At 63.0% G+C, this 54657-nt stretch carries 58 protein-coding genes (1 of these 58 only partly in view); 38 read left to right on the forward strand and 20 right to left on the reverse strand.

The window, feature by feature from the left end:
• Nucleotides 1-889, reverse strand: an 889-nt coding sequence (locus AB7F49_RS17480) for an esterase-like activity of phytase family protein (protein WP_428524580.1), incomplete at its 3' end; no start/stop codon positions are given.
• A 250-nt stretch (nucleotides 890-1139) separates the two neighbouring features.
• Between AB7F49_RS17480 and AB7F49_RS17485 the strand changes: the two genes are divergently transcribed.
• A complete protein-coding gene (locus tag AB7F49_RS17485) occupies nucleotides 1140-1361 on the forward strand; it encodes a hypothetical protein (RefSeq protein ID WP_428524582.1) in 222 nt (73 codons plus the stop codon).
• A gap of 8 nt (nucleotides 1362-1369) precedes the next feature.
• On the opposite strand, the gene AB7F49_RS17490 is transcribed toward AB7F49_RS17485, so the two are convergent.
• Nucleotides 1370-2047: a DUF938 domain-containing protein gene (locus tag AB7F49_RS17490; RefSeq protein ID WP_428524584.1), complete on the reverse strand. Its 678-nt coding sequence runs from the start codon at nucleotides 2045-2047 to the stop codon at nucleotides 1370-1372.
• A 76-nt stretch (nucleotides 2048-2123) separates the two neighbouring features.
• Between AB7F49_RS17490 and AB7F49_RS17495 the strand changes: the two genes are divergently transcribed.
• Nucleotides 2124-2576: a CopD family protein gene (locus AB7F49_RS17495; protein ID WP_428524586.1), complete on the forward strand. Its 453-nt coding sequence runs from the start codon at nucleotides 2124-2126 to the stop codon at nucleotides 2574-2576.
• Nucleotides 2577-2589: 13 nt separating this feature from the next.
• Here AB7F49_RS17495 and AB7F49_RS17500 read toward each other — a convergent pair whose 3' ends face one another.
• The 7 genes from AB7F49_RS17500 to AB7F49_RS17530 all read right to left on the reverse strand — a co-directional run bounded on the left by AB7F49_RS17500 (nucleotide 2590) and on the right by AB7F49_RS17530 (nucleotide 13244).
• On the reverse strand, nucleotides 2590-3219 hold the full coding sequence (locus tag AB7F49_RS17500) for a glutathione S-transferase family protein (RefSeq protein WP_428524588.1): 630 nt from the start codon (nucleotides 3217-3219) through the stop codon (nucleotides 2590-2592).
• A 3-nt stretch (nucleotides 3220-3222) separates the two neighbouring features.
• A complete protein-coding gene (locus AB7F49_RS17505) occupies nucleotides 3223-3915 on the reverse strand; it encodes a 4-carboxy-4-hydroxy-2-oxoadipate aldolase/oxaloacetate decarboxylase (RefSeq protein WP_428524590.1) in 693 nt (230 codons plus the stop codon).
• Nucleotides 3916-3929: 14 nt separating this feature from the next.
• Nucleotides 3930-4652 (reverse strand): PIG-L deacetylase family protein, encoded by a 723-nt coding sequence (locus tag AB7F49_RS17510; protein WP_428524592.1) that lies wholly within the window; start codon nucleotides 4650-4652, stop codon nucleotides 3930-3932.
• 148 nt (nucleotides 4653-4800) lie between these two features.
• Complete coding sequence (locus AB7F49_RS17515) at nucleotides 4801-6024, reverse strand: tetratricopeptide repeat protein (protein ID WP_428524594.1); 1224 nt, start codon at nucleotides 6022-6024, stop codon at nucleotides 4801-4803.
• 38 nt (nucleotides 6025-6062) lie between these two features.
• Nucleotides 6063-9485: a tetratricopeptide repeat protein gene (locus AB7F49_RS17520; protein ID WP_428524596.1), complete on the reverse strand. Its 3423-nt coding sequence runs from the start codon at nucleotides 9483-9485 to the stop codon at nucleotides 6063-6065.
• 37 nt (nucleotides 9486-9522) lie between these two features.
• The gene (locus tag AB7F49_RS17525) at nucleotides 9523-9783 is read right to left on the reverse strand and encodes a tetratricopeptide repeat protein (protein ID WP_428524598.1); all 261 of its coding nucleotides are present in this window, start codon (nucleotides 9781-9783) and stop codon (nucleotides 9523-9525) included.
• Between the two features lie 38 nt (nucleotides 9784-9821).
• Nucleotides 9822-13244: a tetratricopeptide repeat protein gene (locus tag AB7F49_RS17530; RefSeq protein WP_428524600.1), complete on the reverse strand. Its 3423-nt coding sequence runs from the start codon at nucleotides 13242-13244 to the stop codon at nucleotides 9822-9824.
• A gap of 431 nt (nucleotides 13245-13675) precedes the next feature.
• Here AB7F49_RS17530 and urtA point away from each other — a divergent pair, with 431 nt between their 5' ends.
• The 7 genes from urtA (at nucleotide 13676) to AB7F49_RS17565 (ending at nucleotide 21983) form a co-directional block, all read left to right on the forward strand.
• Nucleotides 13676-14995: an urea ABC transporter substrate-binding protein gene (gene urtA / locus AB7F49_RS17535; RefSeq protein WP_428524602.1), complete on the forward strand. Its 1320-nt coding sequence runs from the start codon at nucleotides 13676-13678 to the stop codon at nucleotides 14993-14995.
• A gap of 95 nt (nucleotides 14996-15090) precedes the next feature.
• On the forward strand, nucleotides 15091-16695 hold the full coding sequence (gene urtB, locus AB7F49_RS17540) for an urea ABC transporter permease subunit UrtB (protein WP_428524604.1): 1605 nt from the start codon (nucleotides 15091-15093) through the stop codon (nucleotides 16693-16695).
• Nucleotides 16696-16930: 235 nt separating this feature from the next.
• Nucleotides 16931-18091 (forward strand): urea ABC transporter permease subunit UrtC, encoded by a 1161-nt coding sequence (gene urtC / locus AB7F49_RS17545; RefSeq protein ID WP_428524606.1) that lies wholly within the window; start codon nucleotides 16931-16933, stop codon nucleotides 18089-18091.
• A gap of 5 nt (nucleotides 18092-18096) precedes the next feature.
• The gene (urtD, locus tag AB7F49_RS17550; RefSeq protein WP_428524608.1) at nucleotides 18097-18849 is read left to right on the forward strand and encodes an urea ABC transporter ATP-binding protein UrtD; all 753 of its coding nucleotides are present in this window, start codon (nucleotides 18097-18099) and stop codon (nucleotides 18847-18849) included.
• Between the two features lie 172 nt (nucleotides 18850-19021).
• Nucleotides 19022-19717, forward strand: a complete 696-nt coding sequence (gene urtE, locus AB7F49_RS17555; protein WP_428524610.1) for an urea ABC transporter ATP-binding subunit UrtE — start codon at nucleotides 19022-19024, stop codon at nucleotides 19715-19717.
• Between the two features lie 49 nt (nucleotides 19718-19766).
• Nucleotides 19767-20585, forward strand: coding sequence for an urease accessory protein UreD (locus tag AB7F49_RS17560; protein WP_428524612.1), 819 nt, complete (start codon nucleotides 19767-19769; stop codon nucleotides 20583-20585).
• Between the two features lie 96 nt (nucleotides 20586-20681).
• Complete coding sequence (locus AB7F49_RS17565) at nucleotides 20682-21983, forward strand: DUF1576 domain-containing protein (protein WP_428524614.1); 1302 nt, start codon at nucleotides 20682-20684, stop codon at nucleotides 21981-21983.
• A gap of 21 nt (nucleotides 21984-22004) precedes the next feature.
• Here the strand turns inward: AB7F49_RS17565 and yut are convergent, their stop codons facing one another.
• Entirely contained in the window at nucleotides 22005-23006 is a 1002-nt protein-coding gene (gene yut, locus AB7F49_RS17570) for an urea transporter (RefSeq protein WP_428524616.1), read from the reverse strand.
• 402 nt (nucleotides 23007-23408) lie between these two features.
• Between yut and AB7F49_RS17575 the strand changes: the two genes are divergently transcribed.
• From AB7F49_RS17575 to paaE, 15 genes are all read left to right on the forward strand, one after another.
• Entirely contained in the window at nucleotides 23409-23711 is a 303-nt protein-coding gene (locus AB7F49_RS17575; RefSeq protein ID WP_428524618.1) for an urease subunit gamma, read from the forward strand.
• A 10-nt stretch (nucleotides 23712-23721) separates the two neighbouring features.
• Complete coding sequence (locus AB7F49_RS17580) at nucleotides 23722-23907, forward strand: hypothetical protein (RefSeq protein WP_428524620.1); 186 nt, start codon at nucleotides 23722-23724, stop codon at nucleotides 23905-23907.
• A gap of 4 nt (nucleotides 23908-23911) precedes the next feature.
• Nucleotides 23912-24226, forward strand: coding sequence for an urease subunit beta (locus AB7F49_RS17585; RefSeq protein WP_428524622.1), 315 nt, complete (start codon nucleotides 23912-23914; stop codon nucleotides 24224-24226).
• Between the two features lie 10 nt (nucleotides 24227-24236).
• Nucleotides 24237-25379 carry a patatin-like phospholipase family protein gene (locus AB7F49_RS17590; protein ID WP_428524624.1) on the forward strand — a complete coding sequence of 381 codons (1143 nt, stop codon included), beginning with the start codon at nucleotides 24237-24239 and terminating at the stop codon, nucleotides 25377-25379.
• Between the two features lie 44 nt (nucleotides 25380-25423).
• A complete protein-coding gene (ureC, locus tag AB7F49_RS17595; protein WP_428524626.1) occupies nucleotides 25424-27136 on the forward strand; it encodes an urease subunit alpha in 1713 nt (570 codons plus the stop codon).
• A 100-nt stretch (nucleotides 27137-27236) separates the two neighbouring features.
• Nucleotides 27237-27761 carry an urease accessory protein UreE gene (locus tag AB7F49_RS17600; RefSeq protein WP_428524628.1) on the forward strand — a complete coding sequence of 175 codons (525 nt, stop codon included), beginning with the start codon at nucleotides 27237-27239 and terminating at the stop codon, nucleotides 27759-27761.
• Between the two features lie 205 nt (nucleotides 27762-27966).
• Nucleotides 27967-28620 carry an urease accessory protein UreF gene (locus AB7F49_RS17605; protein ID WP_428524685.1) on the forward strand — a complete coding sequence of 218 codons (654 nt, stop codon included), beginning with the start codon at nucleotides 27967-27969 and terminating at the stop codon, nucleotides 28618-28620.
• An 86-nt stretch (nucleotides 28621-28706) separates the two neighbouring features.
• Nucleotides 28707-29039: a hypothetical protein gene (locus AB7F49_RS17610; RefSeq protein WP_428524630.1), complete on the forward strand. Its 333-nt coding sequence runs from the start codon at nucleotides 28707-28709 to the stop codon at nucleotides 29037-29039.
• 10 nt (nucleotides 29040-29049) lie between these two features.
• Complete coding sequence (gene ureG, locus AB7F49_RS17615) at nucleotides 29050-29667, forward strand: urease accessory protein UreG (RefSeq protein WP_428524632.1); 618 nt, start codon at nucleotides 29050-29052, stop codon at nucleotides 29665-29667.
• A 143-nt stretch (nucleotides 29668-29810) separates the two neighbouring features.
• The gene (locus tag AB7F49_RS17620; protein ID WP_428524634.1) at nucleotides 29811-30680 is read left to right on the forward strand and encodes a PaaX family transcriptional regulator C-terminal domain-containing protein; all 870 of its coding nucleotides are present in this window, start codon (nucleotides 29811-29813) and stop codon (nucleotides 30678-30680) included.
• 132 nt (nucleotides 30681-30812) lie between these two features.
• A complete protein-coding gene (gene paaA, locus AB7F49_RS17625) occupies nucleotides 30813-31814 on the forward strand; it encodes a 1,2-phenylacetyl-CoA epoxidase subunit PaaA (RefSeq protein ID WP_428524636.1) in 1002 nt (333 codons plus the stop codon).
• A 134-nt stretch (nucleotides 31815-31948) separates the two neighbouring features.
• Complete coding sequence (gene paaB / locus AB7F49_RS17630) at nucleotides 31949-32236, forward strand: 1,2-phenylacetyl-CoA epoxidase subunit PaaB (protein ID WP_428524638.1); 288 nt, start codon at nucleotides 31949-31951, stop codon at nucleotides 32234-32236.
• Nucleotides 32237-32300: 64 nt separating this feature from the next.
• Entirely contained in the window at nucleotides 32301-33074 is a 774-nt protein-coding gene (paaC, locus tag AB7F49_RS17635; RefSeq protein ID WP_428524640.1) for a 1,2-phenylacetyl-CoA epoxidase subunit PaaC, read from the forward strand.
• Nucleotides 33071-33580, forward strand: coding sequence for a 1,2-phenylacetyl-CoA epoxidase subunit PaaD (gene paaD, locus AB7F49_RS17640; RefSeq protein WP_428524642.1), 510 nt, complete (start codon nucleotides 33071-33073; stop codon nucleotides 33578-33580). Before paaC ends, paaD begins: the two co-directional genes overlap by 4 nt.
• A gap of 7 nt (nucleotides 33581-33587) precedes the next feature.
• Nucleotides 33588-34667, forward strand: coding sequence for a 1,2-phenylacetyl-CoA epoxidase subunit PaaE (paaE, locus tag AB7F49_RS17645; protein ID WP_428524643.1), 1080 nt, complete (start codon nucleotides 33588-33590; stop codon nucleotides 34665-34667).
• 167 nt (nucleotides 34668-34834) lie between these two features.
• Here the strand turns inward: paaE and AB7F49_RS17650 are convergent, their stop codons facing one another.
• From AB7F49_RS17650 to paaG, 5 genes are all read right to left on the reverse strand, one after another.
• Nucleotides 34835-35029: a hypothetical protein gene (locus AB7F49_RS17650; RefSeq protein WP_428524645.1), complete on the reverse strand. Its 195-nt coding sequence runs from the start codon at nucleotides 35027-35029 to the stop codon at nucleotides 34835-34837.
• A 90-nt stretch (nucleotides 35030-35119) separates the two neighbouring features.
• Complete coding sequence (locus AB7F49_RS17655) at nucleotides 35120-35746, reverse strand: TetR/AcrR family transcriptional regulator (protein WP_428524647.1); 627 nt, start codon at nucleotides 35744-35746, stop codon at nucleotides 35120-35122.
• A complete protein-coding gene (gene paaK, locus AB7F49_RS17660) occupies nucleotides 35746-37056 on the reverse strand; it encodes a phenylacetate--CoA ligase PaaK (protein ID WP_428524649.1) in 1311 nt (436 codons plus the stop codon). Before paaK ends, AB7F49_RS17655 begins: the two co-directional genes overlap by 1 nt.
• A 4-nt stretch (nucleotides 37057-37060) precedes the next feature.
• On the reverse strand, nucleotides 37061-37495 hold the full coding sequence (gene paaI, locus AB7F49_RS17665; protein WP_428524651.1) for a hydroxyphenylacetyl-CoA thioesterase PaaI: 435 nt from the start codon (nucleotides 37493-37495) through the stop codon (nucleotides 37061-37063).
• A 2-nt stretch (nucleotides 37496-37497) separates the two neighbouring features.
• Complete coding sequence (gene paaG, locus AB7F49_RS17670) at nucleotides 37498-38295, reverse strand: 2-(1,2-epoxy-1,2-dihydrophenyl)acetyl-CoA isomerase PaaG (RefSeq protein ID WP_428524653.1); 798 nt, start codon at nucleotides 38293-38295, stop codon at nucleotides 37498-37500.
• Nucleotides 38296-38464: 169 nt separating this feature from the next.
• On the opposite strand from paaG, the gene paaN reads away from it, so the two are divergent.
• From paaN to AB7F49_RS17700, 6 genes are all read left to right on the forward strand, one after another.
• Nucleotides 38465-40126 (forward strand): phenylacetic acid degradation protein PaaN, encoded by a 1662-nt coding sequence (gene paaN / locus AB7F49_RS17675; protein WP_428524655.1) that lies wholly within the window; start codon nucleotides 38465-38467, stop codon nucleotides 40124-40126.
• Nucleotides 40127-40167: 41 nt separating this feature from the next.
• The gene (locus AB7F49_RS17680; protein WP_428524657.1) at nucleotides 40168-41319 is read left to right on the forward strand and encodes an ABC transporter substrate-binding protein; all 1152 of its coding nucleotides are present in this window, start codon (nucleotides 40168-40170) and stop codon (nucleotides 41317-41319) included.
• A 120-nt stretch (nucleotides 41320-41439) separates the two neighbouring features.
• Nucleotides 41440-42312, forward strand: a complete 873-nt coding sequence (locus AB7F49_RS17685) for a branched-chain amino acid ABC transporter permease (RefSeq protein ID WP_428524659.1) — start codon at nucleotides 41440-41442, stop codon at nucleotides 42310-42312.
• Nucleotide 42313: 1 nt separating this feature from the next.
• On the forward strand, nucleotides 42314-43255 hold the full coding sequence (locus AB7F49_RS17690) for a branched-chain amino acid ABC transporter permease (RefSeq protein WP_428524661.1): 942 nt from the start codon (nucleotides 42314-42316) through the stop codon (nucleotides 43253-43255).
• A complete protein-coding gene (locus AB7F49_RS17695) occupies nucleotides 43252-44040 on the forward strand; it encodes an ABC transporter ATP-binding protein (protein ID WP_428524662.1) in 789 nt (262 codons plus the stop codon). The genes AB7F49_RS17690 and AB7F49_RS17695 overlap by 4 nt, the downstream gene beginning before the upstream one ends.
• Entirely contained in the window at nucleotides 44027-44728 is a 702-nt protein-coding gene (locus AB7F49_RS17700) for an ABC transporter ATP-binding protein (protein ID WP_428524663.1), read from the forward strand. Before AB7F49_RS17695 ends, AB7F49_RS17700 begins: the two co-directional genes overlap by 14 nt.
• A gap of 114 nt (nucleotides 44729-44842) precedes the next feature.
• Here the strand turns inward: AB7F49_RS17700 and AB7F49_RS17705 are convergent, their stop codons facing one another.
• A complete protein-coding gene (locus tag AB7F49_RS17705; protein ID WP_428524665.1) occupies nucleotides 44843-45319 on the reverse strand; it encodes an Lrp/AsnC family transcriptional regulator in 477 nt (158 codons plus the stop codon).
• Nucleotides 45320-45446: 127 nt separating this feature from the next.
• On the opposite strand from AB7F49_RS17705, the gene hppD reads away from it, so the two are divergent.
• A complete protein-coding gene (gene hppD, locus AB7F49_RS17710) occupies nucleotides 45447-46568 on the forward strand; it encodes a 4-hydroxyphenylpyruvate dioxygenase (protein ID WP_428524667.1) in 1122 nt (373 codons plus the stop codon).
• A gap of 101 nt (nucleotides 46569-46669) precedes the next feature.
• Here hppD and AB7F49_RS17715 read toward each other — a convergent pair whose 3' ends face one another.
• Nucleotides 46670-47149 carry a MarR family winged helix-turn-helix transcriptional regulator gene (locus AB7F49_RS17715; RefSeq protein ID WP_428524668.1) on the reverse strand — a complete coding sequence of 160 codons (480 nt, stop codon included), beginning with the start codon at nucleotides 47147-47149 and terminating at the stop codon, nucleotides 46670-46672.
• Between the two features lie 210 nt (nucleotides 47150-47359).
• Between AB7F49_RS17715 and AB7F49_RS17720 the strand changes: the two genes are divergently transcribed.
• From AB7F49_RS17720 to AB7F49_RS17740, 5 genes are all read left to right on the forward strand, one after another.
• Complete coding sequence (locus AB7F49_RS17720) at nucleotides 47360-48613, forward strand: ABC transporter substrate-binding protein (protein ID WP_428524669.1); 1254 nt, start codon at nucleotides 47360-47362, stop codon at nucleotides 48611-48613.
• 84 nt (nucleotides 48614-48697) lie between these two features.
• The gene (locus tag AB7F49_RS17725) at nucleotides 48698-49570 is read left to right on the forward strand and encodes a branched-chain amino acid ABC transporter permease (RefSeq protein WP_428524670.1); all 873 of its coding nucleotides are present in this window, start codon (nucleotides 48698-48700) and stop codon (nucleotides 49568-49570) included.
• Nucleotides 49567-50574, forward strand: coding sequence for a branched-chain amino acid ABC transporter permease (locus AB7F49_RS17730; RefSeq protein ID WP_428524672.1), 1008 nt, complete (start codon nucleotides 49567-49569; stop codon nucleotides 50572-50574). Before AB7F49_RS17725 ends, AB7F49_RS17730 begins: the two co-directional genes overlap by 4 nt.
• The gene (locus AB7F49_RS17735) at nucleotides 50571-51302 is read left to right on the forward strand and encodes an ABC transporter ATP-binding protein (RefSeq protein WP_428524673.1); all 732 of its coding nucleotides are present in this window, start codon (nucleotides 50571-50573) and stop codon (nucleotides 51300-51302) included. The genes AB7F49_RS17730 and AB7F49_RS17735 overlap by 4 nt, the downstream gene beginning before the upstream one ends.
• A complete protein-coding gene (locus AB7F49_RS17740; RefSeq protein ID WP_428524674.1) occupies nucleotides 51302-52006 on the forward strand; it encodes an ABC transporter ATP-binding protein in 705 nt (234 codons plus the stop codon). The genes AB7F49_RS17735 and AB7F49_RS17740 overlap by 1 nt, the downstream gene beginning before the upstream one ends.
• Nucleotides 52007-52030: 24 nt before the next feature.
• Here AB7F49_RS17740 and AB7F49_RS17745 read toward each other — a convergent pair whose 3' ends face one another.
• Nucleotides 52031-52276, reverse strand: a complete 246-nt coding sequence (locus tag AB7F49_RS17745; RefSeq protein ID WP_428524675.1) for a hypothetical protein — start codon at nucleotides 52274-52276, stop codon at nucleotides 52031-52033.
• A 220-nt stretch (nucleotides 52277-52496) separates the two neighbouring features.
• Here AB7F49_RS17745 and gstA point away from each other — a divergent pair, with 220 nt between their 5' ends.
• On the forward strand, nucleotides 52497-53117 hold the full coding sequence (gstA, locus tag AB7F49_RS17750; protein WP_428524676.1) for a glutathione transferase GstA: 621 nt from the start codon (nucleotides 52497-52499) through the stop codon (nucleotides 53115-53117).
• A 139-nt stretch (nucleotides 53118-53256) separates the two neighbouring features.
• Here gstA and AB7F49_RS17755 read toward each other — a convergent pair whose 3' ends face one another.
• Nucleotides 53257-53958 (reverse strand): fumarylacetoacetate hydrolase family protein, encoded by a 702-nt coding sequence (locus AB7F49_RS17755; RefSeq protein ID WP_428524677.1) that lies wholly within the window; start codon nucleotides 53956-53958, stop codon nucleotides 53257-53259.
• Between the two features lie 133 nt (nucleotides 53959-54091).
• On the opposite strand from AB7F49_RS17755, the gene AB7F49_RS17760 reads away from it, so the two are divergent.
• Entirely contained in the window at nucleotides 54092-54355 is a 264-nt protein-coding gene (locus AB7F49_RS17760) for a glycine zipper domain-containing protein (RefSeq protein ID WP_428524679.1), read from the forward strand.
• Between the two features lie 73 nt (nucleotides 54356-54428).
• On the opposite strand, the gene AB7F49_RS17765 is transcribed toward AB7F49_RS17760, so the two are convergent.
• Nucleotides 54429-54657 carry the end of an ABC transporter ATP-binding protein gene (locus AB7F49_RS17765; protein ID WP_428524681.1) on the reverse strand. It continues 1565 nt past the right edge of the window, so only the last 229 of its 1794 coding nucleotides appear in the window; the start codon falls outside the window, past its right edge — the gene reads right to left on this strand; its stop codon occupies nucleotides 54429-54431.

Consider the following 54657-nt stretch of genomic DNA (forward strand, 5'->3'; position numbering starts at 1 on the left):
ATTTCCAGTGCCGGCCGGTCCACTTTTCTCCCGCGACATCGAATTCCAGCAAGCGCAGATATTCCTTGCCGTCCGCGGTCTTCTCCCAGTCCTTCTTCTCCGCATCCCAGACCGGGCCCTCGAGCATCGCGTAAAGGAAGCGGCCGTCCGGCGACGCCGCCATGCCTTCATAGCCCTTGGAACGTCGCACATTGAATGCGGTCGTGCCCGTCGGAATCGCCGGTGTCGTAACCGCGGGATGATCGGGCGAGCGCGCAAGCTTCCCGTCGATCATGGTTTCGAACACCGCTTCGACCTTGCCGTTCCTGTCGGTGCGGATCAGGTAGGGTCCGAATTCCTCGGCGATCCAGAACTTGTCGCCAATCGGCTGGAAGCTTTCCAGATCAAAATCCGACCCGGTGAGATAACGCTTTGCCGTGCCCTCGTTTGCGATCCGGAACGGGATCTTCTTGTCTGGATCGTGCAGGAAGATCGTCGCAAGCCGGTCTGCCGTGCCCTTGTCCCAGTTCAGACGGAATTGCGAGAGAAAGAGCATCGCGTCGGGCGAATTCGCCAGATTGCCGAAGCCGTTGTCGGTCAACACATAAAAGGTGCCGTCCGGCATCCGCTTGATGCCGGAATGGCCCTGCGCCGGCTGCCCGTCAAAGGGCAGCTTCAGGCCGGTCGGACGTCCGCGCGAGCGGCCTTCGACGGTGCCGACCGCATCGACGCGCTTGCCGGTGGTGAACTTTCCGGAGATTTTGAGGTCGTCCGGCGCATCCGCGGGTGCGGGGATGAAGGTCGCCGCCGGTATTACGATGTGACCGGCGAGAAGCGCCGGCTGCTCCTGCGCCGTTGCCGCGCCGGCGAGCACAATTGACAGAACAGTCGAGAGAGTAGCTGCACGCATGTATCGATCTCCATTTTGCGTGCTGCGTACTTTGTCGGTTCACTTGTCGCTTCGGTGAAGCCTGGATGACACTTCGCTGACAATGGCGGCCTGGACAGCGGCGGATTCACGCATGCGTGAGCGGAGTCGCGCTTCTGACACTGTCTCGACACCGCCGCGACGCTTACGATCCGTATACCCCCGCCATGCAACAACGGGCGCGCTGGCCGGTGCTGCCTGGAGCGATGGTCGTTTGAGGAGGGGTGCGGTGATGAATTATCTGAAGGCGGCAGCGGGTGCGCTCGCGATCATGGCATCGTCCGGGATGATTGCCGATTTCGATGTTTCCGTGTGGGATGACGATATTTACGTCACCGTCTGGTCGGCGGACGAGCAGTCGGACACCAAGCTGCGAAAAGATGTCGCGGCGATGCTGCAGGGCGTTGACGAGAGTCGCGTGTTCGTGAACCGCGACGGCGTCATCAGCGTATAGTGACCCGGCTATCGCCCGCGGCGCTCGAACACCAGAATCATGTTGTTTGCGGGCATCGGCTCGATCTCCGCGAGCAGCAGCCCATGCTCGTGCGCCACAGCCTGGATATCGGCGATGTCGCGAACGCCCCATTCCGGGTCCCGTGAGCGCAACGACAGGTCGAACGCTTCATTGCTCGGTGCGGTGTGCTGCCCGTCCTGCTTGAACGGACCGTAGATGAACAATAGCCCGCCCGGATGCAGGCGCTGCGAGGCGCCCCACATCAGCCCGCGCGTGGTGCGCCAGGGCGAGATATGCAGCACATTGGCGCAGAAAATCGCGGTCAGGTCGCTGAGTGTGCCGGAATCGGCATCGCTCAGTCCCCAGTTCAGGGCCCCAAGGTCGAGCCGGCGTGCCGCTTCGACATTCTGCGCCTGCGCATGTTGCCGCCAGGCGTCGATGCTCGCCAGATTGCGCGGGTCGTAGTCGGTCGGCCACCAGAGCAGGTGAGGGGACGCTTTGGCGAATTCGATCACATGCTGGCCCGAGCCGCTGCCGACCTCCAGCACGTTTCCCTGCTTGTCCTTCAGATAGCCCGAGAGTTCCGCCCAGATCGGCGCGCAATTGCGATGGAAGGCCGGCGCGTCGAGACGCAGGTCGCCTGCGGCAATCGGGTCGATCGGATTCTGCGAGGGGCCGCCGGTCATGGACTCAATTTGTAGACATTCCAGTGTGGCCTGATCAAATAGCGGTCTGACGAGAGTTGCAACGGAGGTTCGCGGGATGCTGGTCCTGTTTCTGGCCGCGCATATTCTGGCCGCGCTGTTCTGGGTCGGCGGAATGGCCTTTGCCTATACGATGCTGCGGCCAGCCGCCGGTGCGCTGGAGGGGCCGGCGCGGCTGACACTCTGGCGCGACGTGTTTGCCCGCTTTCTGCCCTGGGTCGGGGTCTCGATCGTGGTCCTGCTGGTCTCAGGCTACGCCATGATGTTCATGGCCTATGGCGGCTTCCGTGCGCCGCTCTCCATCCATGTCATGCAGGGCACCGGCATCCTGATGATGCTGCTCTACCTGCATCTGTATTTTGCGCCATGGCGGCGGCTGCAGAAGTTTGTTCGGGCGGCCGACTGGCCGAATGCCGGCAAGCAGCTCGCCATGATCCGCAAGCTGGTGGCCATCAACCTTGTGCTCGGCGTTATCACCGTGCTGGTGGGATCGACCGGCCGTTTGTGGTGACGGCGAGCTGAAGTCAGGCCGCGGCCATCTGCTGTTGTGACAGCGCCCGTTGCACCGCCGGCCGCGCCTCCATCCGCCTGTGGTGAGCGTGCACCTTCGGGAAACGCGCGATATCGACACCATCACCCTCGAGCCAGCGGGCGATCGTGAACAGGTACGGATCGCAGACGGAATATTCGTTGCCTGTCACCCACGGGCCGGCAAACATCTCGCGCTCGATCAGGTCGAAGCAGTCGCCGACCGATTGCGGCACTTTCCTTTTCATCGCTTCGATCGCAGCCTCGTCGTCGGCCCAGCGCGAGCCGCGCAGCCGGTGCGCATGCGCGACATGCACGGTCGAGCAGAGATAACTGTTGAACGCCTGCACCTGCGCGAACGCAAACACATCCTCGAGCGGGGCGAGCCGCGCGGCCGGATAGCTTTGCGCGATGAAGGCGAGGATCGCGGGCGTCTCGGTGAGGATCCCTCGCTCGGTTGCCAGAGTGGGGACTCGGCCTTTCGGATTGACAGCGAGATAATCCGGCTTTCGCTGTTCGCCATCGGCGAAGTTGAGACGGACGGTCTCGTACCTGGCGCCGGCCTCCTCGAGCGAAATCAGTGACGCCAGGGCGCAGGTGTTCGGCGCGTAATAAAGCGTCAGCATGGCTTATGCGTCTTCCGGATTGTCGACATAGACGAGCCCGGCTTTCTCCAGCGGCCCGCGCATGTTGTACATGTCGAGACCGAGGATGCCGGAGGCGAGCTTCTCGCGCTTCGCGATCTCGTCGGCCTCGCGCTTCTGGCCCTTGGCGGCGACTTCGGTCGCGAGCTTGCGCGGGATCACCACGACCCCGTCGTCATCGGCAACGATCGCGTCGCCCGGGATCACGTTGACGCCGGCGCAGACCACCGGAATGTTGACCGCGCCGAGCGTGGCCTTGACCGTGCCCTTGGCCGAGATTGCCTTCGACCAAACCGGGAAGCCCATCTCCTTCAGCGTTGCGACGTCGCGGCAGCCGGCGTCGATGACCAGCCCCTGGACGCCGCGCGCCTTGGCGGAAGTCGCCAGCAGGTCGCCGAACATGCCGTCGGTGTTGTCGGCGGTGCAGCCGACCACCAGCACATCGCCGGGTTTGCACTGTTCGATCGCGACGTGGATCATCCAGTTGTCGCCCGGCTGCGCCATGATAGTGACGGCGGGGCCGCAGATGGCGGCGCCCGGCCAGATCGGCCGCATATAGGGCTTCATCAGGCCGGAGCGGCCCAGGGCTTCGTGCGAGGTCGATACGCCAAGGCCCGCGAGGGACTTGCAGGCGGCGGCATCGGCGCGCTCGATGTTGCGGACGACGACGGTCTTCATGATGATGCCTCCGTTCAGCCGAGCGTATCGGTGACGACGCGCGGGAACAGGGTCTGATAGGCCTCGCCGTAGGTCATCGAGATGCCGGTGTTGCGCGAGCCCTGAATGCCGCGGTTGAGCGCCACGCGCTCGTAATAGTGCCAGAGATGCTTCTGCGCCGCGAGGATCTGAAAGGCCTTGTACTTGGTCTCCCACACATCGTCGATCTTGAGAATCAGGTCGGGCTTGTAGTCGCATTGCTCCGGCTGATGCGGCTCGAACAGATAAACCGGCGGCGCGGAATACTGGTATTTCGCACCCGGCTTGTGGCCCATCGCCTGCGCGACCACGCGGGTTTCCTGCGCGAAATGGGCGGCGTTGGGATGGTCGAAATTGTACGGGTCCTTCAGGGCGTGGGTCAGCACGAAAGCCGGGCTGGTTTCGCGGTAGATGTCGACCATCCGGTCGAAATGCTCTTCGGTCAGCTTCAGCGGATAGTCGCCGCAATCGAAGAATTCGATCTCCGCGCCAAGCAATGCGGCGGCGCGCTCGGCCTCGTCCTTGCGGCCGGCTTTCACGCTATCCAGCGTCGCGCCCGCTTCCTTCCAGGCGAACTGGCTTTCGCCGCGCTCGCCGAAGCTCATGCAGACGATCTTCATGCGATAGCCCAGTTTGGCGTGGTGGGCGATCGCGCCGCCGGCGCGCCACACGAAATCGCCAGGGTGGGCAGTGACGACGAGTCCGGTTTTCTGGGCCATGGGCATGTCTCTCAGGCTTCCAATGCGCCGGGGATTTGCAACATCCCCGCACCAGATACAAGACCGCAGACGAAACAGAGATAAGTCGGTGTCGGGTATTCGGCAGCGAAGCCGCGGCAAGAGAACCGAGGTCGGGTGTCGGCCTCGTCTATCGGGAGGAGTTTCCCTTCTCGCGAATCGCCTGCGCGCGCTTGGCGAGCGCGTCGGCGTCGGCCTTGCGGCCAAGCGTGCGGTAGAGCTCTGCAAGATTGTGGATGGTGTTGACGAGCTGGGGGTTGTCCGGACCGAACGCCTTTTCGCGCAGCGCCAGTGCGCGTTTCGCCAGGGGCTCGGCGTCGGTGGGGCGGCCCATCTCCTGGTACAGCACCGCAAGATTGTTGAGCGCGGTCGCGACCCCGGGGTGATCCGGCCCCAGTGCCTTTTCGTACATCGCTACCACACGCCGGAAATGCGGCTCGGCATCGGCGTGACGGCCCTGGTCGCGACAGAAGCCAGCCATCGCGTTGAGCGTCTGCGCGACCGCGGGGTGATCCGCTCCGTAAACCTTTTCACGAATGGCAAGCGCGCGGTTGAACAGCGGCTCGACCTGCTCGATGCGATTCTGCACCCAATAGGTCATCGCAAGCTCGTGCAGCACGTTGGCGACGTTGGGGTGGTCGGCGCCGCCGTTCTTTTCGTCGATTGCCAGGGCGCGCTGGAACAGCGGTTCGGCTTCCACCGACCGCCCCATGCCCCGATAGAGCGCACCGAGCGATACCAGCGACGCCGATACCTGCGGATGATCCGGTCCGAAGGTCTTTTCCGCGATTGTCAGCGCGCGACGGTAGAGCGGTTCCGCATCGCGCGGACGGCCCGCATCCTGATAGAGTACCGCCATGCCGGTCACGATCGCAGCGACCGCGGGGTGGTCCGGCCCGTAGGCCTTTTCGTTGATCGACAGCGCGCGCCGGTACAAGAGCTCGGCTTCGTCCCTGCGGCCGCTGGAGCGATAGAGCGCGGCGAGATTCTCGGCCGATACCGCGACCTGGGGATGGTCGGGCCCGAGCGACTTCTGGCGGATATTCAACGCGCGCAGATAGAAGCGCTCGGCCTCCGTCGGACGACCGAGCTGCTGATTCAGCACCGCAAGATAGTTGAGCGCGGAGGCAACATCCGCGTGATCCGGCCCGCGCTGCCGCTCAAGGATCACGAGCGCCTGCTCGGCGAGCGGCAAGGCCTCTGCCGTTTTTCCCGCATTATAGAGTTCGAGCGCGCGCCCAAGCAGCGCCGTGGCCTCGCCCGGTACCTGACCGGCGGCGGGCGCAACAGCGAGCGCTGCGGCGAAGCAAAGGCTCGCTGCCAGGTTCCTCCAAAGCGAGAATGTGCGGGTCATCTTCGGACACGCGTATCGCGAATTTCAGTGCAACACAATTACCGAGCGGCGCCCTCGCCAACTACAACGAAGGGCGCCCAGAAGGCGGGATGCGCGTTGAGGGGATCGGATGGGTCGTTCAGGTAATCAAGCATCGCAAGCCGCAAAGCCTCCGAGCGCCCGCGCTTGGGATCGGCTGCAATCTTGTCGAAGGTCGCGGTGGTTAGCCGGGTGGCGGCCGCCGAATCGACCGCCCAGTGCGACACCAGCAGCGCTCGTGCACCGGCATAGAAAAAGGCGCGGGCGAGCCCGGACAACGCTTCCGCGCCCGGCTTGTCGCCGGCAATGGTATTGCAGGCCGACAGCACGACCCAGTCGGCATTGAGTCTCAGTTGCGCGATTTCACTTGCGGTGAGGAGGCCATCGTCGAGATCGGTCGGCTGTTTCGGCATCGTCAGCGCCAGCGAGGGTTCGGCAAGGCCCTTGATATCGCCAGCCACCAGGCCGTGGGTCGCGAAATAGACGATGCGGTAATCGTCCAGCGGCTTCGACTTGACGCGGCTCTCGGTTGCGTCGCGCCCCAGATGGATGTCGTTTGCCGACACGCGAAGCTTCTTTGCCACGGCCTTCAACTCATCGGCGGTGTCGGGCAATTGCGAGAGCGATTCCGCGATCGATCGACGGTCGATGGCGGCACCCTGCCAGAAATCCGTGAAGGACCGTGTTGTGGTCTTGCGGGACGCAACTTTCTGGCCGCGTGTCCCGGTCCCGGGCGCGTTCGGATCGAATACCGGATCGCCGAAGCCTGTCATCGGCTTGGCGCTTTGCACGGCGCGAGCCTGCGCGCGCAGCGCCTTCAGGCTGGCCACTGACGGCAAGACCGTGATCGCGTGACGCTTTGCGAGCCACGCGACGTCCCGGTAGCCATCCGGCATCGTCGACGGTGACGCCTTCTCGGTAACGAGCGCCGGGAACGGCAACGCTGTCAACGCGCCGAATGGTACCAGGAGCAGACTCCGTTTGTCCCGCAGCAGCGCCTCGACCGGCCCGAAAAGGGTATCGTGAAGCTCGTAGCCAAGTGCGAGGTCGACCAGACCATCCGCGTGCCCGGTGGTGACCGCGTGATGAGCCTTGTCGACATCGAGCGCGCTGCGAAACGCAGTGATTTTCCGGGCGAGTTCTTGAGGCCCGAGGGGAATGGTCTTCCAATCGAAGCGATCGCGAGTCAAGGCGAAGACGAAGGTGGTCTTGTGGTCGCCTCCCGCCCAGAAGATCAGCGCTTCATCCGGCCCCAGCAAGGTGCTCGCCTCATCGATCTTGATCGGCTTCGGTCGTGCAAGTGCGACAAAGTCCGGAAACTGCCTTTCGATCCGGGCCGCCGCCGCGGCGATCCGGGCATCGAATTCGTCGACCTGCCGCCGCAATGCCTCGATCGCAACGCGGTCCTGCCGCGCCTCGGGCCTCGAAAGCGAGGCTATCAGCCGCTTGTCGGCAGTTTCGCGCGCGGCAACCTGATCCTGCATTTCGCGAATGATGACTGCAAGCGGACCTGCTCCCGTGGAGAAGCGTGCCGTCGTCTGCTGCAGGGCTGACGCTGCGGCGGACTGGCCGATCAATTGCGCGATTTCGAACCCTTCGCGTCCAAGGCTGTCGGCCGATCCAGGCTCAACGCGCGCCGCGGCAGCAAGATATCGAACGTGATCGCGGAAATAGCGCGCCAGCTTTTCGGTGTCGACGGATGCCGAAGGCCGTCCGGAAAGCTCCGAGTTGCCGTGCGTAACGACCACTGAACTGGCGCGCCTTGCATGATCCAGTGAATTCCGGTGCTGGCCCATCGCGTCATAAAGCATCGCCATCGTCGTCAGGCTGTTTGCGACGTCGGGATGATTGGGACCAAGAACCGCCTGCCGGATTGTCAGCGCCCGCTGATAGGCGGCCGCGGCTTCTCCATATCGTCGCTGCCGCTGATAGAGGAGGCCCAGATTGTTGAAAATGCCTGCGACGTCCGAATGACGTTGCCCATATGCCCGTTCCATGATCGGAAGACTACGCAGGTAAAGCTTCTCTGCTTCGGCCGATTTGCCACCTGCCATATAGACCGAAGCCAGATTGGCTCGCGCGGTGACCGCGTCGGGATGGCCCTCACCCAACCCCGCCTCGCGAATCCTCACGGCCCGCGACAGCGCGCCTTCGGCCTCCGACGTCTTGCCGAGACGCATGTAGGTCTGGCCGAGGAAGTTGAGAGTATCGGCCACTTCGCGATGATCCGCACCAAGTGCCTTCTCCTGCGTCGCCAGTGACCGAAGAAGCAGGCCCTCCGCATCGGCATAACGTGTCTGGCGGATGTAGACAAAGGCCAGGTTGGAAAGCGTTTGCGCGACTTCACGATGACCGCTGCCGAGCAACTTTTCCTTGGTCGCAAGAGCACGCCGGTAAAGTGTTTCGGCCTCGGCATACTGACTTCGTCGAGACTTCACGTTGGCGAGTCCGAACAGGGATGTCGCAACGTCGAGGTGTTCGGAACCCAGCGTCTTTTCGCGGATCGCCAGCGCGCGCTGCTGTAGCGTGTCCGCCTCGGCAAGTCGGTCGATCGTCGCATAGAATTCGGCAAGGTTGCTCAAGCCCCGGGCAAGCTCAGGATGCTCGGGGCCATATTGCTGTTCCATGATCGACAGCAATCGCTTGTACGCCCCCTCGGCCTCGGGATATTTGCCCTGCCTGATAAAGACGAGAGCGAGGTTGTTGAGCGGGGCGGCCAGGGAGCGATGCGTCGCGCCGTGCGCTTTCTCGGCGATCGCAAGGCTGCGCTGCAGAACCGCCGCGGCGCCGGCATAGTCGCCCTTCAATTCGTGTATCGAGCCGAGATGCGCGAGCGCTGCGGAGAGCTGCGGATGCTCGTGGCCCAGAGCCTGCTCCTGGGTGGCAATGCCCTGCCGGAGAATTGCTTCTGCTTCATCGAGCTTGCCGAGCGCGCGGAGTGCCTGGGCCAGATTGATCAGCGAGGCGGCGGTGTCGCGATGCGACGCGCCGAAGGCAGCCTGACGAATGGAAAGCGCGCGCCGATACGACTTCTCGGCATCAGCGTATTTCGCCTGTTGGGCCTGAACGATGGCAAGATTGTTGAGGGTCCCGGCGAGATCGGGATGATTGCTGCCTCGGGTTTTCTCCTGAATCGCCGCAGCGCGCAGGTAAAGTGGCTCCGCTTCGGCGAATTTTCCGGTGTTCAGAAAAATGTTGGCCATGTTGAACAGCGCGATTGCGTAGTTCGCGTGCTCGGTGCCGAATTGCGCCCTGACCGCCTTCTCGAACTCCTGCGCGGCGATGAGCGCGGCTGGAAAATTGCGTGCCGCACCGAGTTCGTTGAGACGCTTCAAGAGCGCGTTGAGATCGGCTTGCGCCATCGCCGGCGCCGCGCCCGCGAGTGCCAGAAGCGTCCATAGCGCCGCACTGAAGGACCGGACGCGCGAATTCGGCTGGGTCATCGACCGGTCCTTGGTTCGTTGGAATCGTGCATCACTTCTAGCCGCGGTCGTCCGCATCGGGCCCAAGCGCCTTCTGGCGGATGCTCAACGCGCGCCGATAGAAACGCGCGGCTTCCTTCGGACGCCCGACCTGCTGATTCAGCACCGCAAGATAGTTGAGCGCGGAGGCTACATCCGTATGATCCGGCCCGCGCTGCCGTTCGCGCGGGACCTGACCGGCAGCAGGGCCAACGGCGAGCGCCGCGGCGAAGCAAAGGCTCGCTGCAAGCTTCATCCGAAGCGAGAATGTGCGGGTCATCTTCGGACACGCGTATCGCGAATTTCAGTGCAACACAATTACCGGGCCGCGCCCTCTCCGACCACCACGAACGGCGCCCAGAAGGCGGGATGCGCGTTGAGGGGATCGGATGGGTCGTTCAGGTAATCAAGCATCGCAAGCCGCAAAGCCTCCGAGCGCCCGAGTTTCGGGTCCGCCTTGATCTTGTCGAAGGTCGCGGTGGTGAGCCGGGTGGCGGCCGCCGAATCGACCGCCCAGTGCGACACCAGCAGCGCTCGTGCACCGGCATAGAAAAAGGCGCGGGCGAGCCCGGACAACGCTTCCGCGCCCGGCTTGTCGCCGGCAATGGTATTGCAGGCCGACAGCACGACCCAGTCGGCATTGAGTCTCAGTTGCGCGATTTCACTTGCGGTGAGGAGGCCATCGTCGAGATCGGTCGGCTGTTTCGGCATCGTCAGCGCCAGCGAGGGTTCGGCGAGGCCCTTGATATCGCCGGCGACCAGGCCATGCGTGGCGAAATAGACGATGCGGAAATCGTCCAGCGGCTTCGACTTGACCCGGCTCTCCGTGGCGTCCCGTCCAAGATGGATATCGCTTGCCGGCACCCCGAGCTTTCGTGCGACTGCCGTCAGTTCGTCGGCCGTATCGGGAAGTTGCGGCAATGCCTTTATGATCAGCGTTCGATCGATCGCTGCGCCCTTCCAGTAATCCGTGAAATTGCGTGTCACGACCTTGCGCGCGGCGACCTTTTGCCCGCGGGTCGATGCAGCCGGACTATTGGGATCGAACAGCGGATCGCCGAATCCGGTCATGGGCTTGCCGCTCCGGTTCGCGCGCGTCTGCGCCCGCAGGGCCTTGAGGCTCGCAACCGAAGGCAGCACGGTGATCGCCTGCCGCTTCGCGAGCCACGCCACGTTTCTGTACTCGGACGGCGGTGTTGCGGGCGCAACTTTTTCGGTGACCAGCGCGGGGAAGGGCAAAGCGGTCAACGGGCCGAAGGGGACCAGCAAAAGGCTGCGCTTGTCCTTCAGGAGCGGTTCGATCGGACCGAACAGGGAGATGTAGAGCTCGTGCGCGAGCGCAAGATCGACCAGACCGGCGGTCTTCCCGGAGAGCACGGCTTCATCCGCTTTCTCTACATCGAGCGCGCTTCGAAACGCGGAGATCCTGCGCGCGAATTCATCGGAAGCGATCGGGATCGCCTGCCAGGCAAAGCGTTCCCGTGTCACGGCGAACACGTAGACGAGCGGACCGCTATCGCCGACCCAGAAAACCAGCGCCTCGTCCGCTCCGAGGACGGCTCGCGCCTCATCGACCTTTACCGGCTTTGGACGTGCGAGGGCTACGAAGTCCGGGAATTGCTTTTCGATCTGGGCGGTCGCGGTCGCAATCCTGGTATCGAACTCGCCTACCTGGCGCCGTTGTGTTTCGGTCGCCCCGCGATCCTGCTGTCCTTCGGGCCGCGAGAGCATCGCCACCAATCGCTTGTCGGCATTCTCGCGAGATGTGATCTGATCCTGGAGGTCCCGGATCATCGTCGCGAGCGTCCCGCTGCCTGCGGAAAATCTCGCCGCTGTCTTCTGCAGCGCGGCCGCTGCGGAAGACTGGCCGATCAATTGCGCGATTTCGAAGCCTTCGCGGCCGAGCCGGTCGTTTGACGCTGGTTCATTGAGCGACACGAGCGTCAGAAACCGGACATGCTGTCGAAAGGTGCTGGCCAAACTGCCGGCATCGCCAACCACCGAAGGTCGTCCGGCAAGCTCTGCATCGCTGTGCGCGATACGGACCGCACTCGCGCGCCGGGCATGATCGAGTGCCCTGTCGGGCTTCTTCATATCGTAATAGAGCAACGAGATAGCGGTATGACTGTGAGCGATGTCGGGATGGTTAGGACTTAAGGCGCTCTCTTCGATGCTAAGCGCCCGCTTGTATGCAGCTTCGGCGTCGTTGTGGCGGCGCTGAAGCCGATAGACGTAGCCCAGATTGTGAAACAACGACGCAACGTGTGTATGCTGGCTGCCATATGCACGTTCCATGAGCGGAAGCGAACTCAGATACAGCTTTTCTGACTGCGTCAGCTTGTCCTGCGCCATGAAAACCGACGCGAGAAGCGAGCGGACCGTGACTGAGTCGGGGTGGCTCTCACCGAGCGCAGCTTCGCGAATCTTGAGCGATCTCAGAAGTACGGTTTCAGCTTCCATGTTCTTGCCTTGACGAAAGTATACGGTGCCCAAGGAAGCAAGACTGTAGGCAATTTCGGGATGATCGACGCCAAGCGCCTTCTCCTGTATTGGCAGCGTGCGAAGTAGCAGCGCTTCAGCATCGACAAACCTTGCCTGAGCGATATAGAGCGACGTCAGGTTCGAGAGTGTGCGCGCGACGTCGCGATGATGGCTGCCTAGCAGTTTTTCCTGGATCGCTACGGCACGCCTGTAGAGGCCTTCGGCCTCTCGATACCGGCTTTGCCACGCTTTCACATTGGCGAGGCCGGCGAGCGAGTTCGCGACATCAACGTGATCGCGTCCGAAAACCTTTTCGCGAATTGTCAGTGATCGCTGGTGAAGCGCTTCCGCTTCTCCGAGCCGGCCGACGCCTTCGTAGAATGACGCCGCATTTTGCAAGGCCTGCGCAAGTCTCGCATCCTCAGGACCATAGTGCTGTTCCATGAGGGGGAATAGTCGCCGATAAGTTGTCTCCGTTTCGGGATACTTCCCCTGCCGGAAATAGGCGAGCGCCAGATTAGTCAGCGGCGTTAACACCAAGCGGTGCGTCGGCCCGTGGGCCTTTTCGACAAGAGAGAGGCTGCGCAGCAGAATCGCTTCAGCATCGTTGTAGCGGCCCTGTAACTCATAGATTGCCGAAAGGTTAGCAAGTCCCTGAGATAGCTGCGGATGCTCGTGCCCAAGTATAGCTTCCTGGGCGGCAAGGCCCTGGTTCAGAACGGTCTCAGCCTCCGTGAGCTTGCCAAGAGTTCGGAGCATCGTCGAGAGGTTGTTCAACGCTGCATTTGTTTCCGGATGTACCGCGCCGAGTGCTGTCTGTCGGATCAAAAAGGCACGCCGTTGCGATTTTTCCGCGTCGGCGTATTTGGCTTGCTGAAGCTGGGCGATTGCCAGGTTGGTGAGCGTGTCCGCCACGTAAAGATGATTTTCACCGAGTGTTTTCTCGCGAATGATCAAGGCGCGCTGGTAAAGCAACTCGGCGTCGGCAAACTTACCGGTGCTCCAATAGATATCGCCCTTGTTAATCAATGCGATCGCGTAGTTCGCATGATCGGTGCCGAAGCGCGCCTTGACGGCAGTCTCGAGTTCCTCGGCTACGCCGAGCGCCGCCGGAAAATCGCGCGCGTTGCGCAACTCGGTCAACCGTTTCAGCATCGCGTTCAGATCGCTCTGCGCCGATGCGGGAGAGGCGATTGTCAGAATGGCGGCTATCAATACGGCCAGCCAGCCTGCGGCTGCGCGCGCATTCGGGTCCGTCATGAAAATGTTTCCCTTTCAAAATCCGGCAGGCTCAAACAGGGCATCAAGACGTTTCATCTTATCGAGCGGCCGCTTCGTCGCTCATCACGAGCGCGGGATGAGCGTGTTGGCCATGACGGCCGCAGGCGTCTTCAGAAGCTTCAGCTTACTGAACCCGAAGTCGGAAGCGCCGCGCCCTCTCCGCCCCGAGCCTGCGGATGCGGCAACATGCCGATACAGCACCATCGCGAAAATGCACAAAATTTGTGCAGCATGTGCGCTGTTTAGTCATGTGTTGTCACATGCCTAATTTCGAGGCGCGGTCTGTGGATCGTTTCCGGTTCTGACTCAAGGCCTTGCACCAGTTTCAGAAATTGGCACGGCCTTTGCGAACTCTGCTGCGGCGCGGGATGCCGGGTCATCTGGCGTGCGCGTGAAGCAGAGGAAACCACATGATTCATTCCATCCGTGCGGTCGCTCCGCGACCGGTTGCCCGCCGCTGGCTTTTGGCCGGGGCGACGGGCCTTGCGCTGTCGATTGCAGCCGCTTTGCCCGCCAAGGCCCAGGAAACCATCAAGGTCGGCATTCTTCATTCGCTCTCGGGCACCATGGCCATCAGCGAGACCACGCTGAAGGACGTCATGCTCATGCTGATCGAGGAGCAGAACAAGAAGGGCGGACTGCTTGGCAAGAAGCTCGAGGCTGTGGTCGTGGACCCGGCTTCCAACTGGCCGCTGTTTGCCGAAAAGGCGCGTGAACTGATCACCAAGGAAAAGGTTGCGGCGGTGTTCGGCTGCTGGACCTCGGTGTCGCGCAAATCCGTGCTCCCGGTCTTCAAGGAACTGAACTCGATCCTGTTCTATCCGGTCCAGTACGAGGGCGAGGAGAGCGAGCGCAACGTGTTCTATACCGGCGCCGCTCCCAACCAGCAGGCGATCCCCGCCGTCGACTACCTGATGAAGGAAGAGAAGGTGCAGCGCTGGGTGCTGGAAGGCACCGACTACGTCTATCCGCGCACCACCAACAAGATCCTCGAGGCCTATCTGAAGTCCAAGGGCGTCAAGGACGAGGACATCTCGATCAACTACACGCCGTTCGGCCATTCCGACTGGCAGACCCGCGTTGCCGACATCGTGAAATTCGGCTCCGCCGGAAAGAAGACCGCCGTGGTCTCCACCATCAACGGCGACGCCAACGTTCCCTTCTACAAGGAGCTCGGCAATCGTGGCGTGAAGGCTTCCGACATCCCGGTCGTGGCCTTCTCCGTCGGTGAGGAAGAACTCGCCGGCATCGACACCAAGCCGCTGGTCGGCCACCTCGCCGCCTGGAACTATTTCGAGTCGATCAACACGCCCGCGAACAAGGAATTCATCGCGAAGTGGAAGGCTTTCACCAAGAATCCGAAGCGCGTCTCCAACGATCCGATGGAAGCCCATGTGATCGGCTTCGCGATGTGGGTCGAAGCCGTAAAGAAGGCCGGCACCACCGACCCCGACAAGGTGATCGACGCACTGCCGGGCATTAAGGCGCCGAACCTGACCGGCGGCGTGTCTGAAATGCTTCCGAACCATCACATCACCAAGCCGGTCTTCATCGGCGAAGTGAAGGCTGACGGCCAGTTCGACGTGGTGTGGAAGACCGACGGTCTCGTGCCAGGCGACGCATGGTCCGACAACCTGCCGGGTTCCAAGGATCTCGAAGCCGATTGGGTGACGCTGAAGTGCGGCAACTACAACAAGGTCACCAAGAAATGCGGCGGGCAGGGGTCCTGAAGCGGGGTACCCTTTTTCGATCCTGACGACGCCGGAGGCGGCGCGTTGCGCCGCCTCCTCCTCACATCGCAACTCCATGCCGGGATGTTCGTAAGATGACATCATTCTGCGGCCGTCTGGTCGCGTGTTTGCTGGCGCTTGCATTCCTCCTGGCAATGCCGCCGGCTTTCAGCCAGACACTCGACGATGCGCTGGCGAAATTCGCCGCGGATTCGTTCGGGGATACGGAAGAAGGCATCGTGGCCGTCGCTGCCTCCGGCTCGCCGCGCGCGACCGCGATCATCGAGGCGTTGCAGAGCGGGCAACTGGCCTTCGACGCGGCAAGCAGGAAGATTTTTATCCGGCAGGGCGACCGCGTGTTCGACGCCGCAACCGGCGCTGCAGTCGATGCGCCACCTGCCGATCTCGCGACCGTGCGCATCAACAATCGCCTGCGGCGCGCGATCGCTGCGGCGCTCGGCAGCTTGCAACTGATGGCACCGGACCCGGCGCAGCGGCTCGCCTCCGCGCAGGCGGTGTTCAAATCGCGCGACGCCAATGCGTTTCCGGCGATCGACGCGGCGATCGCCAAGGAGACCAGCTCGGATGTCAAGCGCGCCATGACAGAGGCGCGCGCCGCCATCATTCTCTACAAGGAGGATGCCTCCGAGGCCGACAAGATGGCTGCAGTCGACGTGATCCGCAGCCGTGGCGACCAGGATTCGATTGCGCTCCTCGCTGCACTGCCGGCCGGCGCTCCGCCTGCCGTGAAGGCGGCGGCCCAGGATGCGATCAAGGGCATTCAGAACCAGCTCGCTTTCTGGGAGGTGCTGCAGAACGCCTGGTACGGGCTTTCGCTGGGCTCGGTCCTGCTGCTCGCGGCGATCGGGCTGGCCATCACATTCGGCGTGATGGGCGTCATCAACATGGCGCATGGCGAGATGGTGATGATCGGCGCCTATGTCACCTTCGTGGTGCAGGAACTGATCCGCGCCCATAACCCGGCTTTGTTCGATTATTCGCTCGCCATTGCGATCCCGCTGGCATTTCTTCTCGCCGGCGCGATCGGAATCCTGATCGAGCGCACGGTGATCCAGTGGATGTACGGACGTCCGCTCGATACGCTGCTGGCGACCTGGGGCATCTCGCTGATTCTGCAGCAGGCGACCCGCACGATCTTCGGACCGACCAACCGCGAGGTCGGCAATCCGTCCTGGATGAGCGGCGCCTTCGAGCTCGGCCATCTCACCATTACCTACAATCGCATGTGGATCATTGTGTTCACGCTCGCTGTGTTTTTCGGGCTTCTGGGCATCCTGCGCTTCACCCGCATCGGGCTCGAGATGCGGGCGGTGACGCAGAACCGCCGGATGGCGGCGTCCATGGGCATCAAGACCTCGAATGTCGACATGCTGACCTTCGGGCTTGGCTCCGGTATCGCGGGACTGGCCGGCGTTGCGCTCTCGCAGATCGACAACGTTTCGCCCAATCTCGGTCAGAGCTACATCATCGATTCGTTCATGGTCGTGGTGTTTGGCGGCGTCGGCAATCTCTGGGGCACGCTGGTGGGTGCCTTCTCGCTCGGCATCGCCAACAAGTTCCTCGAACCTTATGCCGGCGCAGTGGTCGCCAAGATCGCGATCCTCGTCCTCATCATCCTGTTCATCCAGAAGCGCCCGCGCGGCCTGTTCGCATTGAAGGGCCGGGCGGTGGAGGCATGATGATGCAAGTGCCGCATGGACGGCGTACGTCGTTGCGCCCTCTCCGCCTGAGGGAGAGGGCTACTCCGTCGCTGCCGCGGGTTCAATCGGGTGAGGGGTCACGGCGCCTCGGTGAGACTGTTACCCCTCACCCAATCGAAACCGTTGACCTGCCGGTGTCGCCCTCTCCCTCAGGGGGAGAGGGCATTGCGATCGGCTTCTCGTTCGCGGATGTACCTGTTTGCGAGGTGCACCGATGACCGGCGGCCCCATCATGCGTACGCTGGACAAGCAGGCGATCGTATTTCTCACCATTCTCGCGGCGGTCGGAATCCTGGTTCCGCTGTCAAATCTGCTGCTGCCGGAGACGCATCCGCTGCATGTGCCGACCTATGCGGTCGCGCTGTTCGGAAAATATGTCTGCTACGCTCTGCTCGCACTGTCGATCGATCTGGTCTGGGGCTATTGCGGCATCCTCTCGCTCGGGCACGGTGCGTTCTTCGCGCTCGGCGGCTATGCGATGGGCATGTACCTCATGCGGCAGATCGGGGACCGCGGCGTCTACGCCAATCCGATCCTTCCGGACTTCATGGTGTTCCTGAACTGGAAGGAATTGCCGTTCTTCTGGTACGGCTTCCAGTCCTTTCCCTATGCCATGCTGATGGTATTGCTCGCGCCCGGCCTGCTCGCTTTCCTGTTCGGATGGTTTGCGTTCCGCTCGCGCGTCACCGGCGTCTATCTCTCGATCATCACGCAGGCGCTGACTTTCGCGCTGATGCTCGCGTTCTTCCGCAACGATTTCGGCTTCGGCGGCAATAACGGACTGACCGACTTCAAGGACATCCTCGGCTTCAACGTGCAGGCGCAGTCTACCCGGGCGGCGTTGTTCGCGGCTTCCTGTGCCGCGCTTGGCATCTGCTTCATCATCTGCCGCAAGCTCGTCACCTCGAAATTCGGAAAGGTGCTGATCGCAATTCGCGATGCTGAATCGCGGACGCGATTCCTCGGCTACCGGGTCGAGAACTACAAGCTGTTCGTCTGGACCGTATCGGCCTGCATGGCCGGCCTTGCGGGTGCGCTCTACGTGCCGCAGGTCGGGATCATCAATCCGAGCGAGTTCGCGCCCGCAAACTCGATCGAGGCGGTCCTGTGGGTCGCGGTCGGCGGCCGCGGCACGCTGACCGGCGCGGTGATCGGAGCGGTACTGGTCAATTACGCGAAAACCACCTTCACCACCGGCATGCTCGCGCCTTACTGGCTGTTTCTTCTTGGCGGCTTGTTCGTCGTGGTCACGCTGTTTCTGCCGCGGGGCATCGTCGGAACCATCTCGTATTGGTGGGGCGAACGGCAGGCGCGACGGGCCGCTGCTGGGGGCGGCGAGCCCGTCGCGGATGCCGCGCCCAAGCCCGCGGAGTAACGCAGATGGATATGCGGACCACGACGGCGCTGCTTTATCTCGACGGGATTTCGGTCTCCTTCGACGGCTTCAAGGCGCTGAACAACCTGTCGCTGGCGATCGAACCGGGCGAAATGCGCGCCATCATCGGTCCCAACGGTGCCGGCAAGACCACAATGATGGACGTAATCACCGGGAAGACACGTCCGGACGAAGGCTACGCCGTGTTCGAGGGCGAAGCCGATCTCACCAGGCTGGACGAAACCGAGATCGCGCGGCGCGGTATCGGCCGCAAGTTCCAGAAGCCGACCGTATTCGAGATGCACACGATCGAGGACAATCTGCTGCTCGCATTGAGCATGGACAAGAGCGCGCGGGCCGGCATCCGCTGGCACGCCAACGCGCATGACACGGCCCGGATCGAAAAGATTCTTGACGTCATTCGCCTCAAGCCCGCCCGCTGGCGGCTGGCCGGTTCGCTGTCGCACGGTCAGAAACAGTGGCTTGAGATCGGCGTGCTGCTGGCGCAGGAACCGAAACTCATGCTGGTCGACGAGCCGGTCGCTGGCATGACCGATGCGGAAACCATGCAGACCGCAGCGCTTCTGAAGGAAATCAATCGCGAGAAGAGCGTGATTGTGGTCGAACACGACATGCATTTCGTGCGCGAACTCGGCGTCAAGGTAACCTGTCTGCATGAAGGCTCGGTGCTGGCGGAAGGCACGATCGACCAGGTCTCGGCCAACGAACGCGTGGTCGAGGTCTATTTGGGGCGGTGACAATGCGCAGAGTAAGCGGGCTTGTGTCCTGGGCGCAGCGCAGCGTGAAAGCGTGCGCTGCAGAACCGGGACCCAGCGGACATACGATTGAAGTGGGTCCCGGTTCAGCGGTGCACCATTCCGCTTCGCTTCATGCTGCACCGCGCCCGGGACACGAGGCAGGAACTCATCCATGCTCGACGTGAAATCCATCGATCTGCATTACGGCGCGGCGCAGGCTCTGCGTGGCGTGTCGCTCGTTGCGAAGGAAGGCGAGGTCACTTGCGTTCTGGGACGAAACGGCGTCGGCAAGACGAGCCTGTTGCGCGCCATTGTGGGGCAGCAGCCGGTGAGCAAGGGGACGATCGACTGGGAGGGCCAGTCGATCAACGCACTCAGGCCGTATCAGCGCGCGCGCTCCGGCATCGCGATCGTTCCGCAGGGCCGCGAGATTTTTCCCCTGCTGACGGTCGAGGAGAATCTCAAGACCGGCTTTGCGCCGCTCAGGCGCGACGAGCGCGATATCCCGGATGATGTGTTCTCGCTGTTTCCGGTGCTGAACAACATGCTGCGCCGGCGTGGCGGTGACCTCTCCGGCGGCCAGCAGCAGCAATTGGCCATCGGGCGTGCGCTGGTGATGCGGCCGAAACTCCTGTTGCTCGACGAGCCGACCGAAGGCATTCAGCCCTCCATCATCAAGGACATTGGCCGTGCGATTTCCTACCTGCGCGGGCTTGGCAACATGGCCATCGTGCTGGTCGAGCAATATTACGATTTCGCCCGTGAACTGGGCGACCGTTTCGTCGCGATGGATCGTGGCTCGGTGGTCTATGCTTCCGGCAAGGATGATCTGGACGAACCCGCGTTGCGGCGTGCGCTGGCGCTCTAGGACTTCGCTTTGCTCCGAACCATGCTAGACACCTGGCATGAAGCTCGGAATGGGGGATACGGCAGGCATCTTCGCCCGCAACCGGGCGCATGGCCGGATTGATCTGTCGGTCATCGCGCGCGCAGACCGGACACGACGGCAGCGCGTGGTCGAGGAGGGATCGCTCCGGATCCGTCTCCCCGAGGTGAGCGGCACGGAAGCCGAGGCCGTGATCATAAACACCGCGGGCGGGATCGCGGGTGGTGACCATTTTTCGATCGCGATCGGGACGGAAGAAGGCGCCCGGCTCGCGGTGCTCAGCGCCGCCGCGGAAAAGGTCTACCGCGCGATCGATCGCGCGTCCCGCATCGATGTCCGGTTATCGGTCGCGACGGGTGCCACCCTGCGCTGGCTGCCGCAGGAAACCATTCTGTTCGACGGGTCAAAGCTGCACCGCTCGATCGACGTCGATATCGCCGACGGCGGAACTCTGGTAATGGCGGAGTCCACCATATTCGGCCGCTCCGCGATGCACGAGACCGTTCGCCACGGCGAATTGCTCGATCGCTGGCGGGTCCGGCGGAGCGGCAAGCTGGTCTTTGCCGACACCCTGCGTCTTGGCAGCGACATCGCCGCGCTTCTGGCGCGCCCGGCGGCAGGCGGCGGGGCGACGGCTCTCGCCACCGTCGTCATCGCACCCGCCGACGAGACGCTGGCGCGGCGCGCCCGTGACTGCCTTGCCCCCTGCAGCACCGAGGCTGGCGTTTCGGTCTGGAACGGCATCGCAGTGATCCGCCTGTGCGGGACGGACGCCGCACACTTGCGGCGCGACCTGGTTTCGGCTCTCAATCATCTTTGCGGCACACTGCCGCGGTTGTGGACGGCCTGAGGTTCACGCGAGGTTGACACCGTGCGAAACCCGTCTGTCCCGGTTGACTTGACCTGAGCCCGTTGGCTGATCACCGGAGCCTCTTACGCTGGTCACATGGACAAGGCCGAACCCGATTCACCTCCCGAACCGCGTCAGGCGTCCGATCACCTGATCCTCGGGATCGTCGCGGCCTACGCATGCGCGTTCGTAGCCTTCGGGCTGCTTGTCGACGGCCCCGCAACCGTCCTGCGGGGTCTTGTCGAAATCGTCGCGACGCGCGATGCGCTGCTGACCGATTATTTCGGCATCGGAGGGAAAGGCGCCGCCTGCGTCAATGCCGGGCTCCTGACCCTTGCGGCCTGCATTGTGTATTACCGGTCCGCCGCGAAGATGTCGGGATCGGCGGTTGCGTGCTTGTTCCTGGTGCTCGGCTTTGGGCTGTTCGGCAAGAACATCCTCAACATATGGTTCATTGTCTTCGGCGTGTTCCTGTATTGCAAATTCAAAGGCGAGCCGTTCGCCGCGCATATCAATACTGCGTTTTTTGGAACCGCGCTCGCGCCGGTCTTTTCGGAAATTGCTTTCAGCACGACGCTTCCGCTCGGGATCGCTCTTCCGCTCGCCGTGACGACCGCAACGGTCATCGGCTTCGTTCTGGTGCCGGCCGCGGCTCAATTGTTCAAGGCCCATATGGGCTTCAGTCTGTACAATATGGGTTTTACAGCCGGCATCGTCGGCGTGCTGGTCGTTGCGCTCTACAAGTCATACGGATTTGTACCTGACCCCGTCATGATCTGGACGTCGGGGTACAACCCGCTGCTCGGGGGCTTTCTGCTCGCGCTGTTCGTCTCGATGGCGGCGGCGGGCTATTGGCTCGACCGCGACATCGTTGCGCGCATGCTGCAGATCATGCGCATGTCGGGGCAGGCGCCAACCGATTTTGTGTCGCTGGTTGGTTTCGGGCCGGTTCTTGTCAACATGAGCCTGACCGGGGCGATCGGTGTCGGCTACGTTCTCCTTGTCGGCGGCGACCTGAACGGACCTGTCATCGGTGCAATCCTGACCATTGTTGGCTTCGCTGCCTATGGCAAGCATCCGAGAAACATCGTGCCAATCATGATCGGCGTGTTTTTGGGCTCGCTCGCCAAGCCGTGGAGCGCGTCAGATCCGTCGGGCCTGCTGGCCGCCTTGTTCGGGACCACCCTTGCGCCGATTGCCGGACGCTTTGGATGGCACTGGGGCATCGTGGCCGGCTTCCTGCATTCGTCCGCCGCGCGCAGCGTGGGATCGGTGCATGGGGGGCTGAACCTGTACAACAATGGTTTTGCCGCGGGCATCGTTGCGGCGGTCCTGGCCGCGGTCATCATTGCGATTGAGGCCAGGCGCAACGCGCAGCCGGCCGCGCGCGACGAATGATCCGGCTTGTTCAGTGTGCCGCTACGCACCGCCTTCTTCGTGCGGTGTCTTGGCCGGTCTCGTGGTCTCAAGACACGGACGAGGCAACAGAAACATCCATGATACGAGGACGAAGGGTGCGGTAAGGGCAGGAATGGCCAGCGGTGTCAGCGCCATGTTCGTGGCTGCCTGAGCCACTACCGTGAACGCCGTTCCCAGCGCAGCGTATGCCGCTACGCGTGGACTGGGCTTGTAAAACACGGTTCCGAGCGTGATCGCGGTGAGAACCGGGCTGAAACCGAGAAGCCCGCCCGTGATCAATTGGCTTTCAGCCCCCAGCAGATGCGCGGTTGCGACGGCGAGTATCGCACCGCCCACCGCGAACGCTGCTGCAGCCGGTGAACTGACAAGGAGGCCCGCCACCAGGAGCACGGCGGCAATGCCGTCGGCTTTCAGAAAGACCTGAGAAATGCTCTTGAAGAAACCCTGGATGAATCCGAAAATATCGAGTGGATCGTTGTGGTATGCTTGATAGGCGCCGACCACCGCGCCGGAAGGAAGCGATTCTCCGCTGAGCCCGGCGAATCCGTATGTTGCGAGCAACATCAGCCAGGCAACCAGGACAAAGGGAGAGGTCAGCGCAGGCAGTCCCCAGGGTTTGAGCACGTTGAAGGTGGCAAGCGTCGCGATGACCGACACGATGGCCCCGAAAACCACGTAGAACCACAATAGTGCTCCGGGCGCGAGGAACGTGGCAAGCGTCAGACCCACAAGGGTTGCGTTGTAGCCATACAGACCGGATTCAAGTTCGTCCGGATCAACGCGGAGCCATTGCGCGGTCAGGGTTGCAACAATGACGGCCAGGATTGCGGCAATGGCCAGCCGATAGGCGTCAGACGCAAAGGAGGCCCAGGCGATCGCCGCCAGAAACAGTGCGCCGGTGAGCGGATTGTTCTGAAGCATGACCTGCGCGATGCCACGCAGGCAGACATCGGCGAACCACACAGGAGTCGATGAGCCGCGATGATTTTTCCACCAGTTCATGCAATGCTCCTCGTGTGGGCATCGGAATCGGTCATTGGAGTTTGACACACTCGCAGGCGGATTGGGGAATCGCTCAGCGATGCGCCGTGCGTTGGCTTGGCAAACAACGCGGGTCTGCAGCCAATGCTGCGCCAGAATGTTTATCGGATATAGTCGTCCTTGATGGCTGGAAAATCTCTTGTTTTGAAAATGGATCGGGAGGTTCTATACTTGATGCCAAGATCGGTGTTCGTTGCAACGGGGCCGGCAGCAGCGCAGCGAAGGCCGCCCATCTTGGCCAGCGGGATCGCGGTGGTCCGCCTGTGCGGGACGGAATGCCGTGCATTTGCCGCACGATGTCGTTGCCACTCAATTGTCTTTGCGGCACGCTGCCGCGGCGATGGACGAACTGGGGTTTAAGCAATGCTGCTCACACCGCGCGAAAAGGACAAGCTGCTGGTCGCGATGGCGGCGAACGTGGCGCGCCGCAGACTGGAGCGGGGCGTGAAGCTTAATCATCCGGAGGCCGTGGCGCTGATCACCGACTTCATCGTGGAGGGCGCGCGAGACGGCAAGAGCGTCGCCGAACTGATGCGTGACGGCGGTCATGTGCTCAAGCGCGACCAGGTCATGGACGGCATTGCCGAGATGATTCACGATATTCAGGTCGAGGCCACGTTCCCGGACGGCACCAAGCTCGTGACCGTGCACGAACCCATTCGCTGAAGGACGCACCATGAAGACATTTGCTTTCGCAGCCTGGGCCGCTTTCAGCGTGGGAACCGCCGTTGCGCATACGTCGCTTGTGCCGCACGAACATCCGCATCAGAACAGCATGCTGCCTGATGCGCTAGCGCTCGTGCTTGCTGCGGTGCTGGTTGGAGCGGGCGTCGTTGCGTTTCGCCGGATCAGGAAGGAATAGCGCGATGGTCGACTGGAGCCCAGGTCAAATCCTCGTCAAGGACGGTGACATCGAATTGAATGCCGGCCGCAAGGCCGTGACTCTGTCTGTTTCGAATACCGGCGACCGGCCGATCCAGGTCGGATCGCATTACCATTTCTTCGAGACCAACCCCGCGCTGAAATTCGATCGCAAGAAGGCGCGGGGCATGCGGCTCGACATCGCCGCCGGCACCGCGGTGCGCTTCGAACCCGGCCAGACCCGCGAGGTGCATCTCGTCGCCTTCGCGGGAAAGCGCATGGTCTATGGCTTCCGCGGCGACATCATGGGGAAGCTCTGACGAGCAATGCATGCATGGCGCGCTCGAAAAACGTGTCGAGATCGGTGTCGTGCTGCAGGGCGGCGGTGCGCTCGGCGCCTATGAATGCGGTGGCATGGCTGCGCTGCTGGAATTGATGGATGAAGCGGAAGCCGCCGGCTGCTGCCCAACCTTGCGGGCCGTGAGCGGGGTATCGATCGGGGCGATCAACGCGGCCTGCGTGGTCGGCGCGCGCGACCGCAAGGATGCCAAGCGGCGCCTCAACGGCCTGTGGGATGACCTGACCCTGCATGCACCGGAATTCTGGCCCAAGCAGGCGCAACGCGATCTGTCGCTGTTCGGGCTGCCCGGCTTCTATCTGCCGCGCTTCGACCTCGTCGGGTTCGGAACCTGGACCGCCTATTACAATACGCGTCCCCTGCTGAACACGCTGAAGCGCCATGTCGATTTCGCGGCGATCAACCGCAGCGACACCACGTTTGTGATCACCGCTGTCAATGTCGAGAGCGGCGAACTGAAGCGCTTCTGCAATCGCAGGCTCGGCTCGGACGAGCCCTGTCACATCACGCCGAAGCACGTGCTGGCGAGCGGCAGCCTGCCGCCACAATTCCCATGGACCGAAATCGGGCAGCAATTGTACTGGGACGGCGGCCTCGTCGACAATGCGCCGCTCGGCGACGCCATCGATGCGTTCTCCAGCGACGATAGCGTCGAGCGCATTCTCGTGGTCCTCAATCTCTATCCGCTTCGGGCCCGCAAGCCGCGCTCGCTGGCGGATGTCGAAGACCGCATGCATGAACTAAGCTTCGGCAACCATGTGCGGCAGGATCGAAGGGCGGCCGAACGCGTCAACGACATGATCGAGACGATTGAGCAATTGGCTGCGCTCGTGCCTCCAGGTGCGGTCGGAGCCGATCTCCAACTGCGCATCGATCGCGCTCGGCGCTGCAAATCCATCCGCATCGTTGATATCGACGTACAGGGGGTGTCCAATCCCGCTGAGGCCCCCGGCGACCAGCATGCCGAGGACGGCCAGTTCGGGCTGCGCGATTTCTCGCGCGCTGCCGTGCGCCGCCGCCGCGACGACGGCTACCGGATCGCCCGCACCTGCCTTGCCCCTATTTTCGCAGGTCTCGGACCTGCGTCGCAGCGGCAGCTGCAGACACACCACTAGGTTCGCCTGGAGCCCGCCAACCGGAGCCGCCAACTGGAGCCGCCATGTCGACGAAAATCTCGCGCAACGTCTACGCCAAAATGTTCGGTCCGACGACCGGCGATCGGGTGCGCCTTGCGGATACCGACATCATCATCGAGGTGGAGAAGGACTACACCGTCTACGGCGAAGAGGTGAAATTCGGCGGCGGCAAGGTGATCCGCGATGGCATGGGCCAGTCGCAGCTGACCAACCGGCAGGGCGCGGTAGACACCGTGATCACCAACGTGCTGATCCTCGATCACTGGGGTATCGTGAAGGCCGATGTCGCGCTGAAGGACGGCAAGGTCCATGCCATCGGCAAGGCAGGCAATCCGGACATTCAGCCGGGCGTGACGATTATCGTCGGTCCCGGCACCGAGGTGATCGCGGGCGAGGGCAAGATCCTCACTGCGGGCGGCTTCGATACGCATATCCATTTCATCTGTCCGCAGCAGGTCGACGACGCGCTGATGTCGGGCGTGACATCGCTCCTTGGCGGCGGCACCGGACCCGCGCACGGAACACTCGCCACCACCTGCACGCCTGGACCCTGGCATATCGCTCGCATGATCCAGGCCGCGGACGCGTTCCCGATCAATCTCGGCTTTGCCGGCAAGGGCAATGCATCGCTGCCCGCAGCATTGGAGGAGATGGTAAAGGGCGGCGCCTGCGCGCTCAAGCTGCACGAGGATTGGGGTACGACGCCCGCCGCGATCGACAATTGCCTGAACGTCGCCGACGATCACGACATCCAGGTGATGATCCATTCCGACACGCTGAACGAGAGTGGCTTTGTCGAAGACACCATCAAGGCCTTCAAGGGCCGCACCATTCACGCCTTCCACACCGAAGGCGCGGGCGGCGGCCATGCTCCCGACATCATGAAAGTGGCCGGACTGAAGAATGTGCTGCCGTCGTCCACCAATCCGACCCGCCCTTTCACCCAGAACACCATCGACGAGCATCTCGACATGCTGATGGTGTGCCACCATCTCGACCCGTCGCTCGCCGAGGATCTGTCATTCGCCGAAAGCCGCATTCGCAAGGAGACGATCGCCGCCGAAGACATCCTGCATGATATTGGCGCTCTCTCGATGATGTCGTCTGACTCCCAGGCGATGGGGCGGATCGGTGAAGTCATCATTCGCACCTGGCAGACCGCGGACAAGATGAAAAAGCAGCGCGGGCGCATGAAGGAAGAGAAGGGCGATAACGACAACCTCCGCGCCAGGCGCTATGTCGCGAAATACACCATCAACCCGGCGATTGCGCACGGTGTGTCGCACATCATCGGCTCCATCGAGAAAGGCAAGATGGCCGATCTGGTGCTGTGGTCGCCCGCCTTTTTCGGTGTGAAGCCCGACATGGTGATCAAGGGTGGCACCATCGTGGCTTCGGTGATGGGCGATCCGAATGCCTCGATTCCGACACCACAGCCGGTGCATTACCGGCCGATGTTCGGCGCCTTCGGGCGGGCGCTGACAGCGTCATCGGTGGTGTTTTCGTCGAAGGCGGCGGTGCGGGCCGGCCTTGGAAAGAAGCTCGGCATTCAGAAGCAGCTGGTTGCCGTAAAGAACACCCGCGGTGGCATCTCGAAGAAAAGCATGATCCACAATGGAGCTACGCCGAAACTCGACATCGATGCGGAGACCTACGAGGTGCGTGCCGACGGCGAATTGCTGACCTGCGAGCCGGTCGATGTAGTGCCGATGGCGCAGCGGTATTTCCTGTTTTGAAGACATTTCTGTCATTGCCCGCGAGAACGGGCAATCCGTTAAGTGCCAGCGTGTACTGGATGCTTGCCCCTCGGGGCGCGACATCCGTTAGGCTGACAACATGAACCGTGTCTCCACCATCGTTCCTGCAGGTCAATGGGATGCCACGACTGCAATCGACCGCGTCACGCTCGACGCCGACGACCGGCAGCGGCGCCGCATCGTGCTGATTGGGCAGAAGGGCACGCGCGCGCTGCTCGACCTGGACAAGCCGGTCACGCTGCGCGACGGTGACGGCCTGATGCTGGACGACGGCTCTGTTGTGCTGGTCTGCGGCCTGTCGGAGCCGCTGGCCGAAATCGCCGCAACGTCGCCGCGCGAGTTCGTTCGGCTGGCCTGGCATCTTGGCAACCGGCACACCGATGTTCAGATCGTCGGCGACCGGATTCGCATCCGCCGCGACCATGTGCTGGAGGAGATGCTGCGCGGGCTTGGCGCGGAAGTGACGGCGATCGAGGGCCCGTTCGACCCGCAGGCCACGGTGCCGCACAGCCACGATGATGGCGCCGCTCATGCGCACGGCCATCATCATCATGGACATGGTCACGGTCACCATCGCCACCACGGCCACGATCATGACCGGTAGGCGAAAGAGCGTGCCGCTGTTGAAGGGGCGCGGTGAACCGAAGCGGTCTCTCCTTTCCCTCCCGCCGCGTAGCGGGGAGGAGGGTCGACGCGAACGTCGCGAGCGTCGGGCTGGGGGGCATGTTGATGTACCCACCGACCCCTCTCCATCACTCGCTTCGCTCGCGGGGGGAGGGGGGAAGCAACACGCCGCGCTCTATCGCCTGATGGCTTGGCTCTCGCCGTCCTTCCCGGTCGGCGCGTTCTCCTATTCGAGCGGCATCGAATGGGCGGTGGAGGCGGGCGACGTCCATGACGCCGCGACACTTGCCGACTGGCTCTCGCTGATGATGAGCGACGGCGCGGGCTATTGCGATGCGGTCCTGTTCGTGCACGCGCACCGCGCGGTGTCTGGCAATGATGGCGAGGCTTTGCGCGACGTGGCAGAACTTGCCGCCGCTTTCTCGCCTTCGAAGGAGCGGCACCTCGAAACCACGGCCCAGGGCCGTGCGTTCATCGACGCCGTGCACGGCGCCTGGCCGTGCGACGCGATCGACATGCTGGGAACCGTCTGGGACGGGGCGATTGCCTATCCGGTTGCGGTCGGCACCGTATGTGCCGGGCACGGCATCCCCGTCGAGATGGCGCTGCCGGCCTTCCTTCATGCCGTTGCTGCCAACTGGATTTCCGCCGGCGTGCGGTTGATACCGCTCGGCCAGACCGATGGCCAGCGTGTGCTGGCGGTTCTGGAGCAGGTCATTGCGGCGACCGCGTCGCGGGCAGTGAAAACGTCGCTCGACGATATCGGCGGCGCGGCGTTTCGCGCCGACCTCGCATCGATGCGGCACGAAACCCAATACACGAGGCTGTTCCGGTCATGACGAACGGCACTCTTGCTATCGTATGTTTCACGGTCACCCTGCTGGCCGGCGCGCCCGCATCTGCACAATCCTCTGGAAGCTTGGGCATGGTAGACTTGCTGGAGCGGGTAAACGACGTGCCCAAGCTGGTGGACGAAATACGAAGCGAGCTCAAGAAGAACAACCTGAAGGAAGACGAGACCGGCTGCATCGGCTTTCGTTTCTGGCATGACTGGCCCAATCTCGTCGGATATCGCGCGGCGCCCTATGAATGCGAGATCGGCAATCGGACGATCACGATCGACGCGCGCCGAGTCTATCAGGATGCGCGCGGAAGACCGGTGCGCGTGACAGGCAAATCCGCTCGCAAGAAGGTTACGAGCTTTCGCGAATCGCATTTTCGCTGGCGGTGGAAACCAACCGCGAAGCCCCGAACGTGAGAAGAGCAGCATGAAGAATCCCCACGGCCCATTGCGTGTCGGTATCGGCGGTCCGGTCGGCTCCGGCAAGACCGCGCTGATGGATCTGTTGTGCAAGCGGCTACGCGACAGATACCAGATCGCGGCGATCACCAACGACATCTACACCAAATGGGACGCCGAATATCTGGTGCGGTCCGGAGCGCTCGCGCCCGAACGCATCGCCGGCGTCGAGACCGGCGGCTGTCCCCATACCGCGATCCGCGAGGATGCCTCGATCAATCTCGCTGCCGTCGCCGACATGCGCAAGCGCTTCCCTGACCTCGATCTGGTGCTGATCGAGTCAGGCGGTGACAACCTCGCCGCCACCTTCTCGCCCGAACTGGCCGATATCACGATCTACGTCATCGACGTAGCTGCCGGCGACAAGATTCCCTCGAAGGGCGGGCCCGGCATTACGCGCTCCGATCTTCTGGTGATCAACAAGACCGACCTCGCACCCTATGTCGGCGCTTCGCTCGAGGTAATGGACCGCGACGCCGGGAAGATGCGGAAGGCACGGCCCTTCGTGTTTACCAATATGCGGGAGGGCAAGGGCGTCGACGAAATCGCCCGCTTCATCGAGGAGAAGGGCGGATTGGGGCACTAGCCCGGGCATTCCGGGCGCAAGCCATAAGCGCGTTCACGCGCGTCTTCGACACGCTATGGCTCGCGAGCCCCAAATCCCGACACTTGTGCAAACCGCCGAGAAATGTGGTTATGGATTCCGGCTCACGCTTTCGCTCGGCCGGAATGACGACCAAAGAACCCATCGCCTCTCTTCTCAAGAAATTCCATGCGCGAAAGCCCGCGCGCATCTGGTCGCTGATTGTCACCCTTTATGGTGACGCGATCGTGCCGCGTGGCGGTTCGCTCTGGATCGGCTCGCTGATCGAGATCATGGACCTGTTCCAGGTCGATGCCGGCCACGTCCGCACCGCGGTATCGCGGCTGACATCGGACGGCTGGCTGGCGAGCACCAAGCGCGGGCGCGCGAGCTATTACCGGCTGACCAGGAGCGGCGAAGCCGAGTTCATGCAGGCGACGCAGCGCATCTATTCCAGCGTCCCGGTGGTGCGAGGCGACATGCAGGTTATCGTGACCGGGCCCGGTGCCGGCACTCCGTCATCGTTGCGTGCGGCGCTGAAGGCTGCCGGTTATGCCGCCGCGTCCCCCGTCATTCATGTCGGCTTCGGTGTGCCGGCATCCGATCTCACGGGACGTGATGGCCTCTTCGTCATGACCCCACGCCCGGAGGACCGACGGAAACTTGCGGCGATGGCATTCCGCCCGGATGAGGTGTCGCAGGCCTATCGGGATTTCGTCACCGTTTTCTCGCCGTTGGCAGACGCGATGGTGAGCAGACCACCTGCGGACGCTGAGGCGCTGGTTGCGCGTACCCTTCTGATTCACGCGTTTCGGCGTGCGGTCCTGCGCGATCCGGGGCTGCCGGCGGACCTGCTGCCGTCGGATTGGCCGGGCGAGGCTGCGCGTGCGCTTGCCGGACGCATCTACTCGCTGGTTGTCAATCCGTCGGAGCGCTTTCTGGACCGCAACGCGCAGAACGAAGACGGACCCTTGCCCGCGCCTGTTGCCTCCTTCCGCACCCGATTTTCCAAATAAAACAGGATGGTTGGGCCACACGAAGCAAATATTACAGAAAAACTTGACTGATAATTATTTCGTAATATTATAAGGCTTCTCAAGTTCAAGGATCGGGGGTAACCCGGCAACAGGCGAAGCGGAGAGACGCTCATGTACACGCAATCGCTCAATACCCGTGAAGCGCATGCTGCCGAGGACCCGATCCGCGAGGCGCTTTTTCAGGCGCGGGTCGACGCCGAAGAAAAGATCGAGCCCAACGACTGGATGCCGGACGGCTATCGCAAGACGCTGGTGCGGCAGATTGCGCAACATGCCCATTCGGAGATCGTCGGCATGCATCCCGAGGGCAACTGGATCACCCGTGCGCCGTCGCTGAAGCGCAAGGCCGCGCTGCTCGCCAAGGTGCAGGACGAGGGCGGCCACGGCGCCTATCTCTATGCCGCCGCCGAGACGCTCGGTGTGTCGCGCGAGGAACTGGTCGCACAGCTTCTCAATGGCAAGCAGAAATATTCCTCGATCTTCAATTATCCGACGCTCTCCTGGGCGGATATTGGCATCATCGGCTGGCTGGTCGACGGCGCAGCCATCATGAACCAGATTCCGCTGTGCCGCTGTTCCTATGGTCCCTATGCGCGTGCGATGATCCGAATCTGCAAGGAAGAGAGCTTCCACCAGCGCCAGGGCTACGAGATCATGGTCACGCTCTGCCGCGACGGCACGCCCGAGCAGAAGGCGATGGCGCAGGAGGCGCTGGATCGCTGGTGGTGGCCGGTGCTGATGATGTTCGGCCCGTCCGACAAGGATTCGCAGCATACCGACAAGTCGATGCGCTGGAAGATCAAGCGTTTCACCAACGATGAACTGCGCCAGAAATTCGTCGATGCAACGGTGCCGCAGGGCCATTATCTCGGGCTGACCTTCCCGGACAAGGATCTCAAGTTCAACGAAGCGACGAAGCACTGGGATTATGGCGAGATCGACTGGGCCGAGTTCAAGCGGGTGATCCAGGGCGATGGCCCCTGCAATCGCCAGCGGATGAAGCAGCGCCAGGATGCGACCGACAATGGTGCTTGGGTGCGCGAGGCTGGGATGGCCTATGCGCAAAAGCGCAAGGCGCGTCGTGAGGCCGCGATGAAGGTGGCGGCGGAGTAACGCCGATCTGTCGTCGCCCGCCAACGGGTCCGCGCGAAGCGCGGCCCGATGACAGGCTCAGGTGGGCGACCCAGTTTTCACAGCCGCGCTGGATGTCTCGCCTTCGGGGCATGACAGGGAAACAGGTGGAAGCAATGACCGAACAAAATATCCCGCTCTGGGAAGTCTTCATCCGCAGCCGCACCGGGCTCGCGCATCGCCATGTCGGGTCGGTGCATGCGGTCGATCCCGAGATGGCATTGCAGAATGCACGCGATGTCTACACCCGCCGCGGCGAGGGGCTGTCGATCTGGGTGGTGCCGTCCTCCGCAATCACGGCATCCGACCCGGCCGACAAGGATGCGCTGTTCGAGCCGACCGCTTCGAAAATCTACCGGCATCCGACCTTCTACGAAGTGCCGGATGAAGTCGGGCATATGTGACTTCAACCCTCGCCACCACTCGCTGCGCTCGCGGGGGGAGGGGAGCAGAAAAGCGAAGCCGAAAATGCAGACCGAAACCCCGCTCTTCGACTACACGCTTCGGCTTGCCGACAACGCGCTGATTCTCGGGCATCGCGTATCGGAATGGGTCGGTCAGGCGCCGGTGCTGGAGGAAGACCTCGCACTCGGCAATCTCGCGCTCGACCTGATCGGTCAGGCGCGCGCGTTCTATACCTATGCCGGCGAGGTCGAGGGCAAATCCAAAGGGGGCCCGGGGCGGGACGAGGACGCGCTCGCCTACCTTCGCGATGCGCCCGCGTGGCGCAACGTGCTGCTGGTCGAGCAGCCGAACGGCGATTTTGCCCAAACGATCATCCGGCATCTGCTTTATTCGGCCTTTGTGCATCCGTATTTCGAGGCGCTGTCGCGATCGAAAGACGAAGCGCTCGCCGCCATCGCCGCCAAGGCCGTGAAGGAGATGGCCTATCATGTCCGGCATACCGGCGAATGGACGATACGGCTGGGCGACGGCACCGACGAAAGCCATCGGCGCGCGCAGCACGCGCTGGAGGAACTCTGGCCTTTCACCGGTGAATTGTTCGAGACCGATCAGATCGAACGCGCACTGATCGAGAAAGGCATCGCCGTCGATCCGGCGAGCGTGCGCGCGCGCTGGTCGAGCACGCTTGATCATGTTCTTGATGAAGCAGCGCTCACGCGCCCGCGCGACGGCTACATGCAGAGCGGCGGCCGCAGCGGCCGTCACAGCGAGCATCTCGGCTTTATACTGACAGAGCTGCAATTTCTGCAGCGCACCTATCCTGGAGCGAAGTGGTGACCGCAGCAAACCTCGCGGTCGATGCCGGCGAGCAACTCGCCCGCGCCTGGAAGGCAGCCGAAGCCGTGGTCGATCCGGAGATTCCGGTTCTGACCATCGCCGATCTCGGCGTGCTGCGCGACATCCGGGTCGTGGACGGCTTTATCGAGGCGACGATCACGCCGACCTATTCGGGGTGTCCGGCGATGAACCTGATCGCGCTCAATCTGGAACTGGCGCTGGAGGAAGCCGGATTTCTGATGCCGCGTATCAAGACCGTGCTTTCGCCAGCCTGGACCACCGACTGGATGACCGATTCCGGCAAGGCCAAATTGAAGGAATACGGGATTGCGCCGCCCGCCGGAAAGGCTTCTCGCCGCGCCTTGTTCGGCGAGGAGGAGGTCGCATGCCCGCGCTGTGGCTCAACGGATACCGAGCGCATCGCCGAATTCGGCTCGACATCTTGCAAGGCGCTCTGGCGTTGCAGGGCCTGCGCCGAACCTTTCGATTATTTCAAGTGCATATGAGGCTGCGATGGCTGTCGCGTTTCACACGCTGAAAGTCGCCGATGTCCGGCGCGAAACGCCGGATGCGGTGTCGATCGCATTCACAGTACCGCCGGACCTTGCCGATGAATACCGCTTTCATCCCGGCCAGCATCTGACCCTCCGGCGCAGATGCGACGGCGAGGACATCCGCCGTTCGTACTCGATCTGCACCGGACTCGACGATCGTGAATTGCGTGTCGCCGTGAAGAAGGTCGATGGCGGCGTGTTCTCGACGCTCTGCAACGAGGCGATCCGGCCGGGCGACATGATCGAGGTGATGACGCCGCAGGGCCGCTTCGGCGTCATGCCCGATCCGGGAGCCACGCGGAATTATCTTGCGGTCGCGGCCGGCTCCGGCATCACACCGATCCTGTCGCTCCTGCGCAGCGTGCTCACGCGCGAGCCGAACAGCCGCTTCATGCTGATCTATGGCAACCGCACGGCGAAGGATATCATCTTCAAGGAGGCGCTGGAGGATCTGAAGGACCGCTTTCTCGGGCGGCTTACCGTGCATCATGTGTTGTCGCGCGAGCAGCAGGAGATCGAATTGTTCAACGGCCGTATCGATGCGGACAAGATCGAGATGCTGCTGAAATCTTTCGTGCCGGCCAGCAAGATCGACCATGCGTTCCTGTGCGGACCCGGCGCCATGATCGAGGACGCCAATGCGGCGCTGAGGCGCCTGGGGACGCCCGACGGCAATATCCATATCGAATACTTCTCGACCGACGGCATTCCGGTCGCGCCGCGCCGGGTTGCTTCAGCAGCCGGTGCCGCCGAGCAGCCGGTCGCGCATGCGCATGTCACGTTGCATGGTTCGGCTTACAACATCCCGATGCTGGAGGGCGAGACGGTGATCGATGCCGGCGAACGCCTGGGTCTCGAAATGCCGTATTCCTGCCGCGGCGGCATGTGCTGCACCTGCCGCGCGAAGCTCGTCTCAGGCAAGGTCGAGATGGCGCTGAACTATTCGCTGGAGCCGTGGGAAAAAGAGGCGGGCTATGTGCTCACCTGCCAGGCGCGGCCGCTGACCCCGGAAATCGTCGTCGATTACGACGAGGTGTGAAGCGGACTGAGACCTCCGCTGCTCAATTTTCCTCGTTGCGGCCTTCGCTGGAGGATGATGTCTGCAATTGCGGGGCGGAAGAGCGGCAGTCTGTCTGGCGGCTGCCGCCGATCCGGTTGCCGAGGCGGTCTTTCGCGCCGGAGCAGGAAGCTCCTTCGCGCGCCGGCCTACTTTTTCATGCAGTCGGCGATGAAGGCCTTGCGCTGGGTCTTTTCGACAAGATTCTTGGACTTCGCCTCGGCCTGGCAGGCGTCCTTCTTGGCGCGGATTGCCGCCTTGTCAGGCTGGGTTGCGGTCTGGGCGATTGCGGACGGGGCGAAAGCGGCGATCATGAACGCAGCCAGAAGTGCCGTCTTGGACATGGGGAGGTCCTCTGTTGGATTAAGCGTCGCCAGCGATGGATTGCGACAACGGTAAAATTGAGGCGGCGGCCAGTGTCGGGCGGGGGCCGGTTATGCGCGGCGCTGTGCACTCGTGGATCGCGGTGCCGAAAGCGCTTGCGCGCCCTCGACGAGAACGGTGGTGGCGAGATCGGCGTAGTCGTCGCGGCTCATCGCGCCCTGTTCGCGAAACCACATGTAGTGCCAGTTCAGCATGCCGAACAGCGACATGGTCACGGGCTTGAGCAAACTCTTGTTCCGGCCGATCGCCGGCAGCACGTCTCCGATCGCTTCGGCGAAGGTCGCGACCAGATCGCGCTCCATGCCGATCAGCACCTTCTGCCGGTCGGGTGGAAGCTTCGACATTTCGTTGATCTGGATCTTGTGCTGTTGATCGGCATCGCGATAGGCGTCGAGCAGCGCGCCGACAAGCGCACGCAGCCGCGGGCGCGGTGCCAGAGTCCGGTCGATCGCCTGCGTCGCATCGAGCAGTTCCTGAAGATGGACGCTGAGGATGTCGAACAGCAGCGTCTCCTTGCCGACATAGTAATGATAGAGCAGCGCCTTCGACACGCCGCAGGCCGCCGCCAACTCCGCCATGGAAGTACGGTCATAGCCGTTCAGCGCGAACAACGCCGCGGAGCGGTCGAGGATCGCGCGGCGCTTGATGTCGTGGTCGGCGGAACGGGGGCGGGCCATCAGTCCTTCGGCCTCTTGTCGATCACGCGGCGCGCCTTGCCGACGGAACGCTCGACCGCGCCCGGGTCTCCGACCAGCACCTTCACGCCGATGCCGACATTGTTGCGGATATGCGCCGCGAGCGAGGCGCCTTCCGCATCGCGTTCCGCGGTGCCATGCACCTCCGGCCTCGCCTCGACGAACAGGGTTGCAACATCGAGCCGGTCCTCGCGGGTCAGTTCGATCAGGTAGTGCGGCGACAGCCCCGGGCAGCGCAGCAGCAATTCCTCGATCTGGGTCGGAAACACATTGACGCCACGGATGATCATCATGTCGTCGGAGCGTCCGGTGACCTTCTCCATCCGGCGGTGCGTGCGGGCGGTGCCCGGCAGCAGGCGGGTCAGGTCCCGAGTGCGATAGCGAATGACAGGCAGCCCTTCCTTGGTCAGCGTCGTGAAGACGAGTTCGCCCTTGTCGCCGTCAGGCAGCGGCCTGCCGCTCTCCGGATCGATGATTTCCGGATAGAAATGGTCTTCCCAGATGTGCAGACCGTCCTTGGTCTCGACGCATTCGTTGGCGACTCCCGGTCCCATCACCTCGGACAGCCCGAAAATGTCGACCGCGTCCATCGCGAAGGCGTCCTCGATTTCCGCGCGCATCTGGTTGGTCCAGGGCTCGGCGCCGAATATCCCGATCGAGAGCGACGACTCGCGCGGATCGATGCCCTTGGCGCGGAATTCGTCGAGGATCGCGAGCATGTAGCTCGGCGTCACCATGATGATGTCCGGCTTGAAATCGCCGATCAGTTGGACCTGCCGTTCGGTCATGCCGCCGGAGATGGGGATCACCGTGCATCCGAGGCGTTCGGCGCCGTAATGTGCGCCGAGTCCGCCGGTGAACAGCCCATAGCCATAGGCCACATGAACCTTCATTCCGGGCCGTCCGCCCGAAGCTCGGATCGAGCGCGCCATCAGGTTCGCCCAATTGTCGATATCGGCCTGGGTGTATCCGACGACCGTGGGCTTTCCGGTGGTGCCGGAGGAGGCGTGGATGCGGACGATCCTGTCCTGCGGGACTGCGAACATGCCGAACGGATAATTCTCGCGCAGGTCCGCCTTGGCGGTGAACGGGAATTTCGCGAGGTCTTCGAGCCGCCTGAAGTCGGACGGACTTACGCCGGCGGCGTCGAATTTTTTCCGGTAGGCCTCGACATTGTCATAGGCATGCTTCAGCGACCAGGCGAGGCGCTGCGTCTGCAAGGCCGCGATCTCGTCGCGGGAGGCGGTTTCAATCGGCTCCAGCCCGTAGGGCTTGTAGGATGCGTCGACCATGGCTCTATGCCTTCTGGGCGGGAAGCAAGGCGCCTTCGATGGTGCGCGAGTGACCACGGAATTCCGCGATCACGGTGCCGTCCTCGCGCGTGACGGTGATGTCGTAGATGCCCGACCGTCCGGCGCGGTGGCGCTCGACGCCCCTGGCGATCAGACGATCGCCAAGCCTCCCGGCCGCAAGAAACGTCACCGCGCAATGCTGGGCCACGGTGCGCTGGTTGTAGGTGTTGCAGGCAAAAGCGAACGCGGAATCTGCGAGCGTGAAGATAAATCCGCCATGCGCGATGTTGTGACCGTTCACCATGCGGTCGGTGATCGTCATCGCCAGCGTTGAACGGCCCGGCTCCACGGAGATCAGTTGCATGCCGAGCCCCTTGCTCGCCGAATCCTCAGCCCACATCGCGTCTGCGCATGCGCGTGCGATTTCGCCCGCGTCCATCCTCAGGACCCCTTCTCGCCGGTGAAGTTGGGCGCACGCTTGTCCATGAAGGCGCGCACGCCTTCGGCGTAATCCGGGCTCGAACCGGCGCTGCGCTGCAGGTCGCGTTCGAGATCGAGTTGCGCGGACAGGTCGTTGGTCTCGGAAGCATCGAGCGCGCGCTTGATCAGCGACAAGCCGTAGGTCGGGCCTACGGCGAACCGCATGCAGATTTCATTCGCTGCTCCGATCAACTGGTCATCCGGCACAGATTTCCAGATCAGCCCCCAGCTTTCCGCTGTTTCCGCCGGCAGCGGGTCGGCAAGCATCGCAAGGCCGCGCGCCCGCGCCGGCCCAACCAGCCGTGGCAGGAACCACGTGCCGCCGGAATCGGGCACCAGACCGATCTTCGCAAACGCCTGCAGGAACATTGCGGACTTCGCCGCCAGCACGATGTCGCAAGCCAGCGCGATATTGGCGCCGGCTCCGGCGGCAACGCCGTTCACCGCCGCAATCACGGGAAATGGCAGCGCCCGCAATTTTCGGATCAGCGGATTGTAATATTGCTCCAGTGTGCCGCCGAGCACGATGGTCTCGCCGGGTTTTGCGAGGCGGTCATTGAGATCCTGGCCGGCGCAGAACCCGCGGCCGGCGCCGGTGATCATCAATGCGCGGCAGGCGGGATCGGCCTCCGCATCGTCGAGCGCCTTTTTCAGCGCCACATGCATGTCTTCGGTGAATGAATTCAGCCGCTGCGGCCGGTTGAGCGTGATGACGCGATAGCCGACGCGCATATCGACGAGAACGGAACTCTCGTCCATCCGAAATCCTCCCCGATGCGGCGCATTGGTGCGCTCTGAGCTGTTCTCTCACCCTGCGACGGCCAAGGTACTTGACTGACCGTCCGGTCGGATAATTAATATGGACCAGACATGCGGGTGTCAACGCGGCCGGATTTGACAACGGCCCAGCATCCGCCGGGAGGACGGCATGAGTTTTTTCGAGGCGCATCGCGCGCGACTCGAACAGGCGGTCGAAGCCTGTCGTAGTCGCAGCTACTGGAGCGCCTATCCGGAAGTCGCGAGCGGCAAGATTTACGGCGAGACTGCGAAGGCGGATGGAGAAGCCGCGTTCAAGGCGCTACTCGGCAAACCTTTCGATCTCGGTGATGGCGGCACCAGGCAGGTCGGCCGCGAAGTATCGCCCTTTGGCATGGCGCTCGGTATCACCTATCCGGCGGCCGATCCCGATGTGCTTATCGAGAGCGCGATCAAGGCGGGCGAATCATGGGCGCGCGCCTCGATCGAGGATCGCGTGGGGGTCTGTCTCGAGATCGTCGAGCGCATCAACCGCCAGAGCTTCCTGATCGCCAACGCCGCGATGCACACGACCGGCCAGGCCTTCATGATGGCATTCCAGGCTGCGGGTCCCCACGCGCAGGACCGTGCGCTCGAAGCGATCGCCTATTCCTATGACGAAATGATCCGGGTTCCGCGTACGGCGAACTGGTCAAAACCGCAGGGCAAGGGCGATCCGATTGTGCTCGACAAGAGCTTTCGCATCGTGCCACGCGGCGTCTCCCTGGTGATCGGCTGCGCTACCTTTCCGACCTGGAACGGATATCCCGCGATTTTCGCAAGTCTCGCCACCGGCAACAGCGTGATCGTCAAGCCGCATCCGGGTGCGATCCTGCCACTGGCCATTACGGTCAAGATCGGACGCGAGGTGCTGAAGGAGGCGGGCTTCGACCCGAATGTCCTGACGCTTGCTCCCGACGAGGCGGATGCGCCGGTTGCGCAGGAGCTTGCCGCGCATCCTGGCGTTGCGATCGTGGATTTCACCGGGTCGCCCGCTTTCGGTCAGTGGGTGCGCGAGAATTCCGCGACCGGTCTGGTGTTCACCGAGGAGGCCGGCATCAACGCCATCGTCATCGATTCCACCGACGATTTCCGCGGCATGTGCAGCAATATCGCGTTCTCGCTGTCGCTTTATTCCGGGCAGATGTGCACCGCGCCCCAGAATATTTTCGTGCCTGCGGCCGGAATCGAGACCAATGACGGGCATAAGAGCTACGACGAGGTCGCTTCGGCCATCGGCAGCGCGATCGACAGATTGCTCGGCGATCCGGACCGCGCCGCCAACATTCTCGGTACGATTCAGAACGAGGCGACCGCCAAGCGGGTCGACGCCGCGCGCAAGCTCGGCCGCATCGTGCGCGATTCCGCTCCCGTTCCGGTCGCCGGCTTCGATCAGGCGCGGACCGCTTCGCCGCTCCTGCTCGCGGTCGACGCCAAGGACGACCGCGCCTGGGGCGAGGAGCGCTTCGGCCCGATCGCGTTCGTGATCCGGACCGAGTCGACCGGTGAATCCATCGCGCTCGCCTCGCAATCGGCGCGGCGCAAGGGTGCGATCACCGCTTCGCTCTACACGACGAGCGACGCCGTGATCGATGATGCGGCCGACGCTTTCGCGCGCGCAGGTGTCGCATTGTCGGTCAATCTGACCGGCGGCATTTATGTCAATCAGTCCGCGGCGTTTTCGGATTATCATGTGTCCGGAGCCAATCCGGCCGGCAATGCCTGCCTCACGGATTCGGCCTTCGTAGCCAATCGTTTTCGCGTCGCCCCGATGCGGCGCCAGAAAGCCGCCTGAAACGTCGAGAATGAAATGTCGAGAAAGTCCAAGGGAGGAAGATGATGAGTCTCGTAACCAGATTGCTCGCCGCCGCCGCGGCGATGGTGTTGACGATGCCGCTTGCGCTGGCACAGGCGCCGATCAAGATCGGGGCGGTGCTGTCGGTGACCGGGCCGGCCTCGTTCCTCGGAGATCCCGAGAAGAAGACGCTGGAAATGTATATCGCCGACATCAACGCGAAGGGTGGCGTGGCCGGCAGAAAGCTGGAGGCGGTCATCTATGATGATGTCGGCGATCCCAACCAGGCGCGTACCTTCGTGACGCGGCTGATCGAGCAGGACAAGGTCGATGCGCTGCTCGCCGGTTCCACCACGGCGACCGCGCTGGCGATGATTCCGCTCGCGGAAGAGGCCGGCATCCCGCTGATCAACTTTGCCGGCGCGGTGCAGGCGGTGCATCCGGTCAAGAAGTGGAATTTCAAGACCCCGCATACCGATCTCATGGCCTGCGAGAAGATTTTCGAGGACATGAAAAAGCGCAATCTGACCAAGATCGCGGTCATCGCGGGTGCGGATGCGTTCGGAAAGTCGATGCGCGACCAGTGTATGACCGTGAACAAGAAATACGGCATCGAGGTCCTGCACGAGGAAACCTACCAGCCGCGCGACAACGACATGACGGCGCAGCTTACCAATATCAAGGGTAAGGCCGGCGTGCAGGCCGTGCTCAATCCGGGCTTCGGGCAGGGCCCTGCAATCGTGACGCGCAATTACAAGCAGCTCGCGATTCCGCATCCGCTCTACCAGAGCCACGGTGTCGGCTCCAAGCAGTTCATCGAGCTTGCGACGCCGGCTGCCGCCGAGGGTGTTCGTCTGCCGGCGGCGGCGCTGCTGGTCGCAGACAAGCTGCCCGACAGCGATCCGCAAAAGAAGGTCGTGACCGAATACAAGAAGACCTACGAAGGCAAGACCGGCCAGCCTGTCTCCACGTTCGGCGGGCACATGTATGACGGCCTGATGATTCTGGTGGAGGCGATGAAGCGCGCCGGCGGCCCTGACAAGGCGAAAGTGCGCGACGAAATCGAGAAGACCAAGAACTTCATGGGCACCGGCGGCATCGTCACCATGTCACCGACCGATCATCTCGGCCTCGACCTCAACGCGTTTCGCATGCTGGAAATCAAGAACGGCGACTGGACGCTGGTGAACTGACGGGGGCTTCCGCCGAAATGTCCGATGGCCGGGCTTGTCCCGGCCATCGGCGTCCTGTTTGATGCGGCGTCGCGCGAAAGCCGGGCCGGGCGCGCGGAAAGAGGGGATCCAGGCCGCAGCATGCCCGAATTTCTCCAGTTCGTCTTTTCCGGTCTGACCATCGGCGCGATTTATGCTTTGGTCGCGCTCGGATTCACCCTGATCTACAATGCCTCCGACGTGATCAATTTCGCGCAGGGCGAATTCGTCATGATCGGCGGTATGGTCACGTTCTTCGCGGTGGCCGCCGGCATTCCGCTCCCGATCGCCGCTCTGATCGCCCTTGTCGCCGCGGTGGTGATCGGCGTGCTGCTGCACCAGCTCGCCATCGAGCCGGCCAAGGGCGCCTCACCGGTCACCCTGATCATCATCACCATCGGTGCCTCGATTTTCCTGCGCGGCGTCGCCTCGGTGGTATTCGACAAGAATTATCACTCCTACCCGGCTTTCGTCGGCTCTGAGCCGATCCGGATCGGTGGCGCCACCATCCTGCCGCAGAGCCTGATCGTGCTTGGCGGCACGCTTGCGATCGTGGTCGCGCTTTGGGCGCTCGGGACCCGGACCATGATCGGCAAGGCGATGACCGCGACCGCCGCGAACCGGCTCGCCGCGCGGCTGGTGGGCATCAATACCGGCGCGATCGTCGGAATTTCGTTCGCGCTGTCGGCCGCGATCGGGGCGATCGGCGGTATCCTCGTGACGCCGATCACGCTGACGAATTATGACGTCGGAACGCTGCTGGCGCTCAAGGGCTTCGCCGCGGCGATGCTCGGCGGGATCGGCCACCCGCTTGGTGCGGTGGTCGGCGGGCTGCTGGTGGGACTGCTCGAGACCTTTGGCGCGGGCTACATCTCGTCCGCCTACAAGGATGCCGCGGCCTTCCTGGTCATCCTTGGCGTCCTGTTTGTCATGCCGCAGGGGCTGTTCGGCAAAGCCAGCATCGAGCGTGTCTGACATGCCGGGATTCTGGCGCACATACGGTGTGGTGTTCGTGGTCGCGGCGATCGTGGTCGCGCTGCCCCATCTCGTGCCGACCACGTTCTATCTGCGGATCGCGGCGCTGGTCTTCATGTTTTCCCTCGCGGTGCTCGGCATCAATCTCTTGATGGGTTTCGCGGGACAGGTGAGTCTCGGACATGCCGGATTTTTCGGCATCGGCGCCTACGCAGTCGCGGTACTGCCGACCCATTTCGGCATCCCGTCCTGGATCGCACTGATCGCGGGCGTGATCGCGGCGGGATTGCTGGCGTTCATCATCGGCCGCCCGATCCTGAAGCTGAAAGGCCATTATCTTGCGGTGGCCACCCTCGGCATGGGCATCCTGATCGCGATGGTGTTCACCAACGAGGCCCGCTTCACCGGCGGGCCCGACGGCATGCCAGTGCCGCGGCTGGTGCTGTTCGGCTGGACCGCCCGCGGCTCCGAAACCTGGTACTGGATTTCCGGTGCGACGCTGGTGCTCGCCGCGCTGCTCGCGGTGAATCTCATCGATTCGCCGACCGGGCGGGCGTTGCGCGCCATTCATGACAGCGAGGTCGCATCGCGCGTGCTGGGAATCGATGTCGCCCGCTACAAGCTGATCGCGTTCGTGCTGTCGGCGATCTATGCGGCGGTTGCCGGCGCCTATCTCGCGCTGTTCGACGGGCTCGTCACGCCGGCGACCGCAGGATTCCTGCGCTCGATCGAGTTTGTCACCATGGCCGTATTGGGCGGGCTTGGCTCGATCATGGGCAGCATCGTCGGCGCCGCTCTGCTCACGATCCTGCCCCAGGTGTTCACGGTGTTTCACGATTACGAACACATTGCGCTCGGCCTTGCCATGATCGTGTTCATGATCTTCCTGCGCGCCGGCATCGTGCCGAGCCTCGCCAGTCTGTTCCGGCGGAGCCCGTCATGAGCGTGCTCGCCACCGAAGGGCTTGGCATCGATTTCGGCGGCGTGCGCGCCGTCGACGAGGTGTCGTTCTCGGTCCGGGAAGGCGAAATTTTCGCGATCATCGGTCCGAATGGCGCCGGCAAGACCACACTCTTCAACATGATTTCCGGCCTTTATCGCGCGCCGCGTGGCAAGGTCTCGCTCGCCGGCCAGGATGTCACCAACTTGCCGGCGCATGAACTGGCGGCGCGCGGGCTGTCGCGGACCTTCCAGAATCTCCAGATATTCTTTCGCATGACGGCCCTGGAAAATGTGATGGTGGGCCGTCACCTGCACGAGAATCGCAATGTGTTCGCGCATCTGCTCCGCCTGCCGAGCGTCGTGTCGCAGAACCGTGCGAGCCGAAAGCGTTCGGCGGAGCTGCTCGATCTCGTCGGTCTGAGCAGGATGGGAACGAGGCCTGCGGGCGAACTGCCTTACGGCGCATTGAAACGGCTCGAAATTGCGCGCGCGCTGGCGTCCGAGCCAAAGGTGCTCCTGCTGGACGAGCCTGCCGCCGGCTGCAACGCGGTCGAAACCGCCGAAGTCGACGCCGTGATCCAGAAGATCGCGGCGCAGGGCGTCACCGTGGTGCTGGTCGAGCATGACATGCGACTGGTGATGAAAATCTCCAACCGCATCCATGTCCTCGATCAGGGCCGCACGCTGGCTGAAGGCAGCGCGCAGGAGGTTCGTGCAAACCCGGCGGTGGTCGCCGCCTATCTCGGTGCCGATGCGAGCGGGGAGGCGGCCGATGCTCGTCATTGACAATCTGTCCAGCCGCTATGGCCGCATCGAAGTGCTGCACGGTCTGTCGCTGGCGGTGAATGCCGGCGAGATTGTCACGCTGGTCGGCAGCAACGGCGCCGGCAAGACCACCCTGCTGCGCGCGATCTCCGGCGTACAGCCGGTCTCCGGCGGGTCGATCCGCTTTCTCGGCAACCCGCTCGACCGCGTCGCCCCGCATGTTCGGGTCGCGCGGGGAATCGTTCAGGTTCCGGAAGGACGCCAGGTATTCGCACCTCTGTCGGTCGAGGACAATCTCAGGCTCGGCGCATGGACGCGCAAGGATTCCGAGATCGCAACCGATATCCAGGGGGTGTACGCAACCTTCCCGGTTCTCGCCGAGAAGCGGGCAATCGCCGCCGGCTCGCTTTCGGGCGGTCAGCAGCAGATGCTGGCCATGGGGCGCGCACTGATGGCGCGGCCGAAGCTGATGCTGCTCGACGAACCGTCGATGGGACTTGCGCCCATCCTGGTCGACCAGATTTTTTCGATCGTCGCCGGTCTGAAGCGGCAGGGCATCACCGTGCTGCTGGTCGAGCAGAATGCCTATGCCGCGCTCGCGATCGCCGACCGGGGTTATGTGCTCGAGACCGGACGCATCTCCCATTCCGGCACTGGGCGGGAATTGCTGAACGACACGCGTGTGCGCGAGGCGTATCTCGGCGTGTGAGAGCCCGTCGAACCTGACTCCGCTCGTCCCCGCGAAGGCGGGGACCCAGTCCTTTGGCTTTCTGGATTCCCGCTTTCGCGGGAATGAGCGGGAGACAAAAGGCGACCGCGCGCGCTATCCGATCGGCAGCTTGGCTTCGTCCTTCAGCGTCTCCAGCACGATGCTGGAGCGCACCCGCTCCACCGCCTCGTGCGGCAGCAGCACATCGTTGACCAGCGCCGACAGCGCGCGCAGATCGGTTACGATCACCTTGAGCAGGTAATCGGAATCGCCGGTCAGCGCATGCGTCTCCTGCACCATCGCAAGCGTCGCCACCAGATCGCGGAAGCGCCGCGCATTATTCCGGGAATGGGTGGCCAGCGCGACGAAGATGAAGACCGTGATGCCGAAGCCGAGCAGGGCGGGATCGAGATCGGCCCGATAGCGCCGGATCACGCCGGCCTGTTCGAGCCGCTGGCGGCGGCGCGAGCATTGCGACGGTGACAGCCGCACAACGTCGGCGAGTTGCTGATTGGTGAGGGCGCCGTTGTCCTGCAGCGCCGACAGGAGCTTCAGGTCTGCGTCATCAATGATGACGGATTCTTGCAGCATTTTGCAGTCTCATGCGCAGATCATGCGCAATATAGCAGTTTAGAAAGGAATTTGCACGATTTTTGCGGCCGATCTCGGTTATACTGAAAGTCAGAAGAACAACACATCTTGCACAGGAGACCGCCCGATGGGTCCGTTCCCCCACGACGCGCCGGCCGCCGTCATCTCCGAATCAAATCCGATGGGCACCGACGGCCTCGAATTCGTCGAATACGCCCATCCCGAGCCCGAAAAGCTCGGCAGGCTGTTCGAGACCATGGGTTTCACCCTGGTCGCCAAGCACCGTTCCAAGAACGTGCAGCTGTGGCGGCAGGGCGACGTGAATTTCGTGGTCAACGCCGAGCCGGATTCATTCGCGCAAAGGTTCGCGGCCGAGCACGGGCCCTGCGCCTGCGCGATGGCGTTTCGCGTCGTCGATGCGAAGAAGGCCTATGATCGCGCACTGGCGCTTGGCGCCGAGCCCGGCGAAACCAGTGTCGGGCCGATGGAACTTGCGATCCCGGCGATCAAGGGCATCGGCGGCTCGCTCCTGTATTTCGTCGACCGCTACGGCGAGAATGGTTCGATCTGGGACGTGGATTTCGTCTGGACCGGTGAGCGTGATCCGAAGCCGGAAAAGTGCGGTCTGTATTATCTCGATCACCTCACCCACAACGTGCAGCGCGGCCGCATGGACCACTGGGCCTCATGGTACCAGAAGCTGTTCAATTTCCGCGACATCCGCTTCTTCAACATCGAGGGCAAACTCACCGGTCTGATCTCGCGTGCGATGACATCGCCGTGCGGCAAGATCCGCATCCCGATCAACGAGTCGCTGGACGACAAATCGCAGATCGAGGAATACCTGCGCGAATACAAGGGCGAGGGCATCCAACACGTGGCGATGGGGTGCCGCGACATCTACGAGAGCGTCGCGAAGCTTTCCGCCAATGGCCTGCCGTTCATGCCGCAGCCGCCTGAGACTTATTACGAGAAGGTTGACGACCGAGTGCCGGGTCATGGCGAGCCGGTGCATCACCTCAGGAAGCACGGCGTGCTGATCGACGGCGAAGGAGTCGTGGACGGCGGCATGACCAAGGTGCTGCTACAGATTTTCTCCGGCACCGTGCTCGGTCCGATCTTCTTCGAGTTCATCCAGCGCAAGGGCGATGACGGCTTCGGTGAGGGCAATTTCCGCGCGCTGTTCGAGTCGATCGAGGAAGACCAGATCCGCCGCGGCGTGCTCAAGGCGGATCAGGACGCGGCGTAACGGAGCGACGCATCAATGATCCGTTCGTCGCCGCGAAGGCCGGGACCCGGAGCAGAAGAAAGCCTGGATGCCCGCATTCGCGGGCATGAGCGGAGTGTGGGTCATTTTCTCACAAACACCTGCAACAACTCCAGCACCTGCGCGCGCGCGTCCGGTCCAAGTTTCTCCGTCAGCCGCGCTTCATGGCGCGCGGCCAGCGCCTTGGCGCGCCTGAGCATTTTCTGACCTTCCCTTGTGAGTTGCAGCGCATGGGTGCGACGGTCGGTCGGAGAGGGCAGGCGTTCGGTCAGTCCGCGCCGCTGCAGATGGTCCAGCATGTGAACGAGCCGCGCGCGCTCGATCGCCAGCCGGTCGGCAAGCTCGGCTTGCGAGAGCCCGGGATTGGCGCCGATCACCACCAGCACCGAATATTGCGCCGGCCGCAGATCGATCACCGAAAGGGTGCGGATGAAATCCTGAAACACCCAGACCTGCGCCCGGCGCAGCGAATAGCCCAGATGCGAGGTCAGCACGTCGAGATCGACGATACGGCGGTTCTTGCGGTCGCGCGGCAGCGGGACTGCGGCAGGGCTTTCGGTCACGCGATCCTCCCGGAGCCCGGTTCGATCCGGACGTGAATTGTTGTTCTCAACACTGATTGTGCTATACAACAATATGTTGTAACGGGAAACCGCGCTCGATGCGCGGGCCGATGCTGCGGAAGTCGGGCATTGCAAGTCGGGCAAAACAATAAGAAAAAGGCATCAATCACGGTCCCGAGGTCAGCGGACCAGTCAGGGAGGAGTTAACTTATGTCCATCAAATCTCGTCAGCCGCGCGTCACGCGACGCACCTTTGCCGCAGGGCTTGGAGCAACCTTCGGCGCCGCCGGCATTGTGGCGGGTACCGCGCCGTTCAACCTAGGCCGCGCCCAGGGCGCGCCTCTGAAGGTCGGCGTTCTGCTGCCGCGTTCCGGTTTCCAGGCCGGCATCGGCCAGGATTGCCAGCGCGGTGTCGACGTGGCCGCCGGGCTTCTCAAGGACGCCGGCATGCCCGCTCTTCAGATCATGAACGGCGACACCGAATCCGACGTTCAGATCGCCCGCGCGCAGGCCGAGAAGCTCATCAACGAAGGCGCCCAGCTTCTGGTCGGTGCATTCGATTCCGGCCAGTCGACCGCCATCGCGCAGGTCGCCGAGCAGCGCGGCATCCCGTTCGTGATCAACATCGCCGCCGCCCCCCCGATCACCGAGCAGGGCTACAAGTTCGTATTCCGCAACTTCCCGGTGGCCGGCCGCATCCTGATGGATGCATTCGAGAACCAGAAGGAAATCTTCGAGCAGACCGGCAATACGCCGAAGACGGTGACGCTGCTGCACGTCAACGACACGTTCGGAACCGCGATGCAGAAGGGCATGTCGGGCATCCTCCAAAAGGTGCCGATGCCGTACAAGGTCGTGGAATCCATCGCCTACGATCCGAAGGCGCGCGATCTGTCGGTTGAAGTCGCCAGGGCAAAAGGCACCAAGGCCGACGCTCTGCTGGTCGTCAGCCGTCTGAACGATGCCATCCTGCTCACCCGCGAACTCATCAAGCAGCGCTGGGATGGCATGGGTGTGCTCAGCATGGGCCCGGGCTGGTACGAGGACCAGTATCTCAAGACCCTCGGCAAGCTCTCCGACGGTCCGCTCAGCTTCGTGCCCTGGTACGATCCGAACAAGAAGATGACCAAGGCGCTGACCGCGGCGCTCGCCAAGGCGCATCCGGACGTGAACCTGAACACCAACCATGTCTACACCTTCGAAGCGTTGCTGGTTGCGGCGGACGCCTACAAGCGAGCGGCATCGGCCGATCCGAAGGCGCTCGCCGACGCGATCCGCGCCACCAACATCACGGACAACGTGTCGCCGGGGCCTGGAATCCAGTTCGACGCCAAGGGCCAGAACGACAAGCTGCGCAACTCGGCGATCCAGAATCGCGGCGGCAAGCTGGTGACCGTGGCGCCGAAAGGCGCGACCGACGCGAAGGCGGAATGGCCGGCAACGCCCTACAACAAGCGTAGCTGACGAATCTCAACGACATGACACGCTCCGGCCGTGAACCGGCCGGAGCTCATTCGTCAGCCGAATTGGCCTCGCGGGATCGGGCTCTTGCCAACCGAAATCTATTTCAACGTCGCGATCAGCGGTCTTCTGACCGGGCTGATCTACGGGCTCAGCGCGCTCGGACTCTCGGTCATTTTCGGCGTCATCCGCATCGTGAATTTCGCGCACGGCGAAATCATGGTGCTTGCCATGTTCCTCACGCTGGTGATGTTCCGCCGGCTGGGGATTGATCCCTTGATCGCGCTGCCGTTCGTGGCGGTGGTGCTGTTCTGCTTTGGTTACCTGCTGCAGGACTGGGTGATCCGGCGGGTGGCGCACGTCGCCGACCATTTCCAGTTTCTGCTGATGGCGGCGATCGCGGTGGTGCTGATTGCCGTGCCGCTGATGATCTTCGGCCCGGACGCGCAGGGCGTGAACGTGCCCTATGCCTATGACTCGTTCCAGATCGGTCCGCTGATCATCGACAAGGTGCGCCTCTATGCCGGCGTTGTGGCGCTGATCGGCTCCGCGGCGATGTTCGCGTTTTTCAAATATACCGACACCGGCAAGGCGATCCGTGCCTGCGGCGACAATCATACCGGCGCGCTGGTGGTCGGCCTCAATGTCCGCCATCTGTTCGCGCTGACCTTCGCGATCGGCTGCGCCTGCCTTGGCGTGGCAGGCGCGATCCTGATCATGATCGTCGACGTGCATCCCTATCTGGGACCGCCCTATACGCTGCTTGCCTTCATCATCGTGATCGTCGGTGGCATGGGCAGCCTGCCGGGCGCGCTTCTGGGCGGCATCCTGATCGGCGTGTCGGAGGCGATGGCCGGCATCATTCTGCAACCGTCGCTGAAGACCGCGTTCAGCTTCGCGCTTCTGATCCTGGTGCTTTTGTTCCGGCCGCAGGGTCTGCTCGGCAAGGTGCAGCGATGAGCCGATTGTTCGACGGTGTGCCGGCGCACGGGCTCGCCTTGCTGGCGGTGTTTGCGGTCGCGCTGACGGCGGCACCGTATTTCGTCAGCAATTATGTTCTCAGCGTCCTGATCATCGTTCTGTATTTCGCCTATGTCGGTCAGGCCTGGAACCTGATGATCGGCTTTGCGGGCCTGCTTTCGCTCGGGCATGCGCTGTTCGTCGGCATCGGTGCCTATGCCAGCGCCGCGCTTTTCATCAAGTTCGGCATCCCGCCGCTGATCGGGATGTTTGCATCCATCACGCTTGCGATGGTGATGGGCTGTTTCATCGGCTATCTTGGCTTCCGCTTCTCGATCGGCGGCGTGTATTTCGCGCTGCTGACCATCGCCTTTGCCGAGTTCACCGGGATCATGGTGGATCACACCCGCTGGCTCGGCGGCACCGAGGGGCTGTTCCTTCCGGTGACCAATCGTGACACCGTCGATCTGATCAATCTGCGCGGCTCGCCGGTCATGTTCTATTACGTGATCCTGACGCTGACCGGACTGGCGCTGGTGCTGTGCCGGCTGCTGCTGAATTCAAAGCTCGGCTATTACTGGCAGGCGATCCGCGAGGATCAGCAGGCCGCAGAGGCCAGCGGCATCCATCTGTTCAAATACAAGATGATCGCGGTCGCGATCTCGTCCGGCCTTACCGGCATCGCCGGCGTCTGGTACGCTTTCTACTACAACAACCTGTTCCCGGAATCGACGTTCGGCACCAACCGTTCGATCGAATTGATCCTTGGCACCATCGTCGGCGGCGTCGGTACGCTGTTTGGCCCGATCGTCGGCGCCTTCCTGTTGACGCCGCTCGGCGAATTGCTGACCGGCCTGACCGAAGGCACGCGGATCGACGGCATCAAGCAATTCTTCTGGGGCATTTGCGTCGCGGTGATTGTGCTGTTCCGGCCATCCGGCGTCTGGCCGTGGATCGCCGGCGTGCTCCGGCTCGACCGGAAGTCGGATGGAGGCCGCTCATGAGCGCGGCGTCGCTTTCGGTTCGCGGCATTTCGAAAAGCTTCAGCGGTCTGCGTGCCGTCGACAATGTCTCGTTCGACGTCAAGGCCGGCGCGATCCAGGCGCTGATCGGCCCGAACGGCGCCGGCAAGACCACGGTCTTCAACATGATTGCAGGGGTGTTCCGCCCCGACACCGGCGACGTGCTGCTCGATGGCAAATCACTGGTCGGCAAGCGTCCGGACCAGATTTGTCATGCCGGTGTCGGCCGCACCTTCCAGATCGTGCGGCCGTTCAACGATCTGACGGTCGAGGAGAATGTCGCGGTCGGCGCGCTGGCCTGGACCGACGATGTGCAGGAAGCGCGGGATTACGCAAACGACGTTCTCAGGCTTCTCGGCCTCGACGACAAGCGGGGCGCGCGCCCGACCGGCATCACCCTGCCCGACCGCAAATGCCTGGAGGTCGCCCGTGCGCTTGCGACCAAGCCGAAGATCCTGCTGCTCGACGAGGTGATGGCGGGCCTGCGTCCGACCGAGACCGACCGCATGGTCAGCGTGTTCCGCAAGCTCAATGACGATACCGGCGTTACCATCCTGCTGATCGAGCATGTGATGCGGGCGGTGATGGCGCTGTCGGCGCATATCGTGGTGGTGAATTATGGCAAGGTGATCGCGGAGGGCCCGCCCGAATTGGTCACCCGCGATCCCGACGTGCTCGCCTGCTATCTCGGCGCGGAGGCGGTGCACTGATGCTGACCGTTGACGGCATCGATGTCTTCTACGGCGACGCTCAGGCGCTCGACGGAGTTTCGGTCGAGGTGCCGAAAGGCGCGATTGTTGCGATCGTCGGCGCCAACGGCGCCGGCAAGACCTCGCTGATCCGTACCATCGCCGGCATGGTCCGGCCCGCCGCCGGCCATATCCGGTTTCACGGCGAGGAGATCGCCGGTCTGCCGAGCTACAAGGTCTGCAATCTCGGCATCGGCCAGGTGGCGGAGGGCCGCCAGATTTTCCCCAGTCTCTCGGTGTCCGAGAATCTCGACATGGGTGCGATGCTGCCGCGCGCCCGCGCGGCCCGCGCCAAGAACCGCGAACGCGTGCTCGCCATGTTCCCTCGCCTGGGCGAGCGTTCCGCCCAGGCGGCGGGCACGCTTTCGGGCGGGGAGCAGCAGATGCTCGCGATCGGCCGCTGTCTGATGGGAGAACCCGAACTGGTGATGTTCGACGAGCCGTCGCTCGGTCTGGCGCCGGCGCTGGTGCAGGAAGTGCTGGCCACGATCCGCGATCTCAATCGCGACGGGCTGACCTGCGTTCTGGTGGAGCAGAATGTGGCGGTATCGCTGAAGCTCGCGAGCCGCGCCTATGTGCTGGAAAACGGCCGCATCACGCTGACCGGTTCGGGCGAGGAATTGCTCGCGGATGATCGCGTCCGGCAGGCCTATCTCGGCATGTAGCGATCAGCCATCGGGATCATGCATCTAGCGGCGCATCAGGGCGTTGAGCGCCGAAACCCGCACCGTCAGGGGAGAATCCGGAAACAGGCTGCGCAAATGCCGCAACGCCTGCGAGGCGCTTGCGGGCTGGGCTTCGACCAGCGCATGCGCCATGGCGCGTGCCAGCTGGGTTTCGGACTGTCCTGTCATGAAAGCCGGAGCCAGGGTCACCTCGCCGAAAGGATCTGGCTCGGCGATCCGAACGGTCCTGCGGGTTGCAAGCATGGTCATCAACGTCCTCACAACGTCTGTCCTGTTCCGGCCCGGCTGCAACGCGGCATATCTGATTTGGTTCCGGTTTGGGAATCCCCTTCGTGATATTTTTCTGACGTCGGATCAATGGTTTGCGCAATTCCGCCGGTTCAGGGCAAGATCGCGCCAGGCATTTGACGAACGACGCCAGGCTCGGCAAACCGGGCCAAGCGGGGCCGCGCGCCCCAGGGAGGAAGAGATGAAGTTGTACTACGCACCCGGCGCCTGCTCGCTTGCCGTCAATATCGCGCTGCACGAGGCCGGGATTTCGTTCGACCTCGAGCGGGTCGACAACAAGGCCAAGGTCACGAAGGGCGGCGAAAACTTCTGGGATGTGAACCCGAAGGGCGTGGTGCCGGTCCTCAAGCTCGACAGCGGCGAGATCATGACCGAGGCGCTCGCGCTTCTTCAGTACGTTGCCGACCAGAAGCCCGAAGCCGGGCTGATGCCGAAGGCCGGCACCGCGGATTATTACCGTGCGCTGGAATGGCTGACTTTCATCGCGACCGAACTGCACAAGCAGTTCACTCCGCTGTTCAAGGATGGCACGCCCGGCGACTACCGGGTGATCGCCAAGGAGAATGTGCTGAATGCCTTCAAGCATGTCGACGAACGACTAGCCGGAAAGCAATGGCTGGCCGGCGATCGCTACTCGGTCGCCGACATCTATCTGTTCGTGGTGTCGAACTGGGCGCGCTTCCAGGACATCGACATCGCGCAATGGCCGAACCTGAACGATCTGCGCAATCGTATCCGTGCGCGGCCAAAGGTGCAGGATGCGATGAAGGCGGAAGGCCTGATCAAGCCGGCAGCGGCTTGATCGTCGCCGGTGTGTCCCGGGCGCAGCGCAGCACGACGTGATGCGCTGCTGAACCGGGACCCATTGCCGCAATTCCGGATAGGCCCCGGCTCTGCGGTGCACCACTTCGTGCTGCACCGCGTCCGGGGCACAAGCGCCGTCAGGACTTCGGCTTGCCGATGGTCACCGATAGCGAACCGATGCCCTCGACCTCGCATTCGATCTTGTCGCCGACATTGACCTGGCCTACGCCTGCCGGGGTGCCGGTCATGATGATGTCGCCCGCGGCAAGCTCGACCATCTCCGACAGCTTCCAGATCGTCTCCGGTACGTTCCAGATCATCTGGTCGAGATCGCCGTCCTGCTTCACGACGCCGTTCAGCTTCAGCGAGATGCGGCCCTTGGTCGGGTGGCCGATCTGCGAGGCCGGCACGAGTGGCCCGCACGGGGCCGACGCATCGAACGCCTTGCCGATTTCCCATGGCCGTTTGACTTCGCGCGATGCGATTTGAAGATCGCGGCGGGTCAGGTCGATGCCGACGCCGTAGCCCCAGATGCAGTCATTCGCCTTGTCCGGCTGGATGTTCAGTCCACCGGATTTCAGCGCCACCACGAGTTCGACCTCGTGGTGCATGTCCTTGGTCAGCGGCGGGTAGGGCACCACGCTGCCGTCCGGCACGATCGCATCGGCCGGCTTTGCAAAGAAGAACGGCGGCGCGCGCTCGTCCTGCCCCATCTCGCGAATATGCTCGATGTAATTGCGGCCAACGCACCAGATGCGGCGCACCGGAAATTTTTCGGATGAGCCTTTGACCGCAAGCGCTGCCTGCGGCGGCGGAGGTATGACGTAACGGTCGCTCATAGCCGTTGATGCTTTTTTGTCACAAGGAGCCGGAGATCGGCGGAAAAAGCGGCACGCGGTCTTGATTGCATTGGCCGCAGGCGGGGCCTCCGCATAGCATGGCCGTGGGGGGCGTCAAAGCGGGGAGGGAGCAGTGAAGAAATTCCTGCTGCTTTGCGCCATGTCGGTGTTGCTTTCCGGATGCTACACATTGCGTGAGCAATATGTAGCGACGGGCGCCGTCATTGGCGGTGCAACCGGTGCCATTATTGGCGGAGCGACCTCGGGCGGAAGCGCCGCTCTTGTCGGTGGCGCGATCGGTGCTGGCGCCGGCGCACTGATCGGCGCTGCGATTGCGCCGCCCAACGAGTGCTGGATCCGCACACGGCGTGGGCCGCGACGCGTGGCCTGCTACTGAGAACGAGTTTGCTTGAGCGGGGGCCGTTGGTGGACGCCGGGATTGGGGGATCCCGGCGTCCGCTGGTTTTCGGCTATTCCGCTGCGGCGGGCGCGCCGGGGAATTCCTGCGCCTGCAATTGCAGCCGGTAGAATGACGCATAGCGGCCCCTGTTGCGCAGCAATTCGTCGTGGCGGCCCGATTCGGCAACCACGCCGTCCTCGATCACGAAAATGCGGTCGGCATGGGCGACCGTATGCAAGCGGTGTGCGATCACGATGGTGGTGCGCCCCTGCGTCAGATGCGTGATCGCGTCCTGCACC

Source organism: Pseudorhodoplanes sp. (genome assembly GCF_050250235.1).
In the GTDB taxonomy this organism is placed as follows: Bacteria; Pseudomonadota; Alphaproteobacteria; order Rhizobiales; family Xanthobacteraceae; genus Pseudorhodoplanes.

Excerpts from the sequence above, each read along its gene's own strand:
- AB7F49_RS17485 (WP_428524582.1), top strand. The coding sequence starts at position 1,140 with ATGAATTATCTGAAGGCGGCAGCGGGTGCGCTCGCGATCATGGCATCG.
- AB7F49_RS17490 (WP_428524584.1), bottom strand. The coding sequence starts at position 2,047 with ATGACCGGCGGCCCCTCGCAGAATCCGATCGACCCGATTGCCGCAGGC.
- AB7F49_RS17495 (WP_428524586.1), top strand. The coding sequence starts at position 2,124 with ATGCTGGTCCTGTTTCTGGCCGCGCATATTCTGGCCGCGCTGTTCTGG.
- AB7F49_RS17500 (WP_428524588.1), bottom strand. The coding sequence starts at position 3,219 with ATGCTGACGCTTTATTACGCGCCGAACACCTGCGCCCTGGCGTCACTG.
- AB7F49_RS17505 (WP_428524590.1), bottom strand. The coding sequence starts at position 3,915 with ATGAAGACCGTCGTCGTCCGCAACATCGAGCGCGCCGATGCCGCCGCC.
- AB7F49_RS17510 (WP_428524592.1), bottom strand. The coding sequence starts at position 4,652 with ATGGCCCAGAAAACCGGACTCGTCGTCACTGCCCACCCTGGCGATTTC.
- AB7F49_RS17515 (WP_428524594.1), bottom strand. The coding sequence starts at position 6,024 with ATGACCCGCACATTCTCGCTTTGGAGGAACCTGGCAGCGAGCCTTTGC.
- AB7F49_RS17520 (WP_428524596.1), bottom strand. The coding sequence starts at position 9,485 with ATGACCCAGCCGAATTCGCGCGTCCGGTCCTTCAGTGCGGCGCTATGG.
- AB7F49_RS17525 (WP_428524598.1), bottom strand. The coding sequence starts at position 9,783 with ATGACCCGCACATTCTCGCTTCGGATGAAGCTTGCAGCGAGCCTTTGC.
- AB7F49_RS17530 (WP_428524600.1), bottom strand. The coding sequence starts at position 13,244 with ATGACGGACCCGAATGCGCGCGCAGCCGCAGGCTGGCTGGCCGTATTG.
- urtA (WP_428524602.1), top strand. The coding sequence starts at position 13,676 with ATGATTCATTCCATCCGTGCGGTCGCTCCGCGACCGGTTGCCCGCCGC.
- urtB (WP_428524604.1), top strand. The coding sequence starts at position 15,091 with ATGACATCATTCTGCGGCCGTCTGGTCGCGTGTTTGCTGGCGCTTGCA.
- urtC (WP_428524606.1), top strand. The coding sequence starts at position 16,931 with ATGACCGGCGGCCCCATCATGCGTACGCTGGACAAGCAGGCGATCGTA.
- urtD (WP_428524608.1), top strand. The coding sequence starts at position 18,097 with ATGGATATGCGGACCACGACGGCGCTGCTTTATCTCGACGGGATTTCG.
- urtE (WP_428524610.1), top strand. The coding sequence starts at position 19,022 with ATGCTCGACGTGAAATCCATCGATCTGCATTACGGCGCGGCGCAGGCT.
- AB7F49_RS17560 (WP_428524612.1), top strand. The coding sequence starts at position 19,767 with ATGGGGGATACGGCAGGCATCTTCGCCCGCAACCGGGCGCATGGCCGG.
- AB7F49_RS17565 (WP_428524614.1), top strand. The coding sequence starts at position 20,682 with ATGGACAAGGCCGAACCCGATTCACCTCCCGAACCGCGTCAGGCGTCC.
- yut (WP_428524616.1), bottom strand. The coding sequence starts at position 23,006 with ATGAACTGGTGGAAAAATCATCGCGGCTCATCGACTCCTGTGTGGTTC.
- AB7F49_RS17575 (WP_428524618.1), top strand. The coding sequence starts at position 23,409 with ATGCTGCTCACACCGCGCGAAAAGGACAAGCTGCTGGTCGCGATGGCG.
- AB7F49_RS17580 (WP_428524620.1), top strand. The coding sequence starts at position 23,722 with ATGAAGACATTTGCTTTCGCAGCCTGGGCCGCTTTCAGCGTGGGAACC.
- AB7F49_RS17585 (WP_428524622.1), top strand. The coding sequence starts at position 23,912 with ATGGTCGACTGGAGCCCAGGTCAAATCCTCGTCAAGGACGGTGACATC.
- AB7F49_RS17590 (WP_428524624.1), top strand. The coding sequence starts at position 24,237 with ATGCATGGCGCGCTCGAAAAACGTGTCGAGATCGGTGTCGTGCTGCAG.
- ureC (WP_428524626.1), top strand. The coding sequence starts at position 25,424 with ATGTCGACGAAAATCTCGCGCAACGTCTACGCCAAAATGTTCGGTCCG.
- AB7F49_RS17600 (WP_428524628.1), top strand. The coding sequence starts at position 27,237 with ATGAACCGTGTCTCCACCATCGTTCCTGCAGGTCAATGGGATGCCACG.
- AB7F49_RS17605 (WP_428524685.1), top strand. The coding sequence starts at position 27,967 with ATGGCTTGGCTCTCGCCGTCCTTCCCGGTCGGCGCGTTCTCCTATTCG.
- AB7F49_RS17610 (WP_428524630.1), top strand. The coding sequence starts at position 28,707 with ATGGTAGACTTGCTGGAGCGGGTAAACGACGTGCCCAAGCTGGTGGAC.
- ureG (WP_428524632.1), top strand. The coding sequence starts at position 29,050 with ATGAAGAATCCCCACGGCCCATTGCGTGTCGGTATCGGCGGTCCGGTC.
- AB7F49_RS17620 (WP_428524634.1), top strand. The coding sequence starts at position 29,811 with ATGACGACCAAAGAACCCATCGCCTCTCTTCTCAAGAAATTCCATGCG.
- paaA (WP_428524636.1), top strand. The coding sequence starts at position 30,813 with ATGTACACGCAATCGCTCAATACCCGTGAAGCGCATGCTGCCGAGGAC.
- paaB (WP_428524638.1), top strand. The coding sequence starts at position 31,949 with ATGACCGAACAAAATATCCCGCTCTGGGAAGTCTTCATCCGCAGCCGC.
- paaC (WP_428524640.1), top strand. The coding sequence starts at position 32,301 with ATGCAGACCGAAACCCCGCTCTTCGACTACACGCTTCGGCTTGCCGAC.
- paaE (WP_428524643.1), top strand. The coding sequence starts at position 33,588 with ATGGCTGTCGCGTTTCACACGCTGAAAGTCGCCGATGTCCGGCGCGAA.
- AB7F49_RS17650 (WP_428524645.1), bottom strand. The coding sequence starts at position 35,029 with ATGTCCAAGACGGCACTTCTGGCTGCGTTCATGATCGCCGCTTTCGCC.
- AB7F49_RS17655 (WP_428524647.1), bottom strand. The coding sequence starts at position 35,746 with ATGGCCCGCCCCCGTTCCGCCGACCACGACATCAAGCGCCGCGCGATC.
- paaK (WP_428524649.1), bottom strand. The coding sequence starts at position 37,056 with ATGGTCGACGCATCCTACAAGCCCTACGGGCTGGAGCCGATTGAAACC.
- paaI (WP_428524651.1), bottom strand. The coding sequence starts at position 37,495 with ATGGACGCGGGCGAAATCGCACGCGCATGCGCAGACGCGATGTGGGCT.
- paaG (WP_428524653.1), bottom strand. The coding sequence starts at position 38,295 with ATGGACGAGAGTTCCGTTCTCGTCGATATGCGCGTCGGCTATCGCGTC.
- paaN (WP_428524655.1), top strand. The coding sequence starts at position 38,465 with ATGAGTTTTTTCGAGGCGCATCGCGCGCGACTCGAACAGGCGGTCGAA.
- AB7F49_RS17680 (WP_428524657.1), top strand. The coding sequence starts at position 40,168 with ATGATGAGTCTCGTAACCAGATTGCTCGCCGCCGCCGCGGCGATGGTG.
- AB7F49_RS17685 (WP_428524659.1), top strand. The coding sequence starts at position 41,440 with ATGCCCGAATTTCTCCAGTTCGTCTTTTCCGGTCTGACCATCGGCGCG.
- AB7F49_RS17690 (WP_428524661.1), top strand. The coding sequence starts at position 42,314 with ATGCCGGGATTCTGGCGCACATACGGTGTGGTGTTCGTGGTCGCGGCG.
- AB7F49_RS17695 (WP_428524662.1), top strand. The coding sequence starts at position 43,252 with ATGAGCGTGCTCGCCACCGAAGGGCTTGGCATCGATTTCGGCGGCGTG.
- AB7F49_RS17700 (WP_428524663.1), top strand. The coding sequence starts at position 44,027 with ATGCTCGTCATTGACAATCTGTCCAGCCGCTATGGCCGCATCGAAGTG.
- AB7F49_RS17705 (WP_428524665.1), bottom strand. The coding sequence starts at position 45,319 with ATGCTGCAAGAATCCGTCATCATTGATGACGCAGACCTGAAGCTCCTG.
- hppD (WP_428524667.1), top strand. The coding sequence starts at position 45,447 with ATGGGTCCGTTCCCCCACGACGCGCCGGCCGCCGTCATCTCCGAATCA.
- AB7F49_RS17720 (WP_428524669.1), top strand. The coding sequence starts at position 47,360 with ATGTCCATCAAATCTCGTCAGCCGCGCGTCACGCGACGCACCTTTGCC.
- AB7F49_RS17730 (WP_428524672.1), top strand. The coding sequence starts at position 49,567 with ATGAGCCGATTGTTCGACGGTGTGCCGGCGCACGGGCTCGCCTTGCTG.
- AB7F49_RS17735 (WP_428524673.1), top strand. The coding sequence starts at position 50,571 with ATGAGCGCGGCGTCGCTTTCGGTTCGCGGCATTTCGAAAAGCTTCAGC.
- AB7F49_RS17740 (WP_428524674.1), top strand. The coding sequence starts at position 51,302 with ATGCTGACCGTTGACGGCATCGATGTCTTCTACGGCGACGCTCAGGCG.
- AB7F49_RS17745 (WP_428524675.1), bottom strand. The coding sequence starts at position 52,276 with ATGACCATGCTTGCAACCCGCAGGACCGTTCGGATCGCCGAGCCAGAT.
- gstA (WP_428524676.1), top strand. The coding sequence starts at position 52,497 with ATGAAGTTGTACTACGCACCCGGCGCCTGCTCGCTTGCCGTCAATATC.
- AB7F49_RS17755 (WP_428524677.1), bottom strand. The coding sequence starts at position 53,958 with ATGAGCGACCGTTACGTCATACCTCCGCCGCCGCAGGCAGCGCTTGCG.